Here is a 57,671-nt window from a genome sequence, read left to right as displayed (position 1 = left end):
CGTCCGGTACCTGGATCAGAATGCCCGCACCGTCGCCGGTGTTCGGTTCGGAGCCCGCGGCACCGCGGTGCTCGAGGTTGACCAGTGCGGTGATCGCCTTCTCGACGATGTCGCGACTGCGGCGACCGTGCATGTCCACCACGAATGCGACACCACAGGAGTCGTGTTCGTTGACGGGATCGTAGAGGCCTTGCGGGCCCGGAGTGTGCTTCATACCTAGCCTTCGGATAAGTCCAGCCTTGAAACTCGTCGGCGACGGTGTGGTGTAACCGGCTGCTCGAACGGCCTGCGGTGCGTCCTCGCCGTTGAAGCAGCACCTGTCGATCTTCCACGCTTTCCTCTGCACGGGCGGGTGGGCTCGTGGTAGAAAAGTGAAGGTCTCGACGGATCAGGCCGTGGTGAGGCCGATCCAATTACGAACGATAAGTCAGTACCAGGGTGCTCTCGCAAATAAGGTAAGCCTACTTCGGGCTCTCACCTGCGATTTTCCACCGAATCGACGGGGTCCGGAATCCGGCTCTGCATCGACACGTCGACATCGTTGTCGAACTACACGAATGTAAGGCATCACCCGCGCTCACACGCCGGGGTTCGAAGAAACTACTGGCCGCAGCGATCGAGATCAGCTGCGGCCAGTGTGGTGGGCGGAGGGGGACTTGAACCCCCACGTCCCGAAGGACACTGGCACCTGAAGCCAGCGCGTCTGCCATTCCGCCACCCGCCCGGGTGACGGCGAGAACACTAACACGCACCCCGCCGTGCTCGAAAATCGCCGTCTCGAGCTGCCCCGAGCAACCGGCGGCACAGCGTTGCTGTCGGCCGCACCGTATATCATGCTTGCAGCGCGACTTCGTGATGACACGCGGCCGTCGCACCGTTGTAGGCAACAGGCACCACAGGGTGGAAGAACACAGTGAGAGGAGGGGTCACGATGGGCATCGTTCAGCGTTTCGAACGCAAGCTGCAGAGCGCTGTCGGCGACGTCTTCGCCCGCGTGTTCGGCGGCGGCGTCGTACCGGCCGAAGTCGAGGCGGCGCTGCAACAGGAGGCGTCCGATCTCGTTCGCCCCTTGGACGGCGGTCATTACCTGGCACCCAACAACTACGTGATCACGATCAACAGCTCGGATCACGAGGAACTTGCCGGTGATCGCGAGCTGACGGTCAAGGCTTTCTCGCGTCACCTGGACGATTACATCCGTGATCAGGGGTGGCAGACCTACGGTGACGTGGTGGTTCGCTTCGAACCGTCGCCCACCCTTCACACCGGACAGTTCCGGGCCAGTGGCTCGGTCGATCCCGATGTGGGACGATCGGCGATTGCTGCGCAGAACAGCTCTGTTCAGCAGAACGCGTCGGCACAGCCAGCCCGTCCCGTCCCTTCAGCCACGCAGCGACCGACTGCCCCACCGATGTCGATACCAGGAGCCGGCCACATGACGCAGAACCCAGGCTACGACCCGCAGCGCGACCCCGCGGACGGACATCGTCCGGATCCGCGCGCGCGCAACGGATACGCCGGTGGCCAGGATCCCCGCTACGCGGCGCGTGAGCAGAACGGATACGACGCGCAGGGTTACGCGCCCGCCGATCGAGCTCAGCGCTACGACCAGCAGCCGTACAACGCCCAGGGCTACGAGAACCAGGGCTACGACGAGCAGCCGTACGCCCAGCACGGCCAGGCCTACAGCGCCGCCGGCGGCCCGGAGCAGGGATACGACCAGGCCTACGGAGCACCCAACGGTCAGGAGCAGGGTTACGACGCCCAGGGCTACGACCGAGCGGGCTACAACGCGCAGGGTTACGACGCTCAGGGCTACAACGCCCAGGGTTACGACGCGCAGGGCTACAACGGTGCCGGTTACGACTACAACGGTGGCGAGCAGGGCGGTGCTTACAGCGAGGCTCCCTATCAGGAGCAGGCGTACGGCGAGCCCGCCGGCCGCTATGCCGAGCCGCAGGGTGCCGGTTACCCACAGCAGGGCTACCAGCAGCCCGCCTACGACTACCCGCCTGCCCAAGCGCCCTACGGCCGCGGCTACCCCCAGGGTGCCGGTGATCGCGGGGACGGCTACGGCTACGACCAGCCGGCGTCCTACGCAGGTCAGCCCCAGGCGCTCGCCGCGACCCTTCAGCTCGAGGACGGCAGCGGCCGCTACTTCCAGCTCCGGGACGGACAGAACATCATCGGGCGCGGCCAGGACGCCCAGTTCCGCCTCCCCGACACCGGAGTGTCACGCCGACACATCGAGATTCGCTGGGACGGCCGAGTGGCCATGCTGTCCGATCTGGGATCCACCAACGGAACCACCGTCAACGGTGCACCCGTCCAGGATTGGCAACTGGCCGACGGCGACGTGATCCGCGCCGGTCACTCCGAGATTCTGGTCCGGATCGTCTGATCACCGGAGTGGCCCGGCCGACCGAGATGTTCGTCTCCTCGACTCGCAGGTTCGCCCACCCGTATGTCGTCCACACGAGCGACTGCACCCTATGATGCTGCGAGACAACCATGTCTGTCGCGCCGCCGCGTCGGATTGTGGGGGATGCAGGTCCGATCGCGAAGGAGGAGGTGAATCGTCGTGCAGGGATTGATTTTGCAACTGACCAGGGCAGGTTTTCTGCTTCTGTTGTGGTTCTTCGTCTGGGCCGTTCTTCGGACGCTGCGCAGTGACATCTATGCCGCAGCCGGTATGCGTGTGCCCGCCCGCTACTCCGGTGGCTCGAAGGTGCTCCCGTCGTTCAACAAGCAGAAGGTGGCGAAGTACCTCGTGGTGACCCAGGGCGGCCTCGCCGGCACGCGCATCTCGCTCGGCACTCAGCCGGTTCTGATCGGACGCGCAGACGATTCGACTCTCGTTCTGACAGACGACTATTCGTCCACCAGGCACGCTCGCCTCTCGCCTCGCGGCGGAGATTGGTACGTCGAAGACCTGGGCTCGACCAACGGCACCTACCTCGATCGAGCCAAGGTCACCACCGCTGTACGCGTTCCACTGGGAACTCCGGTTCGCGTCGGCAAGACCGTGATCGAGTTGCGCCCGTGACCCTTGTTCTCCGCTACGCCGCCCGCAGCGATCGCGGTCTCGTTCGCTCCAACAACGAGGACTCCGTCTACGCAGGTGCGCGACTGTTGGCTCTGGCCGACGGCATGGGCGGTCACGCCGCAGGCGAAGTGGCCTCGCAGTTGATGATCGCCGCGCTGGCGCACCTCGACGACGACGAACCGGGCGAGGATCTGCTCGGCAAACTCGAAGCCGCCACCCGCGAGGGCAACGCCTCCATCGCCGACCAGGTGGAAGACGAGCCCGAACTCGACGGCATGGGAACCACGCTGACCGCAATCCTGTTCGCGGGCAAGCGAATGGGTCTGGTGCACATCGGTGACTCGCGTGCCTACATGCTGCGCGACGGCTCGCTCACTCAGATCACCCGCGACGATACGTTCGTCCAGTCACTGGTCGACGAAGGCCGCATCACCGCCGAACAGGCGCACACGCACCCGCAACGCTCACTGATCATGAGGGCGCTGACCGGTAACGAGATCGAGCCGACGCTCACCGTCCGCGAGGTCCGTGCCGGCGACCGCTACCTGTTGTGCTCCGACGGTTTGTCGGACGTCGTGAGCGACGAAACCATCGAGAACACCCTCGCCGAGGGCGAGACCGGGCCGTGCGCCGACCGCCTCATCGAACTAGCCCTGCGCAGCGGTGGCCCGGACAACGTCACCGTCGTCGTCGCCGACGTCATCGACCTCGACTACGGCCAGAGCCACCCGATTCTCGGCGGCGCAGCCAGCACCGAGGACGAAGAAGACGCTCCGCCGCCGAACACTGCAGCGGGCCGCGCCGCCGCCATGCGTCCCCCGCGCACGACGCCCAAGCGCGTGACCGCCCCTGTGGTGACACCGGAGAAGAAGTCGCACAAACTGCGGTGGTCGCTGATCGCGCTGACCCTGATCGTGTTGGCCGGAATCGGTGTCGTGGTTGCCAATTCGGTGATCAAGGGCAATTACTACGTCGGTGCCGACAACAGCAAGGTCACCGTGCTGCGCGGTCTCCCCGGTTCCGTTCTCGGGTACTCGTTGCAGAGCGTGGAATTGATCGGCTGCCTCGACGACAACGGTGGCGTCACATTGACTGCACCCGACGCCGCGCCGGCCGATTGCGTCCCGTTCGAGATCGACGACCTGTTGCCGGCCGCGCGCGAGCAGGTGACCGCAGGACTCCCGTCGGGCTCTCTCGACGACGCCCGCGGTCAGGTGCAACGGTTGGCCTCGGGAGACCTACTGGAGGTCTGCGAGACCGAGCCGGCAGTGACCACCACAGCCGCACCCGCCCCGACGACGCCGATCATCGCGCCCCCCGGAGTGCCGTTGCCTCCGCCCGCGCCGGAGCCCGTTCCGGAAGCTGCCCCGACCACTACCGCCGTGCCGACACCGACCGTCGCGCAGATCCCAGGCCAGAACTGCAGGACCGGTACTCGATGAGTTCCAATCCGTCCGCAGGAGGCTCCTTTCCGAGTCCTCCCGGTGGGTTCGCTCCCGCACCGATCCAGTCGAATCGTCGCAATGTCGAATTGCTGCTGCTCGGTGCCGCGGTCCTGATCACCACCATCTCGTTGATCCTCGTCGAAGCCAGCCAGGAACAGACGATCACCTGGGACCTGGCCAAGTACGCGCTGGCCTACCTCGCACTGGTGACGGTGGCGCACTTGGCCGTACGACGGTTCGCCCCCTATGCGGATCCGCTGCTGCTGCCGATCGTCGCGCTGCTCAACGGTCTCGGCCTGGTGCTGATCCATCGACTGGACCTGGCCGATCAGCAACAGGCGCAGTACCTCGGCAACCCCATTCCCTCGCCCGACGCCAACCAGCAGGTGCTGTGGACGACGCTGGCCATCGCCGGCTTCGTGGCACTGCTGGTGCTGCTGCGCGACTACCGCACCCTGGCTCGCTACGGGTACACCCTTGGCCTGGCCGGCTTGATCCTTCTCGCCATTCCCGCGCTGCTGCCGTCGGCGTTCTCCGAGGTCAACGGATCCAAGATCTGGATTCGGTTGCCCGGCTTCAGTTTGCAGCCCGGTGAATTCGCCAAGATTCTGCTGCTGATCTTCTTCGCGTCACTGCTGGTGTCCAAGCGCGAACTGTTCACCACGGCAGGCAAACACTGGCTCGGCATGGACTTCCCGCGCGCTCGCGATCTCGGGCCCATCATCGTCGTGTGGATCGTCTCGGTCGCGGTGCTCGTGTTCGAGAAGGACCTGGGCACGTCGCTGCTGATCTTCAGCACCGTTCTGGTGATGATCTACATCGCCACCGAACGTGTCGGCTGGATCATCATCGGCAGCGGTCTGCTGATGGTCGGATTCTTCTTCGCCTACCAGGCGTTCAGCCACGTGCGCGTGCGGACACTGACCTGGCTGGACCCGTTCGCGGACTACAACGACACCGGCTACCAGATTTCCCAGTCGCTGTTCGGTCTGGCCACCGGTGGGCTCGCCGGCACCGGCCTCGGCAGCGGTCGCCCGTCGCAGGTTCCGTTCCCCAAGACCGACTTCATCATCGCCACCGTCGGCGAGGAACTCGGCCTCATCGGTTTGGCCGCAGTGCTGATCCTGTATCTGCTGTTCGTCATTCGCGGAATGCGTACTGCGCTCGCCGTCCGAGACAGCTTCGGCAAGTTGCTCGCCGCCGGGCTCTCGTTCACCGTCGCCGTCCAGCTGTTCGTAGTCGTCGGCGGCGTAACCAAACTCATCCCGCTGACCGGTCTTACCACCCCGTACATGTCGTACGGAGGATCCTCGTTGCTGGCGAACTACCTGTTGGTGGCCTTGCTGATCAAGATTTCCGACGCAGCGCGTGAGCCTGCGACCCCCAAGAAGAAGCCCGCTGTGGCCGCCCCGATCGCCGAGGCGCCGACCGAAATGGTGAAGCGCGCATGAACACTCCCCTACGCCGCGTCTCCATCGCCATCATGGTGATGGTGGTCGCCCTGCTCGCCAACGCGACCTACGTTCAGGTCATCAAGGCCGACGACCTGCGCACCGACCCACGAAACTCCCGCGTTCTACTCGACGAGTACTCACGTCAGCGCGGTCAGATCTCGGCCGGTGGCCAGGTTCTCGCATCGTCGGTTGCCACCGACGATCGCTACAAATACCTGCGCACGTACCCGCAGAATTCGATCTCCCCCGCGAGCCCGCAGGCCAACGCTCCGATCACCGGCTTCTATTCGATGCTGTACTCGAGCACCGGTCTCGAACGCGCCGAGGACCCGGTACTCAACGGATCCGACGACCGGTTGTTCGGCGGACGCCTGTTCGACCTCATCTCCGGCCGTGATCCCCGCGGCGGCAACGTCGTCACCACCATCGACCCGGTCGTCCAACAGGTGGCGTACGACCAGCTGACCGCCAAGGGATACACCGGCTCCGTCGTGGCCCTCGACCCCGCCACCGGCAACATTCTCGCCATGGCCAGCACACCGAGCTACGACCCCAACCTGCTGGCCAGCCACGACGGCAGCACCACGTCGACCGCCTGGGAGAACCTGAGCGACGATCCGGGCAAGCCGCTGGTGAACCGCGCGATCTCGCAGACCTACCCACCGGGATCGACGTTCAAGGTCATCACGACCGCCGCAGCGCTCCAGGCGGGTGCCACTCCGGACGATCAACTCACGGCCGCGTCGAACATCACCCTTCCGGGAACGTCGACGACGCTCGAGAACTACAACGGTTCGACGTGCGGAGGCGGTCAGACCGCCTCGCTACGTGAGGCATTCGCACGGTCGTGCAACACCGCCTTCGTCGAACTGGGCATCGACACCGGTGCCGACAAGATGCGCGAGACCGCCGCCAAGTTCGGTATCGGAGAGGACACCAGCATCCCGCTCACCGTCGCCGACAGCACCATCGGATCCATCGACGACGACGCGGCTCTCGGCCAGTCCAGCATCGGTCAGCGCGACGTGGCGCTCACCCCGCTGCAGGACGCCGTCATCGCCGCGACCGTCGCCAACGGCGGTGTACGGATGGCTCCGAACCTGGTGCAGCAGTTGCAATCTCCCGACCTGTCGGACCTGTCCAGCTACCAACCCCAATCGATGGGTGAGGCGATCAGCTCCGACACGGCCGCGACCCTGACCGATCTGATGATCGGTTCCGAGAACAACACCAGCGGGGAAGGCAAGATCCCCGGGGTGCAGATCGCGTCGAAAACCGGTACCGCAGAACATGGTTCGGATCCTCGCAACACCCCGCCCCATGCGTGGTACATCGGTTTCGCACCGGCGAAGGACCCCAAGGTCGCCATCGCCGTCATCGTCGAGGACGGCGGAGATCGAGCCCTCGCCGCCACCGGCGGTTCGGTCGCAGCACCCATCGGCCGCGCCGTCATCGCCGCCGCATTGCAGGGGAGGTGAGCATCGGTGCCACTGAGTAACGGAGCCGTCATCGCGCAGCGCTACAGACTGCTGCGCCTCATCGCCACCGGCGGCATGGGACAGGTCTGGGAGGCGATGGACAATCGCCTCGACCGCCGTGTCGCCGTGAAGGTACTCAAAGCCGAGTTCTCCGAGGATCCGGAGTTCTTGCAGCGCTTCAGGTTCGAGGCCCGTACCACCGCTCAGCTGAACTACCCCGGAATCGCCGGGGTGTACGACTACGGCGAGACCCGCGACGGTGCAGGCGAATCGCTCGCCTACCTGGTGATGGAACTGGTCAACGGCGAACCCCTCAACGCAGTGCTGGGTCGCATGTCGCGCCTGCCGCTCGGCCATGCCCTCGACATGCTCGAACAAACCGGGCGCTCACTGCAGATCGCGCACACGGCAGGGGTCGTCCACCGCGACGTCAAGCCCGGCAACATCCTGATCACCCCCACCGGGCAGGTCAAGATCACCGACTTCGGCATCGCCAAGGCCGTCGACGCCTCCCCGGTCACCAAGACCGGAATGGTCATGGGCACCGCCCAGTACATCGCTCCCGAGCAAGCCCTCGGCGAAGAGGCGACCTCGGCATCCGACGTCTACTCACTCGGCGTCGTCGGATACGAAGTACTCGCGGGCACACGGCCTTTCGTGGGCGACGGCGCCTTGACCGTCGCCATGAAACACGTCCGCGAAGCACCGGCACCCATGCCGGTCGACCTACCACCTGCCGTCCGTGAGCTCATCGAGATCACGATGGTCAAGGATCCGGCCGCCCGGTACGCCAACGGCGGTGAATTCGCCGACGCCGTCGCCGCAGTTCGCGCCGGCCGTCGGCCGCCTGCACCCGGCAACTCGCGCGGTACCGGAACCGGGAGAGTCATGATGCCCGGGGTCGTGCCCAGCCCACAGCCGCCTCCGCCGTCGAGCACCCAGATGATGCCGACCTCGCAACGGGATTACCGGGGCCCGGCTACCGGCACTGCAGCTGCAGCGGTTCCCGAGCAGACCGGCATGTCCTCGGCACAGAAAGCGTTGGCCTGGGGCGGCGGCGCGCTCCTGCTGTTGGCCATCCTGATCGGCGGTTACGTACTGCTGACCGGTGGCAGGGACGACTCGCCGACACCGTTCGTGCAGCCGACGACCACCACGCAGCCGACGACCACGACCACAACGACCACCGAGCCGACGACCACCACCGAAGAAACCACGACCACCGAAGAAACGACGACCACCACCACGACGACCACGACCACCTCGGAGGAGCCGACGACCACCGAAGAGAGCACGACGACCTCGGCGCAGCCCACCCAGACGACGACTCGCAGGCCGCTGATCGAGATTCCGTTCCCGCAAGCACCACAAGGACAACGATGACGACTCCCCGTACGCTCTCCTCTCGCTACGAGCTGGGCGAGATACTCGGTTTCGGCGGTATGTCCGAGGTTCACCTCGCTCGGGACACACGACTCGATCGTGACGTCGCCATCAAGGTTCTGCGCGCCGACCTCGCTCGCGACCCCACGTTCTACCTCAGGTTCCGACGTGAGGCACAGAACGCTGCTGCGCTCAATCACCCCGCCATCGTCGCCGTCTACGACACCGGTGAAGCGGAGACCGAAGCCGGTCCGCTCCCGTTCATCGTCATGGAATACGTCGACGGCGACACGCTGCGCGACATCGTGCGCGCCGAAGGACCCATGGAGCCGCGTCGGGCCATGGAGGTCATCGCCGACGTCTGTGCTGCGCTCGATTTCAGCCACCGCAACGGCATCGTGCACCGCGACGTCAAACCCGCCAACATCATGATCAACAATGCAGGCGCGGTGAAGGTGATGGACTTCGGCATCGCACGCGCCATCGCCGACTCGTCCTCGCCGATGACTCAGACCGCCGCCGTGATCGGAACCGCGCAGTACCTCTCGCCCGAGCAGGCCCGCGGGGAACAGGTCGATGCGCGTTCGGACGTCTACTCGCTCGGGTGCGTGCTGTTCGAGATCCTCACCGGCGAGCCGCCGTTCAAGGGGGATTCGCCGGTCGCCGTCGCCTACCAGCACGTCCGTGAAGACCCCCAGCTGCCGTCGCTGGTCAACGACACCGTCCCACGCGAACTCGACTCGATCATCCTCAAGGCAATGGCCAAGAACCCGGCCAATCGCTACCAGAGCGCCGCCGAGATGCGTACCGACCTGGTCCGCGTTCTGGGTGGACAGCGCCCGAGTGCGCCCATGGTGATGAACGACGAGGATCGAACCACCATCCTCGGCTCCGTCGATTCTCGTCAGGCCGATTTCTCCGGCAAGGACAAGCCCGCGGCTACGGCGGTGCCTCGGTCGTCGCGCCACACGGAGAACTACGAGGAACCGAAGAACCGCCGCGGCCTCAAGATCGCGTTGATCTCGGCGGCCGCGATCATCGTCGTCGCTATCGTCGGCGCCTTTTTGTGGTCCCTCGGTCCCGGTGCCGACCCCAAGACCGTCGCTGTGCCCACCGTCGTAGGACTGTCCGCAGACGAGGCGCAGCGTCAACTCGAAGAAGCCGGCCTGCGAGTGAGCATCCAGGAGAAGCCCGACGCGGCGATTCCGGAAGGCTCGGCCATCGGCACCAATCCGGCGGCCGGATCACAGACCGAATCGCCGGGGAACATCCAGCTCGACGTGTCCTCGGGACCGCAGCAGGTGCAGGTTCCGCGACTGACCGGACTCACGCAGCAGCAAGCGTCGGATGCACTGAACGAGGTGGGCCTCCAGCTCGATGCCACCGTCGCCCGTGCTCCGTCGTCACCCGAGAACCTCGACAAGGTCGTCGAGCAGAATCCGTCCTCGGGCGTGAGCATGAACGCGAACTCGCAGGTTCGCATCACCCTGGGCACCGGGCCCGCGCAGGTGCGGATGCCCGACGTCGTGGGGCAACTCGTGAACGTGGCGCAGCCGAACGTCGAGGGAGCCGGACTGCGCGTCCAGGTGCAGAACATCGACTCGGGACAGCCGACGGGTCAGGTCGTCTCCACAGATCCCGTGGGCGGCACCAATGTCACCGAGAACACCGTCGTCACGCTGCGCGTGTCGAACGGCGACAAGATCCCCATGCCCGACCTCGCCGGTCTGACCGAGGCGCAGGCGTTGGCCTCGCTGCAGTCGGCCGGCTGGACGGGCACGGCAGCGGAACTGACGGCGACGAGGGAAGCGACGCTGGATCCGTTGATGGTCGGGCGAGTGGTGAATCAGACGCAGCCGGCAGGGTCCGAGATCAGCAAGTCCGACACAGTCACGATCAGCATCGGTGCCCTGGGTATCCCCGGGCGTTAGCGATCAGGCGAAGGCCTCGGCGACCTGCGCCTCCAGGGTTCCCACCAAACCGGAATCGGTGGGCATACCGCACACTGCGAGCCAGTTGGCCAGCATCCGGTGCCCGCCCTCGGTGAGGATGGACTCCGGATGGAACTGCACGCCGTGAATGGGTAGCTCGGTGTGCCTCATGGCCATCACCAGGCCGGACTCGGTACGGCCGATGATCTCGAGTTCCGCGGGGATGGTGTCCTCGCGGACGGTCAGCGAGTGATAGCGGGTGGCCGTGAACGGCTCGCCCATCCCTTCCAGGACGCCGACGCCGGTGTGATGGACGAGGCTGGTCTTACCGTGCAGCAGCTCCGGGGCCTTCTCGACCGTGGCACCGAACGCGGCTCCGATGGCCTGATGGCCCAGACACACACCGAGCAGGGGGGTTTTGGCCCGCGCGCTCGCCGAGACCAGGTCCATCGTGGCCCCGGCGCGCTGCGGGGTTCCCGGGCCCGGGCTGAGCAGAATGCCGTCGAACTCCGCGGCGACAGCGTCGCGATCGGCGAGTCGCTCGTCGTCGTTGCGCCACACCTCGACCTCGGCGTTCAACTGGCCCAGGTACTGGACGAGGTTGAAGACGAAGCTGTCGTAGTTGTCGACGACGAGAATGCGCATGTCGACAGCGTACTCAGCGCGGCTCCGCGAAACGCATGCGCACCGATTCGGTGTGCGCCGGAACCGAGAGGTTCTGGTAGGCCTCGACCTCGTAGCGCAGGCCGTAGCGCAGCGCATACTGCTCGTACAGCCGCACCCCGGGCTCGTTGTCCAGCGCAGCCCGCAGTCGATCCGGGTCGCCGAGAGCCGTCATCACGTACGGCGGACTGTACGTCCGGCCGCCCAGTAGCAGCGTGTTCCCGATACACCGCGGTGCCGACGACGCCACCAGACGCTGATCCTGCATCGCCATCGCCGACGCACCACCGGCCCACAGGGCGTTGAGGACACTCTGCACGTCGACCTGATGAACCACCAGGTCGTCCGGAGACGCGTCGGACGCATACGACCCGTCGGGACCGCGTGGAGCGTCGGCCATCGTCACCGTCAACCCCGTGCCGGACGCCTCCTCCCGGCCCGCCGCGTCCGAGAGGGCGTCGACCCGGGCCAACGCGTCGGCCACCTCGGAGTCGCCTGCCGCCGTGCGTTGCTGCAGGAGATCGACCTGCTGCTCCAGCGCATCTCTGCTGCGCAGCGCATCGTCGCTGCTTCGCTGGGCCGAATCGACCAGATCGGCGAGCCGTGTCGTGTCGCCGCCCCGCAACTCGTTTCCGTCCGAGGCATGTCGCGTGGTTCCGAGCAGCAGACCGACCACAGCGCACACCGCCACAGCGAGCACCCACCATCGGGTCTCGGAGGAATCGGTCGATCGTCGTCTCACAGAGTGCTCGCCACCGTTCGGTAGGTCGGTGCTGCGCTGATCTGAGTTAGCGTGTACTACAAACCGGGTGGATGACCGCCACGGCTCTCCGGGAGACAATAACCTGGGGATGCACGCAACTCGATCGATCCACAGGTTGTCACCGTCAGTTGTCCACAGGCACGGCGCACGCCGATGACCGTCAAGAACACGAAGAGGACGCAATGCCGAAGTCGAAGGTACGGAAGAAGAACGACTACACGATCAACCCGGCCAACCGCACGCCGGTGAAGGTCAACGCCGGCCCGTCGCCGGTCTGGTACGTGGTCCTGATGCTCGGATTCATGCTGGTAGGGCTGCTGTGGCTGATCGTGTACTACCTGGCCCAGGAAGACATCTCGTTCATCGGCAACCTCGGTGCGTACAACTTCCTCATCGGATTCGGCTTCATGGTCGTCGGCCTCGTCATGACCATGCGATGGCGCTGAGAGCCGGCCGAGTTACACCCATGTCATTCATCCCCAATGTGGATAAACCCTGTGGATAACTTTCCCAACCATCCACAGGGTGTGTACGAACACCGATGGGCGACGCCGGCCGTAGCCGTCGGCGCGCTGGTGGCAGGCGGTATCGCACTCGCCATCGGTGCCGTCCTCGCCTCCTCGGACGCCGCCGGAACCTTCCTCGTCGGACTCGCCGCCGTCGGAACCTGGGTAATGGCAGCCCTCGCGGCCGCACAACGCCCCCGACTCGCCATCACACCCGACGGCTCCCTGGTGATGAAACGACTCACCGGCACACGCACGTACTCGCGCGCCGACATCGTCCAAATCAAAGTGGTCCGCTACCCGAGACTGGGACGACGAGTACCGATGCTCGAACTGGACGTCCGCCCACCCGACGAGGACGACGATCGACTCATCATCTTCGGTCGATGGGACCTGGGAGCCGACCCACGCGACGTGTTCGAGGTACTCGACACCTACGGTCTGGTGCCGCCGAACAACTGACCGCCCACCGTCCCCGACCCCTCCGGGGGTACTCAATGTGACGTTCAGTGGACTTTTCGGGGGTCAATGGCACATTTAGTGGACCAGTGAGCGTCGCAAAGCCGCCGGGCAGCCCATGGTGATTGCCGAGCACGCGTGTCGGCGTCGTCGGGAGTCAATGTGACGTCCGGTGGCCTTTTCGGGGGTCAATGGCACATTTAGTGGACTTCAGAGGCCCATCTGCGCGCGCAGGTCGAGGACTCGGACCGCGATGGTGCCCAGGGCTATCAGGGCTACTGCGGCCACGGAGAGCCAGGCGAGGGATATCCCGGCACGAGGCTGCGCGCTGTTGCGGTTGGGTAGGAACACCAATCCGGCGGTGGCTGCCGCTCCGGCGACCAGTCCGCCCATGTGGCCCCACAGCGAGATGCTGGGGATGGAGATGCTGATGAAGATGTTCAACGCGATCACGATCAGGACCGGGGTCGGAGAGCGCTTGAGTCGCAGCAGAATGACGGCCTGCGCACCGAGCAATCCGAATACGGCACCCGACGCCCCGGCGGTGGCGGCGAGGGGGTTCTCGAACAGCAGGACCGATGCGCTGCCGCCGAGCAGCGACAGGAAGTAGACGGCGAGGTAGCGGCTGCGGCCCAGCACCAGTTCGACGTCTCGGCCGATGATGTACAGGGCGAACATGTTCACCAGCAGGTGGATGGGTCCTATGTGGATGAACCCACTGCTGAGGAGGCGCCACACATCACCGTCCGCGACCAGCAGGCTGTTCAGTGCCCAGGCGTCGGCCAGCGAGGATCCGCGGAAATTGCTCATGAGGTCGCCGGATTGAGCGGCGGTGATGCCGAAGATCACGACGTTGATCGCGATCAGCGCGAAGGTCAGGGGTGTCTTGGCGGAGCGTGTCATCGGCGCGCCGGCGACCGTACGTGCGGTCCGGACGTTCTTGTTGCCGTCGCGCACACAGTCGACACAGTGTTGCCCTACGGCCGCGGGCTGCAGGCACTGTGGGCACGCGGGCCGGCCGCATCGAGAGCAGGCCAGGCCGGTCGGGCGATCGGGATGTCTGACGCACACCGACTGGGGTGGGTTGGGCTGGTCGCCGTACGCGCCACCCCAGCCGGGGTTTGTCATCGTGTAATTCCTTCTACAACCGAATCAGGCGATGGTGATGCTGTTGATGACGACCTCTTCCACCGGGCGATCGCCGCGGCCGACCTGCGTGCTCGAGATGGCGTCGACGACCTTCTTGGACGCCTCGTCGGTGACCTCACCGAAGATGCTGTGCTTGCGGTTGAGGTGCGGGGTCTTGCCGGTGGTGATGAAGAACTGCGAGCCGTTGGTGCCGGGGCCTGCGTTGGCCATGGCCAGCAGGTACGGGCGGTCGAAGGAGAGCTCCGGGTGGAACTCGTCCTCGAACTTGTAGCCCGGTCCGCCGGTGCCGGTTCCGGTCGGGTCGCCGCCCTGGATCATGAAACCGTCGATGACGCGGTGGAAGACTGCGCCGTCGTAGAACGGTCCGGTCTTGGCTCCCGACGCGTTCTGCGTCGTGTATTCCTTCGACCCGTCCGCGAGACCGACGAAGTTCGCGACGGTCTTGGGGGCGTGATTGCCGAACAGTTCGATGACGATGTCGCCGCGGTTGGTGTGCAGCGTTGCCGTTTGGGTCTTGTTTGGTGAAGTCACGCTCACCATCGTGCCATCTCGAGCGACCGGGTAGTTCACAGGTGGTGTATTGGGAGGGTCGATCGGGGCGCTGTTGTGGAACAGTGAGGGCATGACGAGCACAACGAAAACCGAGCGGGTTCACTCCTCCACCGGTACGGCGGCGTCGACGCTGCTCGGTGCCGCTTCCGTCGTGAGCAAGGGCCCTGCCGGAGTGGGCCTGCTCCTCGCCAAGCGCGGCTACGGCCTGGCGCGTAAGCAGGCTGCGCAGCGTCGCGCGGCAACCGCCGAGCGGATTGCCCGGGCCGATCTGACCAAGGCAGCTCTCACGGCTGATCGGACGCCGGGAAACAAGCGTCGCGTCCTGGCGCTCGGAGCTGCCGCTGTCGCCGTCGGAGGTGTCGTGTTCTACCTCAGCCGTCGCCGCCACGAAGTGCCGCCGCCCGCAGATGCGCCGCCCAGCCTGGTCGATTACGAAGACGAGTCGACGTCACAGGTATAGCAGCTTCTGTAGTAGATCGAACAGGCCCGGCCGGGGCCTGGTTTCTGCATCGTCACCCCGGCCGGCGACGACCAGCGCGACGTTGTGTTCGACGCTCGAACCGTCCGTGAGGTAGTCGCCGTGACCTGTGGTGCCCGGACGCCCGTCGCCCTCGTCGGTCGCCAGTTGGGTCACTCCATCGAGTGTGCCGGGATCGCGACCGAAGGCACCGATGTCAGCAACGATGTCCCCGCGCGCCTCCGCCGCGAAAACGTGACCGTCGGGAACCTGTAGGTCGGTCACACTGTCGGTGCCGAGGCCAGGTGATCCGAGGGCCACGAACTCGTCGACGCCGGTGCTTTCGTGCAGGGCAGCGGCTGCGGTCAATGATCCGTACGAGTGTGCGAGCACCGACAGATGTGGATCGTTCGACCGGGCCGCATCGAGGCCCTCCAGAAAGGGCGCCAATCGCGTCGCCCCTGCGTGCGCTGCTGCGTCGGATACGACGGTTCGATGGGGATCGAGCAGGCCCCATCCCAGCTGTGGTGCCTGGTAGTTCATCCACGTCACGGCTGCGACGGTGGGCGGCGGATCCTCCGAAAATGTCTGTTCCACAGTATTTTTGAGGTTTTCCAGGTCGCCGTCGTAACGTACCGCGTCTCCGTGGACGGTCGTGCCGAGGCCGGGTACGAACACCGCCACGTGTGTTGCCGTGTCGACGTCACCTATCGCAATCGCGGCAGTGGTCTCTGCATACGTCGAATTGTCGAGCGCCAACAGTTGCCTGTCACCCTGCGCCAGAGTGCTCTCGATCGCGTCGAGCGAACGCAACCGTGTTAGCGTCTGTTCCAAGCCGGCGTCGGCATCACTGAACATTCCTCCGAAAGTGTTGTCCTGCAACTGTTTTCTGAGTTCATCCGCCACAGCCTGCAGTCGGAGGCGCTCACTGGCAAGTACCCGACGGTTCGCTGAATCCCGAATTCGACCCGGCACGCCGTCGAGATTACCGACGAGAGCCGGGTGCTCGACGAGCAGTCGAGTGCGCTCGGCGGGCGAGAGTACGCTCCAGAACGCCGCATTCGTGGCCGGGCTCCCGTCGACCGGCACTACCGATACCCCTGCCGTGGCCAGTTTTCCCGGTGAGATGTCGCCGGCGAGGCGTCGGGCAAGGTCGTCGTCGAACGCGGTCGCGGCTCGCATCAGTTGGGTGATGCGTTCGGCCAACTCGGTGCAACGGCGACGCCGATCGCGAATGGTCGACGACAGGTCCTGCTGCGCAACCGAATACGACGTCAGCACGTCGGTCACCGAACCGTCGCGTCGGATATCGAAGTGCTCGCACGCGGCGTTCGATTCCAGAGCGGTCAGCGCCGAGACGAGTCCCGCCATGTCGATGGCCGCCGGAGCGGTGCACAGCGCTACCCGCAGTAGCTCCGTCGCACAGTCCCCCACCTGCGCACTTAGAGCTCCGATGGCATCCCGGTATGCCGTTGCCGCGGGGCCCTGCCATCCGTCGTCGACGACGGTCTCCAGCAGTGAGCTGTGCACGGCGGTCAATTCACGCCAACTGTGCATGAACCGATTCGAGACGGCGGTCAGCGCCTGACTGTCCCATGATCTGACGTCATCGAGCGTGACCATCGCAATCCCCCCGCAGCGTTGTCGTCGTACTCGACGAGTCAACGTCAGCGAGACGGTGCAGCGAGAAATCTATCCCCAGGCTGTGGATGAAATCTGGGGATGACGGCCACATCGGTGTATCGCTACACGATTCTGCGTACCGGCCCGCGATGTCCGTCGCCGGGCTCGGTATGGCGAGACGCCTTCGGGGGACGACTCCGCTTGGCGCGGTACAGGTCTGCGTCTGCAGCGCGGTATATTTCACCCCACCGGCGGCCGGCAGGCATACACGCCAGACCGACGCTCCACTCGGCTCGATGGGATCGACGCAAGCCGTCGATGACCTGCCAGGCTTCGGCCTCGAGAACCCCTGGCATGAACAGGACGAATTCGTCTCCGCCGAGCCGGCCCAGAACGTCCCGTTTCGTCAGTTGCCCCTTCCACGCCTTCGAGACGCGAGTGAGCAACACGTCGCCGGCAATATGGCCGTACTCGTCGTTGATCTCCTTGAAGTTGTCGAGATCGAGCACCGCCAGACTGACCGTCAGACCACGAGCGGCGCACGCGGGCAACATCTTCTCGATCTTCGACTCGAAACCGAATCGATTGAGCAGGCCCGTCAACGCGTCGTGAGTGGCCGAATACCGCATTCGACGCGCGAACACCCCGAAGACTTCCGTTGCGCCGACGATGCCCAGGGCGACCAGAATGTAGCTGATGAAGGGCGTGCCGTAGGGGGCGACAGCGGCGCCCACGACCGCAGACACGGCCAGTACTGCAACCCATATTCCAGCGTCGCGCTCGGACCAGAACGCACCGATGTGCATGCCGAGGAACATCGCCGCTTGCACACAGATCAAGAACGCGGGCATCGTGTTGCTACTGCCCAATGCACAGGCAAGCGCGCCCACCGACAGGGCGGTGGCGGTGCCGACCGCATGCTTGGGACTCGGCGCTCCTGCCCGGGCGAGAACAACGATCGCCGCCGGCCCCAGAACCACTGCGAGCGCGGCGAAAAGCTGCTGCGGACCGGACAGGTCCGACCACGATGCGATGCCGTTCGCGATGTAGAGAACCGTGGTCACCGCGGCGAATACCGCCAGCATCCGGCCGGACTCGTCGAACCTGAATCTGCTCACCAGCAAACACCGTCGACTACGCGTGACGCCTCACCGAGGCACGCAACGAACCGGACACCACCGCTCACGCGATTCCCCCCAGGCACCATCGGCCCTCCCCACGCACTACGACCATCGCCTCATCGGGCCCACCCGTGACCGGACTCTAACACCTCCGAGCTTCGATCACGACCCGCAGCAGCGATTCCGTAGCAGGTCAGGACGCTTTCTCGGCCCGCGCTGCCTCCTGCGCCAACAGGCGATCGCGTGATTCCTCGAACTTCGTCGCCTTCGCCTCGAGATCCTGGACGAATGCGGCCAGACGATCGCGATCGCGTTCGCCCTCTCCACTGAAGTCGTTGCGCTCGAAGATGTTCCATTTCCGCAGCACCGGCATCAGCACCTCGTCCAGATGCTGGCGGAGATCGTAGATCCCGTGCTTCGCCAGGATCATGGCGTTCTTGCGGAAGTTCGGCATGTTCAGTCCCGGCATCTGAAAGTCCGTCGCGACATCGGCGATGGCACGCACCATCTGGTCCGGGACCAGGTCGAGCGACGCCTCGCCGAGGTTGCGGTAGAAGATCATGTGCAAATTCTCGTCGGCGGCCACCCGGGCCAGCATTCGATCGGCGATCGGGTCACCACAGGCCAGCCCCGTGTTGCGGTGGGACACGCGTGTTGCGAGCTCCTGGAACGTCACGTACGCCACCGAATGCAAAAAATTGGAGCCGTCCATCGGGGCATCGACACCGACCGTCATGTGGTGCATCCGAGCCCGCTCCAGCTCGACCGGGTCGACGGCGCGTGTGACGACCAGATAGTCGCGCATCACGATCCCGTGACGGTTCTCCTCCGCGGTCCAACGGCCCACCCAGGTGCCCCAGGCTCCGTCCAACGAGAAGTTGTCGGCCAGACCGCGGTGGTACGACGGCAGATTGTCTTCGGTCAACAGATTGGTGATCATCGCTGTACGAGCCAACTCCGACAAAGACGACTGCTCCAGCGACCAGTCCTCTCCGCCCATTGCTGCAAAATTGCGACCCAGATCCCACGGCACGTAATCATGCGGATGCCACTCCTTCGCCATGGACAGATGGCGATTCAGGTTGGCTTCCAACGTGCCGTCGAGTTCGGTCAACAGCTCTTCATGATCGAGAACACGCGTCATCTGTGGGGCTCCTCCGAGAAATATGAGACGCCCGAACCGAAGACCGATCCGAGACGCCGAGATCGAACGACGGCACACCCCCCTGCGGTGCGCCGTCGCGACCTGTCCCGTCGATCCGAGAACCGACGCTGCTGTACCCGAAGAACGCTAGGGACCGCGGACGTGATGCGAAACGAATCGAACAATGATCTGGATATCTGGGCACCGATCTCGACAGCGGTTGGTCCGAGTCACAACAGTGGTCGACGCATCCCTGCCACTGCGCCGGGACTCGATGTCACGTTCGGTGGACTTTTCGGGGGTCAATGTCACATCTAGTGGACTTGGGGTGAGGGGCAGTCGAGGGGACTTGGGGTGAGCGGCAGTCGGGTGCAGACACGAAAAAGGACGCCCATCGGAATGGACGTCCTTTGATTGTGGAGCCTAGGAGATTCGAACTCCTGACATCTGCCTTGCAAAGGCAGCGCTCTACCAACTGAGCTAAGGCCCCGGGTGTTGCTGTCGAACGTGCACAAACTTTACACGTTCTCTCCGAGCGATTGTCACCCGGTGGAGATGCTGTGCCAGACGCCTTCCGAGCTGCGCGTGGAGCGCACCTTCGATACTGTCAGCACTGCGATCACCACCGAAGCAACAAGAAGAAGGATTTTCACGTCCTGCCTCTTTTCGTTCGTTCGGTGTGGGCCTAGGAGGACTTGAACCTCCGACCTCTTCCTTATCAGGGAAGCGCTCTAACCGCCTGAGCTATAGGCCCTCGATACTGCTTCGGGCCGAAGAATTGCTCTCCTCGAACCGAGGGATGAGATTACCGTATCGGGCCGCTGTCTTCCAAAACGGCCCGATACGGCTGTCGTTCGTGCTGGTCAGTCGCGATCTGCCAGCGTCACTTCGACGCCGCCGACCAGGTCCGACGACAGGTTGTAGATGAAGGCACCGATCGTGGTGAGTGCGGTGAACAGTACGACATTGATCACACCGATCACTGCCGCGTAGCCGAACACCTGGCCGGCGCTGACGAGTCCGCCGTCGCCGGATTCGTTGACGATCTCGGTGAAGGCACTGTTGAGTCGGTCCCACACACCCATGCCGTCGAGCACGGCGTACAGCAGGCCGACGGCCACCATCCACACGAAGAACAACGACACAGCGATGACCAGAGCGATCTTGAGCGTCGACCAGGGATCGATCTTGCGAATCTGGATCGTCGCCCGCAGAGGATCGCCGTCCGCGCTGGGTACCGCCGTGATGGCGGTGGGGGCTGCGCGATCGGCTGCCGTCGGCTCGGGATGCCGGGTGGCGGACAGATCCGGCATGTCCTTCGCCAGATCCTTGCGCTCGATGTGCCGAGTCGGCCCGTCGATCACGGCCGCCTTCGACCGCGCTGCCTCGCGTCGTTCGGTCTTGTCCTCACCCGATTCACGCTCACCCGATTCACGCTGGCCCGGCGCTGCCGAGGCGGCTGCAGCTGCCGCTGTCGAACGATCGAACTCACCTGTTGCCGGCAGTGCGGTGCCGCGCCCGGACAGGTTCGTCTGAGGTTGGTTCTGGGGCTGCTGACGGTCGTCGGGCCCCTGCTGTGCCGGACGCTGGCCGGGGCCGCGCTGCCAGGGCGGAGTGCCGGAACCGCCCTGCGGGCCGTCTCCGCGTTGAGTCGGTATCGCCTGGGTCGGTGCCGGAGCCTTCGACTCGGCTGACCCCTCGGCAACCGGCGCAGCGTCATTGGCGGGACGCGGCGGCGATGCGGGACCGGACGGTCCCTGACCCTGCGGCGGCTGGCCGTTGGCTGGGCGACCGCCGTCGGCGTTTGCGGTACCCGGCTCACCGGGCCGACCGTTGGCCGCCTGTGGCGGGCGAGACTGAGCCGGTCCCTGCGGTGCCGGTCCCTGCTGAGGTGCCCGCGGCGGCGGTCCCTGAGGTGCCGGCTGACCCTGAGAACCCGGCTGACCCTGCGGTGCCGGTGGGCGCTGCGGCGGCGGTCCCTGCGTCGGACGAGGCGGGCCGGCCGGACCACCTTGTGCCGGGCGTGCCGGTGGCCGAGCACCCTGCTGCGGTGCCGGTCCTCGCCCGGCCGCGGGAGCCGGACGCGTCGCCGGCTGGGGGCGACTTCCCGGTCGGGCACCTTCGGGGGGTGCCGGACGCGATGGCTGCTCGGTCTGCGCAGCGTCCCTGCTGTCCGGTCCACCCGTGGGGCCGGGCCTGCTGCCAGGCCGGTTGGGAGTGCTCACTTACGACTCCTTCGGTGCATCGTCTTCGGGACCTGCTGCGTCCGGTTCGATCTCGTCGGCGTTGCGCGCTATCGCGAGCAGTGTGTCGCCTTCACCGAGATTCATCAACCGCACGCCCTTGGTCTGTCGGCCGGCTTTCCGTACCTGCTTGGCAGCGGTCCGGATGACGCCACCACTGGACGTGATGGCGTACAGCTCGTCCTCGTCGTCGACGATGAGAGCTCCCACCAGCGTGCCACGCTTGGGGTCGTACTGGATTGTCAGTACTCCCTTTCCGCCGCGGCCCTGCTGCGGGTAGTCCTCCATCGCGGTGCGCTTGGAATAACCGCCCGACGTCGCGACCAGCAGGAACTTGTTCTCGCTGACCACGTTGAGCGAGAGCAGCTCGTCTTCGCCGTTGAAGCGCATGCCCTGGACACCGGAGGTGGCGCGGCCCATGGGGCGCAGTACCTCGTCGGTGGCCGAGAATCGGATCGATTGGCCTTGAGCCGAGACGAGCAGCAGGTCGTCGTCGGACGACGCCAGAACTGCCCCGACCAACTCGTCCTCACCGCGGAGGTTGACGGCCACGATGCCGCCGCTGCGGTTGGAGTCGAAGTCGGTCAGACGCGACTTCTTGACCAGACCGCCCTTGGTGGCGAGCACCAGGTAGGGAGCATCTTCGTAGGTCTTGATCTGGATGACCTGCGCGATGCGTTCGTCGGGCTGGAACGCCAGCAGGTTCGCGACGTGCTGTCCGCGCGCCGTGCGGTTGGCCTCGGGCAGCTCGTACGCCTTGGCCCGGTAGACGCGTCCCTTGGTGGTGAAGAACAGGATCCAGTCGTGCGTCGAGCAGACGAAGAACTTGCTGACGATGTCGTCCTGCTTGAGGCCCGCTCCCTGCACGCCCTTGCCGCCGCGCTTCTGAGACCGGTACAGATCGGTTCTGGTGCGCTTGGCGTATCCGGTCTCGGTGATCGTGACGACCACGTTCTCCCGGGCGATCAGATCTTCGTCGTTGACGTCGCCGTCGGCAGCGATGATGCGCGTGCGACGGTCGTCGCCGAACTTCTCGACGATCTCGGCCAGTTCGTCTCGCACGATCTGACGCTGACGCTCCGGCTTGGCCAGAATGTCCTGCAGGTCGGCGATGGTGCGTTCGAGTTCGGCCAACTCGTCGATGATCTTCTGGCGCTCGAGGGCTGCGAGGCGCCGCAGCTGCATGTCGAGAATTGCCTGCGCCTGGATCTCGTCGATGTCGAGCAGATCGATCAAGCCCTGCTTGGCGAGATCGACCGTCTGCGACGCACGGATGAGGGCGATGACCTCGTCCAACGCGTCGAGCGCCTTCACGAGGCCGCGCAGGATGTGGGCCCGCTCCTCGGCTCTGCGCAGGCGGTACCGAGTACGACGAACGATCACGTCGAGTTGGTGAGTGACGTAGTACCGGATCATCTGATCGAGTCGCAGGGTGCGCGGCACGCCGTCGACGATCGAGAGCATGTTGGCACCGAAGCTGGTCTGCAGCTGCGAGTGCTTGTAGAGGTTGTTGAGCACGACCTTGGCGACGGCGTCGCGCTTGATCGTCACGACGATGCGCATACCGACGCGGTCCGAGGACTCGTCGTCGATCTTCGAGATACCGGACAACTTGCCGTCGCGAACCTGCTCGGCGATCGAGGTGATCAGGTTGTCGGGGTTGACCTGGAAGGGCAGTTCGGTGATGACGATCGTCGTGCGACCGTTGGAGTCCTCCTCGATCTCGACGACGCCGCGCATGCGGATCGAACCGCGGCCGGTCGAGAACGCATCCTGAATTCCCTGGCCGCCGACGATGAGTCCGTGGGTGGGGAAGTCGGGACCCTTGACGCGTTCCATGCAGGCCGCGAGAGTCGCTTCCTCGTCGGCCTCGAAGTTGTCGAGAGCCCAGAACACCGCGTCGCCGAGTTCACGCAGGTTGTGCGGCGGAATGTTGGTGGCCATACCGACGGCGATACCGTTGGAGCCGTTCATCAACAGGTTCGGCACACGCGACGGAAGTACCGTCGGCTCTTGGGTTTTGCCGTCGTAGTTGGGGATGAAGTCGACGGTTTCCTCGTCGATGTCGCGCAGCATCTCCATGGCGAGCGGGGTCAGACGCGCTTCGGTGTATCGCATGGCGGCGGCACCGTCGTTGCCGCGGGAGCCGAAGTTGCCCTGGCCGTCGACCAGTGGGTACCGCATCGACCACGGCTGAGCCAGACGCACGAGCGCGTCGTAGATCGAGGTGTCGCCGTGGGGATGGTAGTTACCCATCGTTTCGGCAACGGGCCGTGCGGATTTCACGTAACTACGGTCGGGACGGAAGCCCGAGTCGTACATCGCGTACAGCACACGTCGGTGCACCGGCTTGAGACCGTCGCGGACCTCGGGAAGCGCGCGGCCGACGATGACGCTCATCGCGTAATCGATGTAGCTGCGCTGCATTTCCTGCTGGATGTCGACCGGATCGATCCGGTCGCCGCCCTCGGCGTTGGTGGTCGAGCCCGGCGGGGGCCCGACCGGCGGTTCGGTGATGTCAGACATAGAAGATCTCCTCGAAAACGGTCGTCGGACGCACCGACACTGAGTGCGGTGCGTCCGAGAAACGACTAAACGTCAAGAAAGCGAACATCTTTCGCGTTACGCGCGATGAAGCTTCGGCGGGCGGACACGTCCTCGCCCATCAGGACGCTGAACAGTTCGTCCGCGGCCGCGGCATCGTCGAGAGTGACCAGACGAAGAACTCGCACTGCCGGGTCCATCGTGGTTTCCCACAGCTCCTTGGCGTTCATCTCGCCGAGGCCTTTGTAGCGCTGGACGCCGTCCTCGACGTTGATCTTGCGCTTGTTGGCGATACCGGCCTCGAGCAGACCGTCGCGCTCGCGGTCGGAGTACGCGAAATCCGGTTCGCCGCGGCTCCACTTGAGCTTGTACAGCGGCGGCATGGCCAGGTAGACGTGACCGTTCTCGATCAGCGGCCGCATGAACCGGAACAACAGGGTCATCAGCAGGGTGGAGATGTGCTGGCCGTCGACGTCGGCGTCGGCCATCAGCACGATCTTGTGATAGCGCAGTTTGGCGATGTCGAACTCGTCGTGAATGCCGGTGCCGAACGCGGTGATGATCGACTGGACCTCGTTGTTCTTGAGGACACGGTCGATGCGGGCCTTCTCGACGTTGATGATCTTTCCGCGCAGCGGCAGGATCGCCTGGAACATCGAGTCACGGCCGGATTTGGCCGAGCCGCCGGCGGAGTCGCCCTCCACGATGTAGATCTCCGACTTGCTCGGATCGTTCGAGCGGCAGTCTGCGAGCTTGCCGGGCAGGCCACCGATATCGGTTGCGCTCTTGCGCCGCACCAACTCTCGCGCCTTACGTGCGGCCATGCGGGCCTGCGCGGACGAGACCGCCTTGTTGATGATGGTCTTGGCATCGGCCGGGTTGGACTCGAACCAGTGCGAGAGGTGCTCGTTGCACGCCTTCTGCACGAACGAGCGAATCTCGGTGTTGCCGAGCTTGGTCTTGGTCTGTCCCTCGAACTGGGGCTCCCCGACTCGCACCGAGATGACGGCGGCGAGGCCTTCACGGATGTCGTCGCCGGTGAGCTTGACGTCCTTTTCCTTGACCAGTTTCTTCTCGATGGCGTACTTGTTGACCGTCGACGTCAGCGCAGTACGGAAACCCTCTTCGTGGGTACCGCCCTCGTGCGTGTTGATCGTGTTGGCGAAGGTGTGCACCGATTCGGAGTAACCAGCGTTCCACTGCATGGCGATCTCGACCTCGTGGCCCTCGCCCTTGCCGGTGAAGCCGACGACCGAGTTGTGAATCGCGGTCTTGGTGCGGTTGATGTGCTTGACGAAGTCCACGAGACCGTCGGGGTAGTGGTACGTCCGCTTACGAACCTTGGCCGGCTTCGCGTTGGCCGCGTCGGCCTGCTCTTCCTCGGCGGTTTTCGGTGCCTCGGCGGTCTCGCCGAGTTCTTCCTCGGTCGCGTCGGTGGCCGCCACTCGCTCGTCGGTGAAGTTGATGGTCAGTCCCTTGTTGAGGAACGCCATTTCCTGCAGGCGACGGTGCACGGTCTCGAAGCTGTAATCGAGGGTCTCGAAGATCTTGCCGTCGGCCCAGAAACGCACCGTGGTGCCGGTCTCCGTGGTGTCGCCGACGGTCTCGAGTGGGCCGGGCTTGGCGTAATCGTACGTCTGCTTGTAGCGGTGACCGTCACGCGCGATCTGCAGTTCGACCTTGGTCGAGAGTGCGTTCACGACGGAGATACCGACGCCGTGCAGACCGCCGGAGACGGCGTAGGAGTCGGAGTCGAACTTGCCACCGGCGTGCAGCTGGGTCATGACGACCTCGACGGTGGGAACACCGGAGGAGTGCATGGCGACGGGGATGCCGCGGCCGTCGTCCTTGACCTCGACGCTGCCGTCTTCGTGGATGGTGACGTCGACGGTGGAGGCGTAGCCGGCCATGGCCTCGTCGACGGAGTTGTCGACGACCTCCCAGATCAGGTGGTGCAGGCCTCGTTCACCGGTGGAACCGATGTACATACCGGGCCTCTTACGGACTGCTTCCAGGCCCTCGAGGACCGTGATGGAAGAAGCGCCGTAATCCTTGCTGTTCTCACTGTTACCTGACTTCTGGGCAGCCACGGTTAGCTGGTTCTCCTTCTACGCGTCCACTACCCCGCTCACACCTGACGTAGGTGCTACCGCAGGGTCGGCACGGTCGTTTCCGCCGTGCTCGGTCCATGCGTTTGTTCCGGGCTTGATGTCGTACCGGTCCATAGTACTGGGTGGCTGCGACAGCATGGGGACGATGACACCCCTAAAAGGCCCCTGATTGCTTCACAGGCGCATTTTCTCGACATCGGACGACAAAGATGAAGGGTAAAACCGGCGATTCGGCTACAGATCGAGGACGATCCGTTCTCCGTCCGACCGCGAGACGCAGATCAACATCTCGTGCCGCTGCTCCTCGGTCGTCAACCGATTCTCTCGATGCTGCGGTGTTCCGCTGAGCACTCGCACCCGGCACGTGCCGCAGAAACCCTGCTGGCACGAGTACGCGACGTCCGGCCTGATGCGTCGAATGGCATGCAGCGCAGTCTCTTCCGCACCGACCGACAGAATTTCGCCGGAATCGACGAGCTGCACCTCGAATTCCGTCCCGTTCTTCACCGGCGGCGGTGAGAAGCGCTCGAAGTGCAGATGCGTGGCCGGGAGGGCGTCGAACGAGGCGCGAACGAGGTCGATCATCGGCGGCGGACCACATACGTAGACCGAACCGCCGGGGGCCGTCGAGCCCAACAGATCCATGCTCGACGGCATGCCGTCCACGTCGTCGGTGCGCACGGTGACCCGGGCGGGATCCCAGCCCTCGATCTCGTCGAGAAACGGCATCGACTCGCGGGAGCGGCCGCAGTAGACGAGGTGCCAGTCCATGCCCAGATCGCGGGCACGGCGCACCATCGAGATGATCGCGGTGATGCCGATTCCACCGGCGACGAATACTGCCTGTTCGGACGGTACGAACGGAAACCCGTTGCGCGGCCCCCTGATCGACACCGCAGTGCCGACCGTCAGCGCGTGCATTTCCGGAGATCCGCCGCCGCCGTCCGGCACGAGTCGTACTGCGATCGAGTACGTGTCGTCACTGGGCAATCCGCACAGGGAGTACTGCCGACGCCGACCGGAGGGAAGGTAGAAATCCAAGTGCATTCCCGGTGCCCACGCCGGCAGAGCCGACCCGTCAGCGGCGGCGAAGGTCAGCTGGACGACCTGTTCGTCGATGCACAGAACGTCACGGGAGACCAGTGTCAGTTCTCGGGTACGCGCGACGGGAGGCGCCGCGAACGAGGCGTCGTACTCACCGTTGTCGAGGAGGGCGAACCACTTGTCCAGTGCATCGGTGACCAGCGACACCGTCTGATCCGGCTCGTCACGCCCGTACAGATTCTGTGGAATCGTGCGGCCTACTCGGAACGAGTCGACCTTTCGAGCCATCGCGTCGAGCCTGCTCCGCAACGTGCGTTTGGTCATCGATCAGCGGACCGCGCCGCCGGCGAGGTGGCGAGATACTGCACGGCCTGGGCCGTCGAGCCTTCCTGAGACGGGTGATATGTGCTCTTGAAGTACCGCAGGGACGCCTTGACCATGGACATCGGCGTCGGAAACAGACCGGACTTGGCGACGCGTTGGAATTCACGGAACGACGGCGTGCGCTCCTTCGGCGACAGATGCGCCAACGTCGGATCCTGGCTCATGAGGTAGCGCACGCCACGCGTCCAGAACCAGACGAGAGTGGGTGCAATGACCACGTAGGTACGGATACGCCGGGCCGGCCGAACGTCGAAGTAGCGCATCACCTCGTATGCCACCGAACGATGCTCCACTTCTTCGGCGCCGTGCCACCGCAACAGATCGAGCATGACCGGATCGACGTCGGCTTCGTCGAGCTCGCGCGCGTTGAGGACCCAGTCGCCGAGGAACGCGGTCAGATGCTCGGCGGCTGCGATCAAGGCCAGCCGCTCCACCAGGCTGTTCTGGCCGTGGCCCGAGCGATTACCGAGTGCGCGTCCGAACAGGAACTTCATCTGGTCGACGTACGGATCGACATCGATGCCGTGGGCCCGAAGCTGATCGTGGACCTCGGTGTGGGCCTGAGCATGCATGGCTTCCTGGCCGATGAAGCCGATCACGTCGTCGCGCAACTGATCGTCGTGGATGAGCGGCAACGCCTCTTTGAACGTACGCACGAACCACTCCTCGCCCTCGGGCAGAAGCAGGTGCATCACGTTGATCAGATGGGTGGCCAGGGGATTGCCGTCCATATAGTGCAGCGGCAGAGTTTCCCAATCGAATTCGACGTTCCGAGCGTGCAGAACCACTCTGTCTTCGGGGGTCCCATCGACGTCGACCGCCGTTGTCGACGCCTTCTTCGTAGGTGCAGACACAACTTCTCCTCGTCCGATGGCCGCATGGAACAGTATTCGGTCCCCCGACCGTTGCGTGTCCCGAATCACGCTACGCATACCAACTGTCTCACAGCAACACTGCCCCCAACATCTGTTGAGGATCACCTGGACCAGGGGCTACGTCTAACGCGCATTGGGAACAGTCACTATCCGTAGGTGTCCCGCGGACCGCGACCTTTGACGTGTCGCTCGCCTTTTCGCCAGCTCTGCGTCGTCGGCCCGGTGATCCGAAGCGACGTCACCACACCGTGGCCCACCGCCGCCGCGATCTTCGCCAGAATCTGCGACTGCATCAATCGGAGCTGCGTCGCCCACGCAGTCGACTCGGCGGAGATACTGAGCACTCCGTCCTTGAGGCCGGTGGGGTCGGCGTGTGCCGAGATGTCCTCACCGACGACGCTGGGCCACCGCCCCAGCACGGCACCCTCGGATACCTTGGCCGACCAACCGCGCTTGGACGCGATCGAATTCGCCAGTGCCCCGAACGCCTGCGGGTCTCGATCGTCGGGGCCAGCACCCGACCAACCCCGTCGTCGACGCCCCCGCAGTGCCCGGACACCCCCGGTCGGTGACGAACGACCTTGACCGACCGACTTGCCGCTCGCCTTGGCCGCAGCCCGGGCGTCTTCGAGCGCCCGACGCGCAAGGTCGACGCCCTTCAACTCCGGCTGCTCATCCGGTGCCGGTGAATTCGTGTCGTCGCTCATGACACCTCACTCTCCGACGTCGACAGCTCGGTGATGGTCGAAATACGTCCTGCTGCACCGGGTTCCGATTCCTGGCGAGCCTCCACGCCGTATCGTCTCGCATCGAGTTCCGGTGGTACGTCTTCCGGGACTGCCGCGGTGATCAGCACTTGCTCGGCATCGGCTGCAACTGCAGCCAGGGCCGTGCGACGCTTGCGATCGAGTTCGGCGAACACGTCGTCGAGCATCAGGACGGGGTCGGTTCCGTCCTCACGCAGCAGCGAGAACGACCCGAGCCGAAGCGAGAGGGCATACGACCACGACTCACCATGACTGGCAAAGCCTTTGGTCGGCCGGTCGCCGAGCATCAATTCCAGATCGTCTCGATGAGGACCGACCAGACATACCCCACGTTCGATTTCCCGCTGTCTCATCACCGAAAGTTGGTGCAGGAAAGCAGCTTCCAGCACGTCGACGTCGTCGGACTCCGGTGCTCGGCCGGCATCGGAGAATTCCGGCGGCAGTGCCTCGGCGAGGCTGCAGCGATAGGACAACGTGGCGAGCCGCGATTCCGGCGCGATCGACTCGTAGGCCTGCTGCACGAAGGGCATCAGCTCGTGTACCAAAGATATTCTGGCCGAAAGCAATCGGGCACCGTGGGCGGCAAGATGGCCGTCCCAGACATCGAGCGTGGCCAGAGCGCTCGAGCCGTCGCTGGACGACGAGCCTCGACGCAACGCCCCGCTGGCGGTCTTGAGCAGTGCCGACCGCTGACGCAGCACCTTGTCGTAATCTGCACGCACAGCGGCCATTCGAGGAATTCTGGTGGTGAGCAGCTCGTCCAGATACCGCCGGCGCTCACTCGGGTCGCCGCGCACCAGAGACAGGTCCTCGGGTGCGAACAACACACTCTGCAGTACACCCAGAATTTCTCGTGGCCGACGCAGCGGAGACCTGTTCATCCTCGCCTTGTTCGCCTTGCCCTTGAGCAGTTCGACGTCGATGATCAACTCGCGTCCGTGGTTGACCACGGCGCTGCCGACGAACGCCGTGGACGCACCTGCCCTGATCATGGGCGCATCGGTCGAGACCCGGTGCGAGGACAGCGTCGACAGATAACCGAGTGATTCCAGCAGGTTGGTCTTACCGTGTCCGTTGGGCCCGACGAACACGGTCGATCCCGGGCCCAGGTCGACGATGACGTCGTCCCAGGACCGGAAATCGTGAAGTTGCAAAGACCGGACGAACACTTACTCGGTGTTCTTCGGCGCGGGTGCGCGCAGTGTCTCGTCCGCATCCGCCTTCTTGACGGCATGCCCGCCGAACTGGTTCCGCAACGCCGACACTGCCTTCATGGCAGGCGAATCTTCTTGTCGCGAAGCGAATCTCGCGAACAGAGCTGCGGAGATGACCGGGGCTGGTACGGCATGCCGAATGGCCTCCTCGACGGTCCATCGACCCTCGCCGGAGTCCTCGGTGTACCCCGAGATCTCACTGAACTCCGGATCCTGACCGAGTGCCTCGACCAACAGATCGAGCAGCCACGACCGCACGACGGTGCCCTTGCTCCAGGCCCGCAGTACGCCCTGCACGTCCTGCACCAATTCTTCGGCCTCGAGGATTTCGTAGCCCTCGGCGTACGCCTGCATCAGACCGTATTCGATGCCGTTGTGCACCATCTTCGAGTAATGCCCGGCACCGACAGGACCGGCGTGGACGAAACCGTCCGCGCGCTCCCCTTCCGGACGCAGGGCGTCGAAGATCGGCATAGCGCGTGCAACGTGCTCGTCATCTCCGCCGACCATCAGGCCGTAGCCGTTCTTCAATCCCCAGACACCGCCCGAAACTCCGGCATCGATGTAACCGATTCCCTTGGCGTCCAACAGTTCTGCATTGGGCTTGTCATCGGTGAAACGCGAGTTTCCACCGTCGATTACCAGGTCGCCCGGTTCGAGAACATCCCCGAGCCCGGTGATGGTGTCCCGGGTGATCTGGCCGGAGGGCACCATCACCCACACCACCCGGGGAGCGGTGAGGGACTCCGCGAGACCGGCGAGCGACGGGGTGTCCGTCACCTCGGGCCTCGGGTCGTATCCGATGACCTCGTGGCCGTGCTCGCGCAGCCGCTCGCGCATGTTGAAGCCCATTTTTCCGAGACCGACCAAGCCCAGCTGCATGAGGAAGCGTCCTTGTCTGTGTCAGGTGTAAATCCGGTCGAGCGGGAGTGGAGTCGGCGGAACGACTCGTCCGATCCCGCAGCTCCAACAGTAACCAGGCAGGATCAGCCCGGCAGCCTGACCGGCATCAGCAGATAGGTGTACTGGGACTGAGGCGCCGCGAACTTACCGGAATCGTCGGGCACCAGCTCCTCGTCCGACGTCGGACGCAGCACTGCAGGCCGACTCGGGGTGGTGAAACCGAACGTGACCTTCTCGCTGTGCAAGGAGGACAGGCCGTCGATGAGGTACCCCGGGTTGAACGCGATGGTGAGCGCCTCGCCCTGGAAGTCGGCCGGCAGAGCTTCCTCGGCGCGGCCGGCATCGTCGCCGCCTGCCGAGAGCAGCACACCTTCGGCGTTGAATTCCAGACGCACCTGCGCACCGCGTTCGGCGACGAGTGCCACGCGCTTGATGGCCTCGACCAGCGGCGCGATCTCGAGTGTTGCGACGGCGGTGTGTTCTGCCGGCAGCAACTGACGGAACTTCGGGAATTCCGCATCGAGCAGACGAGTGGTCGTGCGGCGCCCGTCACTGACGATTCCGAGCAAACCGTCGCTCCCGATGGAGGAACCCGAACCGAGAGCCAGCTCGACGGGCGAACCCGCGTTGCCGCCGAGAGTCTTGGCCGACTCGGACAGGGTCTTCGCCGGAATCAGCACTGCGGTGGTGGTGTCGGCGCCGGCGGGAGTCCAGTCCACCTCACGAACCGCCAACCGGAATCGGTCGGTCGCAGCCAGCACGACGTTGGTGCCGTCGATCTCGACACGGATACCGGTCAGCATGGGAAGCGTGTCGTCCTTGCCCGCCGCAATGGCGACCTGGGCAATGGCCTCGGAGAAGACATCACCGGCCAGCGAACCGGTGTTGCTGGGCAACTCGGGTAGCTGAGGATAGTCCTCGACCGGCATCGTCGGCAGCGAGAATTTTGCGCTTCCGCAGTTGACGAGAACGCGAGTCCCGTCGACGGTGACGTCGACGGGCTTGTTCGGCAACGACTTGGTGATATCGGCAAGTAGCTTGCCCGACACCAGAACTCGTCCTGCGGTGGCCACTTCGGCCGAAACCTTCACCTGGGCGGAGACCTCGTAATCGAAGCCCGAGACCGTCAGACCCTGTTCGTCGGCAGCAAGCAGAACGCCACCGAGAACGGGAACGGGCGGCCGGGACGGCAGGCTGCGGGCCACCCACGCCACGGAATCGGAAAAATCTTCACGAGCAACGCGAAACTTCAAACTTCCAAGCTCCATCGCTCGGCATTTCCTCTCGTTCGGGGCATTCGTGTGCACAGTCGAGCGGTGCGACCACGATCGTCGCGGCTCCAACCGATGCAACGACGAGTCTGGCACATCCAGCGCAAGCACACCGTATGCCCTTCGAGACGAAGTTGAAAGCTCGGGCGAGGCCACGAAGGGCACCGATGCGGTCGTCGGAAGGGGGCTGTGAACGGATCGTTCCCCAACACCTGTTTTCAAAGAAGTTCTTTCAAGGAGAAAACAGAAGTATTAATAGGTCCTGTGCAATCTGTGCATGGAGCCCTCGCGATGCTGGTGGCTCGGCGTGGTGTCGTGGGGATGAACTCGGGACCAATCTGCGGTTGACGGACGGCTGCCTGTGGACCAATCGCATCGGTGCACAGGCGCCCACATTCCATCCCCAGAAGTCGACGGTTGTCCACATGGTTATCCACAGGTGTGAATCAATGGTCGTCGGCTCCGAAATGTCATCCGATTCGGCCCAGAATCGGCGCGGAATCGACCCAGATTCGATCCGGAATCGACTGGAGATCGTGTTCGATCGACGCCCGAGTCGAACCGAGGCGGCACCGATCACCGACGAAAACGGCGACGGCGCCGACCCCCGCGATGGGAATCGGCGCCGTCGCCGTCGTTGCCGAAGGACTGTGGAGCTATCGCTTCGAGCGCTGCTTGATGCGCGCCGTCAACTCCTGGACCTGGTCGTAGACCTTGCGACGCTCGGTCATTTCCTTGCGAATCTTCTTGTCCGCGTACATCACCGTCGTGTGATCTCGGCCGAACGTCTGACCGATCTTCGGTAGTGACAGGTCGGTGAGCTCTCTGCAGAGATACATCGCGATCTGCCGGGCCATGGCCAACGCTCGGGCCTTACCCGGTCCGCACAGGTCCTCGATGGAGGTGTCGAAGTACTCCGCGGTGACGGCCATGATCGTGGCCGCGTTGATCTCCAAGCTGGACGAATCGGGAATCAGGTCACGTAGGACGACCTCGGCGAGGGTGAGGTCGAGGGCCTGTCCGTTCAACGAGGCGAATGCCGTCACGCGAATGAGGGCGCCTTCGAGCTCGCGGATGTTGCGCTCGATGCGGCTGGCGATCAGCTCCAGGACGTCGTGCGGCACGTCGAGTCGATCCATCCGAGCCTTCTTGCTCAGGATGGCGATCCGCGTCTCGAGCTCCGGTGGCTGGACGTCGGTGATCAGGCCCCACTCGAAGCGGGTACGCAGCCGCTCCTCGAGGGTCGCCAACTGTTTGGGTGGTCGGTCGGACGAGACGACGATCTGCTTGTTGGCGTTGTGCAGCGTGTTGAAGGTGTGGAAGAACTCTTCCTGGATACCTTCCTTGCCCTCGATGAACTGAATGTCGTCGACCAGCAGCACGTCGGTCTCCCGGTAGCGGCGCTTGAACGCCACCTTGCGGTCGTCACGGAGACTGTTGATGAAGTCGTTGGTGAATTCTTCGGTGGAGACGTACTTCACGCGCATGCCCGGGAACAGGCGCTGCGCGTAGTGACCGGCCGCGTGCAGCAGGTGCGTCTTGCCCAGGCCCGATGCCCCCCACACGAACAACGGGTTGTACGCCCGGGCGGGTGCTTCGGCGATGGCGACCGCGGCGGCGTGCGCGAACCGGTTGGAGGCGCCGATCACGAACGTGTCGAAGGTGTACTTCGAGTTGAGGCTGTTGGCACCCGACGACGGTGGCGTCGACTCCGGTGGTTTGGTGAAGTACGTCGGCCACGAGTTCTGGACACTGGCGAGGGCTTCCCGCTCGTCGTCCACTTCCTCGTAATCGGCGGTCTCGGAGTCCGACGGCTCGTCGTCTCTGCTGGTCAGGACGCGGCGCCGGTACGTCGGGGAACTGACGGCATCGGGATACGTCGAGCGCTCGGTTTCGAGCTTCTCGTCCTCGGGGGCGGAGATCCGAACGCCGAGACCTTCGACACCCTGTCCCAGATGACGCCCCAGGGCTCCCAGGATGGGTTCGCGCAGGTCACGTTCGATCGCTTCCTGAGCGAAGGTCGACGGGACGGCGAGCAGAGCGAAGCCCTGAGTCAACGTGAGCGGTTTGACCAGCGCGAGCCAGGCCTTCTGGCCCTTGGTCAGCGGCGACCCACTGTGTCGGTCGGACGTCAGCTCCGCGACTACCTCGGGCCAGATGCGCGCAAGCGCATCCGGATCGTCGTTCACGTCGATCCCTCCGTCGTCGAGCTTGTAGGTCTCGCCGGACTCCGACAACCGATTCGGTGCGGCGTTTCGAACCCGCGCAACCGCGTCGTCGGATAGCGTCGTCGATCGTGCGCCTCCGCGGCCGAGACAAGGGTCCTTCGGTGGACCCCGCAAGGTACGAATATGCCACCTGAACTGTGTTTCCACACAATTATCCACAGGTGTGGATAAACGACACCGATGTGAGCCCAACCGTCACCGAGTGGCGTGGTAGTACGTATACGACAGTCTGACCTGCGGCGATAGCCATTGTCAGTCGTTCGATCGCAGCAACGACCAGTTGCGCGGCGCCGCGGAACGACAGATATTGTCGACTCTTCGGCCCGTCCGAGGTCTCGTCGTCCGTGGCCTGTGTATGAATCGACGGATCGGTCGATGTCGAGCGAGTTTGACCACCGGTGACTCGATCAGTACTCTCGAACAGTCACCCAATAGCGAGGTGGCCGATGCTTGCTGGCTGCTCACAGTCTGTCTTCACTCGGATTTCTCGCTCGGGAGGCTAGCGAGTTCATCCGAACTCGCTGAGAACCTTTACAGCAGGCGCCGACAGATCGGCGTCTTCGAATCTCGAGGAGTGTTGACCGTGGCCAAGGGCAAGCGGACGTTCCAGCCGAACAATCGCCGCCGCGCGCGCGTTCATGGCTTCCGTCTTCGTATGCGTACCCGTGCGGGTCGTGCAATCGTTTCCGCACGTCGCGGCAAGGGCCGCAAAGAACTCACAGCCTGATAACCGTTCGTCCGAAGCTTGGAGCTCGGGATGCTTCCTGAGCCGAATCGGCTGCATCGCGCACGTGACTTCACCGTGGTGATGCGTCGAGGACGCCGAATGGGTAGATCGGACCTGGTCGTACACGCAGTTGCGCGTCACGAGCAGGACATCGCATCCACCGTTCATGGGCCACGTTTCGGATTGATCGTCAGCAAGGCAGTCGGGCCGGCCGTAACTCGTCATCGAGTTGCGCGCCGGCTTCGGCATATCTGTGCCGAGGTGATCGTTGGGCTCGCGGTGAACACCGACGTGGTCATTCGAGCACTTCCGGGTGCTGCGCACGCATCCTCGGCAGATCTACACGTTCAACTGCGTTCAGGTTTGAAGAAGCTCGGTCTACTCGAAGCTCCGAAGGGTCCGCCGTCATGACATTCATGGGCAACCTTCGTTCCATTCCTGCTCGAACTCTCGTCTACTGCATCGTGTTGTACCGGACCTATGTGTCCCCGATGCGGCCCCCTACCTGTCGCTTCTCCCCCACCTGCAGTGAATACGCCATCGAGGCGCTCCAGGTGCACGGGATGCCGAAGGGCTCGCTCCTGGCAGTCGTCCGCCTCCTCAAATGTGCTCCCTGGCACTCTGGAGGCTGGGACCCGGTGCCCGAACCCGGTAGGTGGCGCGCAACCGTCACCGAGCTGACCGAAACCGAAGAACACCACGATCTCCTGCGAGTGGAAGAACAGAGGAGTACATAGAGCCGTGCTCGACTTCATTTACTACCCGGTTGCCTGGATTCTCTGGGTGTGGCACAAGGTGTTCGGCTTTGTGTTCCAGGATCCCAGCAATGGCTTCGCCTGGGCATTGTCCGTCGTCTTCCTCGTCTTCACGCTCCGGCTGATCCTGTACAAGCCCTTCGTCAAGCAGGTCCGCACGACGCGGCAGATGCAGGAACTGCAGCCGCAGATCAAAGCGCTGCAGAAGAAGTACGGCAAAGACAAGCAAAAAATGGCCGTCGAGATGCAGAAGCTGCAGAAGGAACACGGCTTCAACCCACTGATGGGCTGCCTCCCCGTGCTGGCACAGGCACCCGTCTTCATCGGCCTGTTCCACGTGCTCCGTTCGTTCAACCGCACCGGTACCGGTGTGGGGCAGCTCGGCCTGAGTCCGGAAGAGAACCGCGAACTCTCGAATTATGCGTTCAGCGTTGCCGATGTGCAGTCGTTCCTGGATGCCCGCCTGTTCGGCGCTCCCATCTCGGCCTGGATCACCATGCCGCAGGATCAGCTCAACGCCTTCGCCGTCGGTCCCGACGCGACCATTCCGTCCACGTGGGTCATCGCGGCTGTGTCCATTCCGCTGATGATCATTGCGGCCGTCATGACGCACCTGAACTCGCGTGCGTCCGTGGCCCGGCAGAGCGCCGCCGCGGCCGCAAACCCGCAGTCCGCCATCATGAACAAGCTCGCCCTCTACGTGTTCCCGCTGGGTGTTCTGGTGTTCGGTGCACTGTTGCCCGTCGCCATCCTGCTCTACTGGGTCAGCAACAACACCTGGACCTACGCGCAGCAGCACCTGGTGTTCGGCAAGATCGACAAGGAAGAGGCCGCCAAGGTAGCGGCCGCCGTCGAGAAGCGCTCGGAGAATGCGCCCAAGCCAGGAGTGAAGCCGGTCTCGACGACAAAGCCCAAGCCCGGTGCTCGGCCGAAGCTCTCGAAGATGGCACCGACGGATGACGAATCCACTACCGATACTGCAAGTACCGGGACGGACTCTTCGTCAGGGTCTGCCACCCCGAGCAAACCGCGACCGCAGGCGAACAGGAACAAGTCGACCAAGCGCAAGCGGCGCTGACCGACACGTCGAGAGAAGGACGAACATGGCAGCGCACGCCGAAGAAGCACAGAACGACGAAGTACGGAACGCAGCAGCTGGGGATGGAGTGGGTGACGTGATGGTCGAGACCGATCAGGTGAGTGCCGTCGAGACGGAGTCCGACGACGAAGCTACTGTCGACGACGCCGTACAGAAGACTCCGTCGGTCCCCACGAGTGTCGATGACGCTGCGGATTCGGATGATGGTGAAGACGACGAAGACGACGAGGATTACTTGGTCGAGGAAGGCGAAATCGCCGGCGACTACCTCGAGCAGCTTCTGGACGTGCTCGACTTCGACGGAGACATCGACCTCGACGTGGAGGGTGATCGCGCGATCGTCAGCATCGACGGCGGAGACGATCTCGCCAAGCTCGTCGGTCGCAAGGGCGAGGTACTCGACGCTCTGCAGGAACTGACCCGTCTGGCTGTGCAGCAGTCGACGGGCGAGCGCAGCAAGCTGATGCTCGACGTCGCCGGGTGGCGTGCCAAGCGACGCACCGAGCTCGGGAACCTGGGTGCCGAAGCAGCACGTCGAGTACTCGAATCCGGAGAGCGTGAGGAACTGACTCCGATGACTCCGTTCGAGCGCAAGATCGTGCACGACGCAGTTGCCAAGATCGACGGCGTTGCGAGCGAAAGTACCGGCGTCGAACCCGCTCGACGGGTCGTCGTCGTCAAGGCGTAGCGACACTGTCGATAAGCGATGGCCCCCACTTCGGTGGGGGCCATCGTCGTTTGTGTCGAATGCTCAACTCGAATTGCACGGGTGTAATTCGTGCCGGGTGTCGCCGATCGTAGGGGCTCCGTGGGCGGAAAGTGAAGGGCCCAGCGGTATCGGACGCTTTCGTCACTGTGACGGGTGGTTCAGGGCGGCTCTGCCTGTGATTCCACGCGTGGACGATGTTTCACGTGAAACGAACCTTGAAGCAGATGTCGATCGAGAGGTCGAGGTGGTTCGCCCTTGTGGCGGTCATGCGCAAAGCGATCACGCGACCGGATCCCGGACCCGGTGCGTCGACGACCGATGATCGAGGAACGCCTCGCGGCTCGGCGAGGTCGAGGGTGTCAACCAACTCTTGGACCCCAGCCGATTGCGAGTAGTCGAGACCGCCCATCGTGTAAGCGCTCGGAAGCGCCTGCATAGTTCTTTCGGCATCAACGCACGTGGTTGCTCAGTTCCAAGTCCGAGGAAGGAAACAGCCGCGGTGGTACAGCGGACTATCCGACCGTCGGTTAGTTTGCCGCGGTGCGCGCTACAACGGGCACTTCGTCGCCGTGGCCCATTTCGCGACGATATGACAGGCGGGCCTCGGTGCAGCGGGCGCGCACACCGGGCTAGTTCATGACCTCGAACTCTGCTGTCGTGTCGGAAAAAGGTGTACTCCTCAATTGCCGAGACGCTATCGGATGACGACGAGGGCCGATCGACGGACGGTGGGTTGTCACCGTGCTGTGCGTGCTGCGCGAACTTCTAGAGGCATGAGGCGTAGCAGGATTCGTCTGGGTGAATTCTGTGATGACCTTGTTCTGGATTGCGACGGCGGAGTATCCAGGGGCGGCGATGATGCAGGGTGGTGTCGGATGATCATGGCTGGTTCGCCATGGCTACGTGTGGCGGCCGGCAGTTTCGTAGTCACCGTCGGTCGCGTCACGCTGAGCTTGACTCGATACACCAGCATCGGATCTCGAGTGTCTGCGAACGCAGGATCACTCATCCTGGGTGCGCCCCTGCGTCGCATCATGGACACGACGGTCGTGTAGGGAGAACCACCTCCCCCCGGGTGACTTACGAGGGGTGCGGACGCGTGTGCGTGTTTCACGTGAAACAGTCGGGTTTCTGGCCGGTCGCAACCTATCGAGACTGGGCTCGATTGGACTGATGCCGGCTCGCCCTATGCTTCCGACCCCAATTGCTCGAGGAGGGATCGACGTCGCCGCTCTCGATCGCCGTGCAGGCGTCGTCCTCGAATTGCGTCTGCGGGTGATGTGGTCCAACCGATCGGAGGCAACCGACGGTCGCCTGCGAATCTGACGTCCAGACTGATCGTCAGTAGGACCCGTTGTAGAACTTGGCGCCGATCCGGACTGACGGTCATCGAGACTACGGCGACGTCGACGGCGAACGTGACCCGCGGAGAGTCGGATCGTGTTTCACGTGAAACACGTTCGAGGGCACGATCGTGCCATCGAAGCGTCCGACGGTTTTGAATACGCTCCAGCCGATGCTCACGACATTCGGCGGGCCCGGCTTGAGGAGCAGTCCGAACCGGGCGTCGATCCTACGCCCGGTCGCCTAGTGCTCGCGACAGCCGGCGGTAGGCGGGCGCGAGGAGCAGTCCGAGCCGCGCGACATTTTCCGACAGGTCAAACGATGCCCGAAGCTGTCCGGTTGGATCCGAAAGCGTGGGTGCCAATCGCAAACGACCCCACGGCGGGTGGTCGCAAGAGCCGGTCCCAACGAGGGGCTGCGGAGTCGGCTTCGAGCTCGGTGCTGTGGGGCGGGCGGCGGTCGAGAGCGAGAGCGACGCGTAGAGGGCTCGGTCGAGGCATGATCGATTGCGGTGTTATTCGCGCGACGACTCTGCCGACTCTGTTCGACCAGAGTGTCTGTCCGGTTTCACGTGAAACAGCGGAGGGCGACGCCCGACAGCACGGAGACGGCTGTCAGAGTTACGACTCGTCTCGGCGAACTGGTTGCTCAAATCCTGGGCGGGGATGGCAGATGCATTTCACTGAACGCGGTCCCCAACGCCGTCCTCGGGTGGCCTCATTGCATCGGCGGATTGTGTGGGACCCGTGACGGCTGGTCGGGTCAATGTGCCGATTGGGGTGCGTCCCTTGGCGGGCTCGCCGAGTGTCCATATAGCAACGGTCGTATGCGGCCCGACCGAGGACGCACGACGGCGGAGGGCATAGAACAGCGATCCACTTCGCGTTCCCAGCAGGCGCTCCCGGATCGGATAGGCGACGGGAAAGGGTCCCATACCGGATGGTTCTGGCCGTACGGGTATCTCATTCACCATCGCCGGGCCGGGAAGTCCTAGGCGATATCAATTGTGCGCGAGTGCATCGGGCGCTGAGAACACCCGGGTCGGTCGCTCGAAGTACACGCAACCGTCGCCTCCCCAGCCGTCGGACCGTGGCGCGGCTTCACGTGAAACACCGGCGTACTCTGCAACGGCGAAGTGTGGGGAAGAATGGACTTTGAAATCGGAGGGGGCGCGCGGACGGCGGTCCGGGTGTGCTCGACCCATCGAATCGGGACTCCAACTCCCGGAACCTCGCGATCTCAGCAACTTACAGAGGTGTCGTTTGGCGATCCGTGCCCGAGCACGGGATGATGTTTCACGTGGAACAAGAAGCGTCGGATAGCACCGAGTTGATGGCCGTCGCCGAGCAGATGTTCGGAGATCGACTGGATCTCGCTCGGAGATATCACGAGTCCTTGGCTACCGCCGGAGTCGAACGGGGGCTGATCGGTCCGCGCGAAGTTCCGCGACTCTGGGAGCGGCATATCCTCAATTGCGCTGCGATCGGCGAGCTCATCGACGAGGGCGAGACTGTGGTCGACATCGGCAGCGGTGCCGGTCTGCCCGGTATCCCTCTTGCCATCGCTCGACCGGATCTTCGGGTGACGCTCGTCGAGCCTCTTCTTCGGAGAACCGTCTATCTGGCCGAGTTCATCGACGAGCACGATCTGAACGTGTTGGTCGTACGTGGGCGGGCCGAGCAGCCCGGCGTGAAGAAGGAAGCCGGCGGCGCGGATGTCGTCACGTCGAGGGCTGTGGCCCCGCTGGAGAAGCTCGCCAAATGGTCTCTCCCCCTCGTTCACGAACGCGGCCGGATGCTCGCGCTGAAGGGTTCCAGCGCGAGTGAAGAGATCGAACGCGACAGGACTTCCCTCACCCGTATGGGTGCTGGCAAGCTGGAGGTCGTGGAGTGCGGTGTCGGTCTTCTCCCGACACCCACCATCGTCGTCAGGGCAGTCCGTGAGCCGCGGCGGCTCAGTCGCCACTGATGATCGATTGCGGGAATCGCCCCGCGCCGTTTGTATCGAACGTAGAACACATTCAGTTCCGCACTAAGGAGCACATATGTCGGGTGGGTCGGATCCCGCTGTTTCACGTGAAACAGAGTCCAAGAAGAAGTCGTCGAACGCAGCCGCCAACAAGGCGGGGGTGACGAGTGGCTTCGAGTACACCAACTCGATTTCGACCGACGACACCCCGATCGGGGCCGCCGCGCACCGGGCCAGTCAGGTCCTTCACCCGGGATCGGTGACGCTGCCCAAGCCGGCGAAGCGCCGCATGCTGACGATTGCGAATCAGAAGGGTGGCGTCGGCAAGACCACGACGGCGGTCAACCTCGCAGCCGCACTCGCGCTCCAGGGCCTGACGGTCTTGGTGGTGGATCTGGACCCTCAGGGCAACGCCAGCACGGCACTGGGCGTCGAACATCATTCCGGTGTGCCGTCGAGCTACGAGGTGCTCATCGGCGAAGTGAAGGCCAAAGACGCGATCCAGCAGAGTCCGCACAGTGAGCGGTTGTTCTGCATCCCGGCAACGATCGACCTCGCGGGCGCGGAGATCGAGTTGGTCTCGATGGTGGCCCGGGAAGGACGCCTCAAGACGGCGTTGTCGGTCGAGGAATTGGCCGGACTCGACGCCGATTTCATCCTCATCGACTGCCCACCGTCACTCGGTCTGCTGACAGTCAATGCCCTTGTGGCGGCCACCGAGGTGCTGATTCCCATTCAATGCGAGTACTACGCACTGGAGGGTGTGGGGCAGCTGCTTCGGAATATCGAGTTGGTTCAGTCCCATCTCAATCCTGAATTGCACGTCTCGACCGTCATCCTCACGATGTACGACGGCCGCACCAAACTGGCCGATCAGGTCGCCGAGGAAGTGCGCAAGCACTTCGGTGATGCCGTGCTACGTGCCGTGATTCCGCGCAGTGTGAAGGTCTCCGAGGCACCCGGGTACGGCATGACGGTGTTGGATTACGACCCGGGCTCGCGTGGAGCAATGAGTTACTTGGACGCCGGACGAGAGCTCGCTGCTCGCTCGGCCGGCATCGACGCACGAAAGAAGTAGGACATGAGTCAAGCACGTAAGGGCGGTCTGGGGCGCGGACTCGCGTCGCTCATCCCCACGGGCCCCGATGCCGGACCGCGCCTCGGTAATGCAGCAGCCGACGTCATCATCGGTGCCGACCGCAACGCCAAGGACAAGCCGGACACGTCGACGAAGCCCAAGCGGGCAGCGGCGTCCGACGACACCACAGAGACCGCAACGGCACCCACTCCGACGCCGCCGGTGCTGAACGGGGACGACCTCTCCCCCGTCGGTGCCGTGTATCGGGAGATCTCGCCGGACCGAATCGAGGCGAATCCCAAGCAGCCGAGGCACGTCTTCGACGACGAATCCCTTGCCGAACTGGTGCACTCGATTCGCGAATTCGGTCTCATGCAGCCGATCGTGGTGCGCCTCGTATCCGGTTCTGCAGCTGCAGGAGATGCCAAGTATCAACTCGTCATGGGCGAGCGGCGGTGGCGCGCGAGCCAGGAAGCGGGCCTGGAGAAGATCCCCGCGATCGTCCGGGAAACCGCAGACGACGCAATGCTGCGCGACGCACTGCTCGAAAACATCCATCGCGTGCAGCTCAATCCCCTCGAAGAGGCGGCCGCATATCAGCAGCTCCTCGAAGAATTCGATGTCACGCACGAGGAGCTCGCGGCCAAGATCGGACGGTCACGCCCCGTCGTGACCAACATGATCCGTCTGCTGAAGCTGCCGATTCCGGTACAGAGACGTGTCGCAGCCGGTGTTCTGTCGGCGGGACATGCACGCGCGCTGCTGTCGTTGGACGCGGGATCGGATGCACAGGAATCGTTGGCTGCGCGCATCGTGGCCGAGGGTCTCTCGGTTCGAGCGACGGAAGAAGCCGTCACTCTCGCCAATCGCGAGGACGGTAAGTCCCCCGAACCGGCGGCGAAGCGCAAGCCGATCCAGATGCCGGGCCTTCAGGATGTGGCCGATCGCCTCTCGGATTCGTTCGATACGAGGGTGACAGTGAGTCTGGGTAAGCGAAAGGGCAAGATCGTCGTCGAATTCGGGTCGGTCGACGACCTTCAGAGAATCGTCGAGATGATGGAAGCTCAGAAGAAAAAGTAGCCGCGTTTTTTCAGGACCAGTCATACCAGGGCGTAACGTCACTGTGACGTATATCGACGACGAGTGGTCCCGAAAACGGCAAGATGGATCGAAAACTATTGTGATGCACTAGGTTTCGAGGATCTTCCCCGATCACCAGGTAGCGCGACCCCGTCGCCTATCCTGGTCGAGGAGAGAATCGGCTCCCCACCGAGAATCGAGCGGTGGAACGACTGCACGGAGGCTGAGGTACGCGGTGTCGGCGATGGTGACCGGAGTGACCCTCGGCTCGTTCGAACATCTGCCGGCACATTCTCGGCGGTGTAGCTTCTGGGTCCTCGATCCCACGTCCGACGGCGCGGCAGTGGACCTCGAATTCGAGAACGAGGTGTGGCTGTCGACGATCATGCTGGAGTGGGGATCGTGCGGACAGCTGTTGTCCGTGGACGGCGACACGATCGGGTGTGCGCTGTACTGCCCGCCCCGCGCAGTTCCTCGGGCGTCGACCTTCCCTACTTCGCCCGTCAGTCCCGACGCGGTCCTACTGACCCAGCTTCGTATCGATTCCCCGGCCGATGCGGATCTGCATTCGGCAACCCTGATTCGGGCCGTGGTCGGCGATCTCGTCAATCGTGGTGTTCGTGCCTTGGAGGCCTTCGGCATTCGCCACAATGCGGACGACGCGTCGCCGGCAATTCCCAACGCGACGGCACATGCGACGTGCTCGGCTGCGACATGCATGATCGACGCCGACTTTCTGGAGAAGGTCGGCTTCGAGGTGGTGGCGCCGCATCACAGGTTCCCGAGACTCCGCCTCGAATTGGATCGCGATCACGGGTGGAAGCAGGACGTCGAATCGGCGCTCGAGCAATTGCTGGTGGCGGCGAGTATCTCGGTGGTCGACATCGAACAGAAGTCGACGGTCGGAGCTCGCTGAACGACGGGCTCCGACCGGTGGCGCGGGGGCGCCGTCGATCAGGGACGGTCGGCGGCTGCGAGTTCCTCGGCCAGTAGTTCAGCGAACGTGAACGTGCCGGTCGGTTGGTCGTCCTGACCCAGGAGGTACAACCGCTTGACGGCGATCAGGATTGCTTCGGCAATGATGTCGCGGAATCGCGGATCGCTCAGTACTTCGACGTCGGATTCGTTGGTGAGGTAGCCGAGGTCTATCTGGATGGTCGGCATGTTGGTGAGCCGCAACAGATCCCACGTGCGACCGTGACTGCGGCAATCGAGAAGTGGTGTGCGAGCAACGATTTCGCGTTGCACGTAGCTGGTGAGGACCTGGCCGATCATCGAGGTGGATCCGTGCGAGTTACCGAAGTGGAAGCTGGCCACTCCATTGGCCACAGGACTGGTGCTCGATGCGCAGCGCAGCGAGATCATCAGATCTGCGCCCCAGGCGTTGGCGGTCTCGGCGCGGTCGGCCACCGACGGGTTGGTGCCCCGTGCACGAGAGAGGAACGTTTCCATTCCGGTCGCCGCCATTCGGCCTTCGAGACGACTGGCCAGATCCCACAGAATTTCCGATTCGGAGACGCGTCCGAATGTGCCGTCGACGATGCGGCCGGTGTCGGCACCACCGAGATCGGGGTCGATGACGATTCGCTTACCCGTCAACTGTGGGCCGGATTTGCGTACGAGTTCTTCCTCGCTCATCGCGTGGGGCGATCCACCGGTGACGCGGGTTCCGAGGAGGTCGAGCGAACGCAGTGTCGCCGGGCCGCAGATACCGTCGGGTGCCAGACCGATCTCGCGTTGAAAAGACGACAGGCCCTCGTGCGTCTTCGGACCGAAGAAGCCGTCGACGCGCTCGTTGTAGAAACCGAGGTCCTGCAGGCGTGTCTGCAGGGTAGCGACGTCGTCGCCGTACAGCGGAGCGGACAGCTGGTAGATCAGCGTGCGGGCGCCGAGGTGGTAGGACGCTTCTTTGAGGGCACGGTACGTGGCCGGTCCGACGACACCGTCGACCAGTAGGCCGCGATGCTGCTGGAACGCGCGCACGGCACCGTCGAGGGCCCGGTCGAACACCGATCCTGGGGCCGTCCAGTGGCCGTCGTCCATCGGGCCGGGCGGAACCACGGCCTCGTGGAGGAAACCGAGTGCCGAGAGAGTGCCGCGGACCTCGGCGACGGCGGGTCCGGAATCGCCGTGACTGAGCTCCTGCATCCTGGAAAAACCCTCTCGATCGTCCTGACGGTCAACACGCACTTCGATGCGCTGATGTGCCGACGCAAGCATCGGCACATCAGATGATTGTCGCAGAAAGACAGGCTTCTGCGGCAATCCACACCAAGCGTGGGTGAGTCAGATAACGCCTTCGAGGTCCTTGAGCAGCGCGGCCTTGCCCTTTGCGCCGACGATCTGCTTGACCGGCTTGCCACCCTGGAACAGGATCAGCGTCGGGATGGACATGACCTTGAAGTCCCGAGCCGCCTGCGGGTTGGCGTCGATGTCGAGCTTGGCGATGGTCAGCTTGTCCTTGTGCTCGGCGGCGATCTCCTCGAGCACGGGAGCAACCATCTTGCACGGGCCGCACCAGGTGGCCCAGAAGTCGACCAGAACGGGCTTCTCGCTGGTCAGAACGTCGTCGACGAACGACGCGTCGGTGATGGTGACTGTGCTCTTGTCGTCGGACATGTGTATCTCCTCGGTGTGGGTCTGCAAACAGGTGGTGGGGCTACCGGTCAGGCGTTGACGGCGTCGACCGGCTGATCGGCGTGCTCGAGTGTGTTGGTGGTGATGTCGCCCTGCTCGGCCAGCCAACGCTCGGCGTCGATGGATGCGGTGCAGCCGGTACCCGCAGCGGTGATGGCCTGCTGGTAGACGTGATCGACGAGGTCGCCTGCAGCGAACACGCCTTCGACCGAGGTGGCCGACGTGGGCGATGCGACCTTGACGTAGCCGGCATCGTCGAGTTCGACCTGGCCCTTGACCAGCTCGTTGCGAGGATCGTGGCCGATCGCCACGAACATCCCGGTGACGTCCAGAGTCGTCTTCTCGCCGGTGACTGCATGTTCCAGAGACAGGCCGGTGACGCTGGTGTCGCCGAGCACTTCGAGAACCTTGGTGTCGGTGAGGAAACGAATCTTGTCGTTCTTCTTGGCGCGCTCGAGCATGATGCGCGACGCACGGAACTCGCTGCGGCGGTGCACGATCGTCACGCTGCGGGCGAAGCGCGTGAGGAAGGTTGCCTCTTCCATTGCCGAGTCGCCGCCGCCGATGACGGCGATGTCCTGGTCGCGGAAGAAGAACCCGTCGCAGGTGGCGCATGCGCTGACGCCGCGTCCGAGGAGCTTCTCCTCACCGGGAATGGAGAGGTACCGAGCGGCTGCGCCCATCGCGAGAATGATCGCGCGAGCACGGTAGGTCTCGCCGCCCGCCGAGACGGTCTTGATCGGCCCGGTCAACTCGAGCTCCTCGACGTCCTCGGTGCGGATGTCGGCACCGAAACGTTGCGCCTGCTCGCGCATCTGCTCCATCAGATCGGGGCCCATGATGCCCTCTCGGAAACCGGGGAAGTTCTCGACCTCGGTCGTCGTCATCAAGGCACCGCCGAACTGGGTTCCCTCGAACAGGATGGGCTCCAGCTCAGCGCGGGCCGCGTAGACACCGGCGGTGTATCCGGCCGGTCCCGAGCCGACGATGATGAGATCGTGAACCTTGGGGGTACTCAATGCAGACCTTCCGATCTTGTGCGGCGTGTTCTTGGCGTCGACGCGAAAGTGCACTGAGCACTGCCTATCGACGTACATCTGGTCAACACCACCCTAGAGGCAGTTGTTCCCCGGTGAGAGATGTGTCAGCCGATATCGCGACGCGTGAGGACATCGGGATTGCCGCCGCGGCAATCGTTGCCCACTGCCAGAGCGATGAACTTCGCCGGCCCGGCCCCGGCGAGGACGAGGAGAGTTCCCTGTCGGCCGTCGATTCGAACCTGACTGGATCCGAGAACGGCGGCGGCGGGGTCCACGCCGTTGGCGTCGAGACACGCGGCCAGGTCTGCCGGATCCGACAGGCTGCCGGAGTCTCGTTTACCGATGACGGTGAACGCGACGTTCGAGTCGAGATCGGTGGAATCGAGAACGAGGGACGAGTCGGGTGGCGTGGTCCCCGGCTCGGCTACGACGGGATCCGACGTGCCCGGGCTGTGCAGGACGGCGGCGAAGGTGACCGAACCACCCGCGAGAAGTGCTGCAGCAGCGGCGATTCCGACGATCATGTGCCGGCGTGTACGCTCGCTACGTGGAGGTCTGCGAAGCGGAAGGACATCGGCGGTACGGTCCGCCGACTCTGTGTCGGCCAGGGTCTCGAGGGTGCGATCGATCTGCCGGGCGACGTCGGCGGGAACGGGCATCGTGCCGTTCGGATCCTCGCCCAAGTCGTGCAGCCGAGCGGTGACGGTGTCCAGTGTCGCCAGTATTCGCATCGCCTCGGCGTCGGCACGCACCAACGGCCACAGCCGACTGCTGACGTCCTCGGGTAGAGCATCTGCATGCAGATCGGCCAGCAACTCGGGTGAGAACGGGGCACCGGGTAGAGCGTCGGTGTTCGACGACACGTTCCTACCTCCCTTCGCCGAGTCTTCTTTCCCTCTCACACGGTTTAGACGCGAGGGGTCTAGATTCGGTTCCCTGCGTCCTTGAGGTATGCGAGCTGCGTCGACAACTTGAGTCTGCCGCGAGCGCATCGACTCTTCACGGTACCGGTGGGAACCCCCAGCAACGCTGCGGCGTCGGCCACGGAGTAGCCCTCCATGTCCACGACGACCACCGCCGCTCGCTGGTCGGGCGGCAGCGTCATCAGGGCCTGTCGGACGAGGATGCTGGTCTCGGATTCGGAGATTCGGTCCCGAGGCGACACCGGCTCGTGACTCTCGTTCTCGCTCAACGGAACCGACGGACGTGCCTTGTTTCGGCGAATGCGATCGAGGCACGCGTTGACGACGATCTTGTGCAACCAACTGCGGACTGCAGCGTCCGCGCGAAACGACCCGGCCGTTCGATGCGCGGAGAGCAACGCCTCCTGCAACGCGTCGGATGCGTCCTCGGGTGTGTAGCTCGTGCGGCGTGCCGTGAGCCACAGGTGTTCCTGATGGCGATGGATCAACGTGGCGAATGCGGTCGGCTCACCGGCTGCATGAGCAGCCAACAATTCCGCATCCGTGCGCTCCCCCAGCGCCGAATCGATACGTTCGGTCATACGAAAACGGCTCCCCCCGTGTTAACGCATTGGGGGGAGCCTAGGCCATCGATACCGCGAAGTACGAAACGAACGCGATTTGCCTCTGTATCGCCGGTTTTACGTGTCGAAACCGATCCCGGAGATCGAGGTAGCGATGCGGCCACCCTGCTCTCCGAGGGTGGTGATCCACACCAGGACGTTGCCGGTGGGTTCGGTGCCGTCGAGTGCGATGTCGGTGCGGCCGTTCTGCAGAGTGGCTTCACCGAGCAGCGTGGTGTCGCCGAGGCTCGGGGAATCGTTGGGAGCGGACCTGATCTCGACGACCGTTCCCGGCGACGTCGATTCGATCCACGCGTTCTTCAGCGTGGACGACGGGATGGTGACGAGCAGTCCGACACCGTTCTTCAACGCCGGGAACTGCTGGAAGTAGGAGTCGGTGGTCCACGCCGTGCTGGGGTTGTTGTCGATCACGTTCGATGCCGTGCCCGGGTTGTCTGCAGACCCCTGTGGGGAGAAGACGCTGACATCGCTCATCGCGACGGGCCCACCTGTCGGTGCCGGGGGCGCAGCGGTGTCGCCGGCCGGCGGTGCGGCAGCCGGGGTCGTCAGTCCGAACTCCTGGCTGTCCAGCGGCGCATCGGTGTTGTCGCCCGCGATGGAGGTGAACAACCAATAGCCGGCGAACGCCAGAATCAGCACCGTCAGAGCGCCGAGAACGGCGATGGCGATGTTGGTTCGCGTCGACTTCGCCTTCTCTGCGGCCAGCTCTTCTGGGTCTGCGAGCGAGTGACCGCTGGCTCCCGGGGCACGCTGGCCCAGTCGCAGTGCCGGCATCAGGTCGGTCTTGTCGTTGACCACCGCGGCCTGATCGAGAACGTGCTGCACCGTCGCGGCGGTGCGAATGCCACTGTTCTGCTCGAGCGCTCGTACCGCGACGGCAGAGATCTCGAACGGAACGTCGGGGCGAATTTCGCGAGGCTCGCGCGGCGCACCCTTGTCGTCCCGATCGGCCGGACGCATGCCGCCGACGCTGCGCAGGGATGCCGCGTCACCGGGGACGACGGCTTCTCCGGTGGTGTCCGACAACGGCCAGCGTGCAGTGATCAGGGCGTAGAGCATGGCACCGAGACCACGGACGTCCGAACTGGAGTCGGCGTCCGCCAGAGTCGCGGGAAACGCCAGGACGGCGTTGCCGCTGGTACTGATGCGTACACGATCGGGGTGGTCGATCGACAGTGCGCCGCCGCTTCGGTGCGCAGCCTCGGCCGCGGCGGCCAGGACCTTGATCGCACGAGCGGCCCCGGTGGGGGCAGGAACCGTATCGGCCATCTCGCGCAGCGAGCGACCGGGAGTCCACTCGGCGACGACGATGCCGCCGGAGCTACCGCGCACCACGTCGAGCACCCGGGCGAGGCCGGGAGAGTTGATCCGACCGAGGCGCAGCGTCCGGGACAGGATTGCCTGCGGGCCCTGGGTGCGGTCGTTGGGTGACGCGGTGGACTGCTGATCGGCGTCGACGAACGTCAACGCGACCTCACGGTCGAGCTTGACGTCGTGGGCCTGCCAGAACTTGAGCCCGCGAGCTCCACCGTGCGGTGCCAACAGGCGGTAGCGTCCCCCGGCCACCGAAGCGCCGGGAATCAGCGTCGGTCCGCGAAGGGTGCGCCCGGGGGCGTCCGCGGGGGCCTGGTCCTCGGCTGGTTTTTCGGCAGCTTTGTCCGTCGTCGGCTTCGGTGCTACTGGTGTGTCGACTGCAGCTGACTTCTTCGTCGCCTCCACCGGTGTGCTGTCGGTCTTCGGCTCGGCCTTGCTCGCGTCGTCGACCGGCAGCTTCGCCTTCGAGATGGAGACGGTCTTGTCCGACGGCTTGGCGGCCAGCGCTGCCTTGGAGATCGCGATCGTCTGATCCTTGGGAGCGGACGCTGTGGTTTCCTTCTTCTCGGTGGCCTCGGCACTCGATGCTGCCGCCGACTCAGGCGTGCTGGGTGTGCTCGGCTTCTCCGAAGAATCAGGTGCTTTCGGGTCCGCTGTCTTCGACTCGGGTGCTTTCGACTCGGGTGCTTTCGACGACGCAGCAGACTCGGCCTTCACGGGCTCGGTGCGGTCCTGGGTGTCGACTTCGACTCCGCCGCTCGTTCGGTCGGCTTCGTTTGCTGGAGACTGTGCCGGCCCCCCAGCAACATCGTCGTCGGTCACTGTTACTCCTTCAGGCGAATATGCCCCGTGTTGTTCTTCAAGCGGTCGACCTGCAGGGGCGTCTGCCCCCGGGTGCCGTTGACCAGGGTACGGGAGTCGATCCCGCGCAGTGTCCCATGTGGGCTCGGTTCGAATAACAGGAATCACGCTGGTTTCCGCGGCAGCCGGATCCGGCACCGAACCGGACGTCGCAGGCTCGGGCGGGGCCGACCGTCCGAGGACCCGGCGGACGAGCCGGCTCAACGCGACGGTGACGGCCAGTACTTCGGGAATCTTGCCGAACCACAGGATGGAGAACGTGATGCCGAGCATGATGACGGCGTCCATCGCGACGCGCACGAAGTTGCCGATCCAGCCGTTCGCCATGGCGTCGAATCCGACGATCCGGTCGATGGCGAGCATGGCTGCGCCGCCGGCCAGCGAGGCGATGAGAACCAGCCAGACAGTCTTCCCGACGTTGGCCATCCGCAGGTTGCCGAGGCTCTTGTGCAGCAGGTATCCGCCGATGACGGCACCTGCGGTGTAGCCGAGGCCGGTCGCGGTACCGAGGAGCAGTACCACTTGTTCCGGATCGGTTGCGACGATCGGGGCGAGCAACGACAGGCCGATCTTGACGGCGGTGATGCCGAGGACGATCCAGGTGGGCGTCCAGGCCTGCTCGCGGGCGTAGAACACGCGCAGGTGGATCAGGACCAGCGCGTACGGGATAAGGGAGAACGCCGACCAGCTCACGGCCTCACCCAGCCGGTTGGCGTCGGGCGCAAACTTGCCGAACCCGTACAGCGCCTCGCCCACCCACGGCCCCGCGAACGTCAGGAACACGACGATCGGGACCATCGCGACCATCGTCAGCCGAGTGGCGACGGAGAGATCGTCGACGACCGAGGGCGTGTCACCGTTGGCGGCATTACGACTGAGTCGGGGCATGATCGCCGTCAGAACCGTGACGCCGAGAATGCCGTACGGCAACTGCAGCACGATCCAGGCCTGGGAATAGATCGTGGGGCTCGCGTCGTCGGCTCCCGACGAGATGTTGGTGGCGACGATCAGACCGATTTGACTGATGACGACGTAGAGCACGATTGCGGCCGCCATCGCGCCGAACTTCTTCAGGCGCGCGTCGAACCCCCAGAGTGGGCGCAGGTCGATCTTCTCGCGGCGAAGCGCAGGGATCAGCGCCAGTACCTGCGTGATGACACCGGTGGTGACGCCGAGGCCGATGATCAACAGCTGCGGGTTCGTCATGTCGACCGGGTTGACGGTGATCTCACCCGGCATCAGGAAGTAGATGCCGAACACCGCAAGAACCACGAGGTTGTTGAACACCGGTGCCCACGCACCGGGTTTGAAGTTCTGTCGGGTGTTGAGCACCGCGGTGAGCAAGCCGGAGAGCCCGTAGAACATCAGCGCCGGCAACACCAGATAGGTGAAGGCAATGGTCAGGTCCTCGTTGACCTTCGGATCACCGTTGAGCATCAGACGCGCCAGCAGCGGCGCAGCGATGGTTGCGGCCAACGCCACGGTGCCGAGCAGCGCGACCGCAATGGTGAACAGGCGTCGGACGAAGTCACGTCCGCCGTCGGCGTCCTCTTGTTCTGCGCGTACCAGGACAGGAACGACGATCGCTCCGAGGACGGCACCGAGCACCAGCTCGGAGATCATGTTCGGGAGAATCGTCGAGACGGTGAACGCACTGGCAAGGCCGGCACCCAGGGTGGCCGTCATGGCTACTTGCTTGGCGAATCCGGTGATCCGGCTGACGAGGGTCGCCACCGCAATGGAACCGGAGGCGGCCAGCAACGACTTCTGAGGTCTGGGTTCGGGCTGCGGTGGTGACTCGTTGCCGCCCGGTGGTGTCTGCGGCGGAGGACTGTTTCCCGATGGCGCGGCGGGTGGGTAGTCCTCGTCCCGGAATCGTGGGATGAGCTGAGTTGCGGAGTCGTCCGCTGCCGGTTGACCGTCGAGCGGGGGCGGTGCCGGATAGGAACGCATCTCCGGTCGTGGTTGCCGCTCCCAGGGGGCGGGGCGTGGGGGCGTCGTGCGCCGGAACACCTGCGCTGCGGGCATGCGTGACCGGGGCAGGTCGCCGTCGTACGGCACATTGCCTGTCATGGTCTCTCGTACCCTTCGTCGGCCGGGTCGGGTTGTCCTCGGAATCGGTGCCAGAGTCGTCGGCCTGCAAGCAACAGTAGGAGCGCGCCGGCGCAGGCGGTAATTATCGCGAGAGCTTGACCGTATGCGTTCGATCGAACCGACACCGTCGATACCTCGCCGAGCCGGGTGCCGTCGAGGGTGGTGACGGAGAAGTCGACCGACAGATTGCGTTTGTCGTCCACCTCGGCGGGCACGGTGATGGTTCGCGATCCGCGCGCCGGAAGTTGGGTCACACCGACGTCGCTGATCGTCATCTCCGGTGGTGCGTCCACTCGGAGGAGCACGTTGACCGGCACCGGTAGGTCGTTGCGGGCCACGAGCAGCAGCGGACTCTGCTCGGAGGCGAGTGTGTAGACGCCGCCCGGGGCCAGCACGGTCACCGATCCGTAGACGGTGTCGAGTCCGACGCGGGTCGCGGTGAGACGGGTGCGTGCCATGGCCGCGGCGTCCTCGCCTTCGGCGCTGGCGCGACCCGCGGTCGACAGGGCGCGGAGCATGTCCTCTCGCAGCGGGGCGGTGTACAGGCGCGGAGTCAGTGCGGACTGGGGATCCTCGACCAGCGACTGCGCCAGGGTGTCCACGCGTGCGCTCTGCGTTCGGACCGTGTCGATGGCGGACGCATCGAGATCGGTCGGCACATCGATGCTGGTCACCGGGATTCCGGTGGGGGGCTCGGTGATCAGGCCGGGCAGCGGACGAGGCGTCGCCAGGCCCGAACGCAACAGCGAGGACACCGTCGACAGGATTGCCGACGGTTCGTCTCCTCCCGCGGTCCAGTACTGCGGCGGTGCGACGGTCACCGTGCGGCCGGGTCGATCGGCACCGACGAGGGCGTGGAAATTGATGGCGCCGAGGGCGTCCTGCAGCCGTGCGGTGCGGGAGTCGGTGCCCAGGTCGAAGCGTTGATTCGCCGGGGTCAAGGCCGGGGTCGACGGGGTCGTCCCGACGCCGGCCAGTGCCGCGGTGGTCGCCGAGTCGTAGTGGGTGGCGGCCAAGGCACCCGTCGGATCGGCGGCGGTCGGCGCGGTGTCGGTGGACACCAGCAGAGATGTCGGCGACGACGTGGGTGGGCTGATGCTGTTGTCGGCGACGAGGACGGTCCCGGTTCCCGACGATCTCAGCGCGTCCGCAGCGCCTGCGTCGACGCCGCCGGTGGCACTCCAGGTGAAACCGCGTAACGAGCTGATGCCGAGGATGCCGTCGACGATGTCGGCCGGGGCGGCGACAGCGCTGCTGAGCAGCGAGGAATCACCGATGTCGGCGACGGCGGCGAGGTCGGCCTGAGCGAACGGCAGGGCCGTCACGCACGTGTTCGACGCCAGTGCCTCGAGCCGTGTCAACCACTGGGCTGCGGCCCCGCTGCCGGAGCCCTCCCGCGCGGAGCTGGCCGGATCGGCCGGGTTGTCGACGACGAGGTAGCCGCGGGTCATGTTCGAGACGGTGACCAGCAGGTCGGGATCGATGCCGATGCACAGGCTCGACGCCAGTTTGCCGTCGGGATCGAGACCGGGCTGCGTCGCGAATTCCAGGGCTTTGAGCAGGGTATCGAGGCGACCACCAGCGGCGAGCTGGCTCGCCAGGTCGTCGTCGATCAAACGCACTCGATCGTCGATGGAACCGGGGATTCCGGCTGCGAGACGGGGAATGTCGGCGAGTGGCCACAACACCGTCATCGCTACGGGATTCCGGGTGTTGGGGGGTAGCGGCATCGCGTCAGGCGCTGCGGGGTCGAGCTGACCGGGATTCCGCGGCAGTCCCACGACGGGTAGCAGGAAGCGGGCGTCGTCGAGTCGAGCCGTCCCGCCGTACTCGGGGGTGCCGTTGACGTTGAGAAGTAGGGGGTAAACGCCGGGAGCGTCGATCCCGAGTGAGGGCTCGGTACTGCTTCGTAGCTGCATCGACAGATCGAACTGGCGGCTCTGGTCCTTTTCCAGCGACTCCGCGACCGTGACGAAAGTCCCGACGCGGTCGAACCTTTCCTGGTCGAGGGTGAGCGAGGTCCGCAGACCGGACGTCGTGTCGATGGCCGCCGCACCCTGTAGGCGAACGCTGACGTCGTCGACGCGTCGATCGCCGGTGTTCTTCACTGTCGCGCGAACCGTGACGAACGGATCGCTGCTGGTGGTGACCGTCGAGGGGGCGACCGTGTCGATGCTCAGCGTCAGGAACGGATCGCCGGCCTGCGTCATCGGGGTATCGGGAACGGCGCTGGTCGTGCCGCTGGTGTCTCCGGCGGAATCTGGTTGCGCCGCGGCAGTAGGGAGCTTTTGGGGTACCAGTGCTGCGGTGCCGACGGCCGGCGCTGCAGCGAGGAAAAACGAGGTCAATGCGGCGGCAGCGACCTTCCGGGCCCGCACGATCACTTCCCGCCGGGCGTGGGTGCGTTCGTGTCGCCGCCGGTTGTCTGCTCGCCGTTCATGTCCTCGATGAGTCTGGTGGCGATGGCGGCGAGTTTGCGTTCGTCGGCGTAGGCGAGTCGGGACGGCAGTTCGCTCAGCGGTACCCAGGCGACTTCGGTGACCTCGAGATCCTCGTCGGACAGTTCACCGCCCAGGAAGCGGAGGAGATAGTGGTGAACGGTCTTGTGGACTCGGCGGCCTTCGGTGACGAACCAGTAGTCGATGCTTCCCAGCGACGCCAGCACGGTGCCGCGGATGCCGGTTTCCTCGGCGACCTCGCGCATGGCCGTCTGCTCGGCGGTTTCGCCCTGCTCGATGTGTCCTTTGGGCAGGGACCAGAGCAGGCGTCCGCGCCGGTCGGTGCGGCCGATCAGGGCTGCGCAGCGGGTGGCAGGCGGGCCGTCGAGGCCGTCGACCACCAGGCCTCCGGCAGAGGTTTCTCGGACGGTCCGCAGCTTGGGTGCTTCGGTGTCGGCGCGTGCTTGACGCCGCCGCGGGTTGCGGCGGCTCCTGTTCGCACGTTCGGCAGCAGACACCCGATCCATACTAGTTGCCTCGGCGCCCCGCTCCGGCTTGCCGCACCGTGGCCGATGGCCGAGACGATCCGGTCGATACTGCGCCAGTAGGCTCTTCCACCGTGGCCGATCAGTCCCTGTCTTCCGTTTCCCCCGAGCACGCCGATGCGCGCCGGGAAAGGTTGCTGGCTGCAGCTGCGGTGACGTTGCGTGAACTCGCGCCGGTATTGACCCCGCTGGGCGCGTTGTTCGCCGCCGCGGGCCACGAGCTCTACCTCGTCGGTGGGTCCGTTCGGGACGCGGTTCTCGGTCGTTTGGGAACCGATCTGGATTTCACCACCGACGCCAGGCCGGAGGTCGTTCAGACGCTGCTGTCCGGGTGGGCGGACCATCAGTGGGATACGGGCATCGCGTTCGGAACGATCAGTGCGGCGAAGGACGGCCAGCAGATCGAGATCACGACGTTCCGCACCGATTCGTACGACCAGGTCTCGCGTAACCCCGAGGTGCAGTACGGCAGCAGCCTCGAAGAAGATCTCGTTCGACGCGATTTCACCGTCAACGCCATGGCCGTGCGGTTGGGTGCGGACGGCGTGCAGGAGTTCGTCGATCCGCTCGGCGGCATGGACGCGTTGCTCGAGGGCGTTCTCGATACCCCGTCGGCACCGGAAACGTCGTTCGGTGACGATCCGCTGCGGATGCTGCGCGCGGCTCGATTCGTGTCGCAACTCGGTTTCTCGTTGTTGCCGCGGGTGCACAGCGCCATCGTCGACATGGCCGATCAGATCGACCGCATCACCGCCGAGCGCATTCAGGTGGAGCTGGACAAGCTGATTCTCGGTGCCCACCCGATCGAGGGCATCGACGTGATGTGCGAGACCGGTCTGGCGCAGCGCATCATTCCCGAGGTGCCGAACATGAAGCTCGAAATCGACGAGCATCATCAGCACAAGGACGTGTACTGGCATTCGTTGACCGTTCTGAAGCAGGCCATCGATCTCGAGGACGGCGACCCCGATCTCGTATTGCGTTGGGCCGCACTGCTGCACGACATCGGCAAGCCCGATACCAAACGTAACGAGCCCGGCGGCGGCGTCAGCTTTCACCACCACGAGGTCGTCGGGGCCAAGATGGTGCGAAAGCGTATGCGCGCGTTGAAGTATTCGAAGAAGATGATCGAGGACGTCTCGCATCTGGTGTTCCTGCATCTGCGATTCCACGGGTACGGCAAGGGTCAGTGGACCGACTCGGCGGTGCGTCGCTACGCCACCGATGCCGGCGAGCTACTGCCCAAGTTGCACAAGCTGGTTCGAGCAGATTCGACCACCAGGAACAAGCGTCGAGCGGCTGCCCTGCAAGCCACCTACGACGATCTCGAAGAGCGCATCGCCCGCATCGCCGAGCAAGAGGACCTGGCGCGGGTTCGTCCCGACCTCGACGGCAACGCGATCATGGAGCTGCTCGGTATCCCCGCCGGTCCCGACGTGGGCAAGGCCTGGAAATACCTGAAGGAACTGCGCCTCGATCGGGGACCGCTCTCACGTGAGGACGCCGAAGCTGCGCTGCTCGAGTGGTGGCCGACGCAGTAGCGCGTCCCGCGCACGTGCGCGGAACTTCGTAGCCCACTACGGGCGGATTCGAGCGGTGGTTGCAACGTGCCTGATCATTAGGGATGTTTGCGATGGTTCACCCGGGTTTCTCACATCAGGTTCGGATGACGTTCTGG

General features: G+C 64.5%; 47 protein-coding genes and 3 tRNA genes (1 of these 50 running past the window's edge). 21 read left to right on the top strand and 29 right to left on the bottom strand.

Annotation, left to right across the window (positions count from 1 at the left end):
- Together gltB and ASH04_RS07055 are read right to left on the bottom strand one after the other, a co-directional pair.
- Nucleotides 1-214 carry the beginning of a glutamate synthase large subunit gene (gene gltB / locus ASH04_RS07060; RefSeq protein ID WP_032381890.1) on the bottom strand. 4,376 nt of this gene lie to the left of the window's left edge, so 214 of the gene's 4,590 nt are visible here — the first part of the coding sequence; its start codon is at nt 212-214; its stop codon lies off the left edge, out of view.
- Nucleotides 215-638: 424 nt separating this feature from the next.
- Nucleotides 639-724: transfer RNA gene (locus ASH04_RS07055), tRNA-Leu, on the bottom strand.
- 207 nt (nt 725-931) lie between these two features.
- On the opposite strand from ASH04_RS07055, the gene ASH04_RS07050 reads away from it, so the two are divergent.
- The 7 genes from ASH04_RS07050 to pknB all read left to right on the top strand — a co-directional run bounded on the left by ASH04_RS07050 (nt 932) and on the right by pknB (nt 10,737).
- Nucleotides 932-2,401, top strand: coding sequence for a DUF3662 and FHA domain-containing protein (locus ASH04_RS07050; RefSeq protein WP_057473155.1), 1,470 nt, complete (start codon nt 932-934; stop codon nt 2,399-2,401).
- A gap of 180 nt (nt 2,402-2,581) precedes the next feature.
- Nucleotides 2,582-3,046, top strand: a complete 465-nt coding sequence (locus ASH04_RS07045; protein ID WP_027494977.1) for an FHA domain-containing protein FhaB/FipA — start codon at nt 2,582-2,584, stop codon at nt 3,044-3,046.
- The gene (locus tag ASH04_RS07040; protein ID WP_032385262.1) at nt 3,043-4,488 is read left to right on the top strand and encodes a PP2C family protein-serine/threonine phosphatase; all 1,446 of its coding nucleotides are present in this window, start codon (nt 3,043-3,045) and stop codon (nt 4,486-4,488) included. The genes ASH04_RS07045 and ASH04_RS07040 overlap by 4 nt, the downstream gene beginning before the upstream one ends.
- Nucleotides 4,485-5,942 (top strand): FtsW/RodA/SpoVE family cell cycle protein, encoded by a 1,458-nt coding sequence (locus tag ASH04_RS07035; RefSeq protein ID WP_027494979.1) that lies wholly within the window; start codon nt 4,485-4,487, stop codon nt 5,940-5,942. Before ASH04_RS07040 ends, ASH04_RS07035 begins: the two co-directional genes overlap by 4 nt.
- The gene (locus ASH04_RS07030) at nt 5,939-7,423 is read left to right on the top strand and encodes a peptidoglycan D,D-transpeptidase FtsI family protein (RefSeq protein ID WP_032367613.1); all 1,485 of its coding nucleotides are present in this window, start codon (nt 5,939-5,941) and stop codon (nt 7,421-7,423) included. The genes ASH04_RS07035 and ASH04_RS07030 overlap by 4 nt, the downstream gene beginning before the upstream one ends.
- A 6-nt stretch (nt 7,424-7,429) precedes the next feature.
- A complete protein-coding gene (locus ASH04_RS07025; protein ID WP_032367614.1) occupies nt 7,430-8,806 on the top strand; it encodes a serine/threonine-protein kinase in 1,377 nt (458 codons plus the stop codon).
- Nucleotides 8,803-10,737, top strand: a complete 1,935-nt coding sequence (pknB, locus tag ASH04_RS07020) for a Stk1 family PASTA domain-containing Ser/Thr kinase (protein ID WP_057473154.1) — start codon at nt 8,803-8,805, stop codon at nt 10,735-10,737. Before ASH04_RS07025 ends, pknB begins: the two co-directional genes overlap by 4 nt.
- Before the next feature lie 3 nt (nt 10,738-10,740).
- Here pknB and ASH04_RS07015 read toward each other — a convergent pair whose 3' ends face one another.
- Both ASH04_RS07015 and ASH04_RS07010 read right to left on the bottom strand, forming a co-directional pair.
- A complete protein-coding gene (locus ASH04_RS07015; protein WP_032371409.1) occupies nt 10,741-11,382 on the bottom strand; it encodes an aminodeoxychorismate/anthranilate synthase component II in 642 nt (213 codons plus the stop codon).
- Nucleotides 11,383-11,395: 13 nt separating this feature from the next.
- Complete coding sequence (locus tag ASH04_RS07010; protein WP_057473153.1) at nt 11,396-12,142, bottom strand: DUF881 domain-containing protein; 747 nt, start codon at nt 12,140-12,142, stop codon at nt 11,396-11,398.
- Between the two features lie 203 nt (nt 12,143-12,345).
- On the opposite strand from ASH04_RS07010, the gene crgA reads away from it, so the two are divergent.
- Together crgA and ASH04_RS07000 are read left to right on the top strand one after the other, a co-directional pair.
- Nucleotides 12,346-12,609, top strand: coding sequence for a cell division protein CrgA (crgA, locus tag ASH04_RS07005; RefSeq protein WP_027494985.1), 264 nt, complete (start codon nt 12,346-12,348; stop codon nt 12,607-12,609).
- A gap of 36 nt (nt 12,610-12,645) precedes the next feature.
- Nucleotides 12,646-13,131: a PH domain-containing protein gene (locus ASH04_RS07000; RefSeq protein ID WP_045841529.1), complete on the top strand. Its 486-nt coding sequence runs from the start codon at nt 12,646-12,648 to the stop codon at nt 13,129-13,131.
- A gap of 207 nt (nt 13,132-13,338) precedes the next feature.
- On the opposite strand, the gene ASH04_RS06995 is transcribed toward ASH04_RS07000, so the two are convergent.
- Both ASH04_RS06995 and ASH04_RS06990 read right to left on the bottom strand, forming a co-directional pair.
- Nucleotides 13,339-14,256 carry a rhomboid family intramembrane serine protease gene (locus tag ASH04_RS06995; RefSeq protein ID WP_032392642.1) on the bottom strand — a complete coding sequence of 306 codons (918 nt, stop codon included), beginning with the start codon at nt 14,254-14,256 and terminating at the stop codon, nt 13,339-13,341.
- Nucleotides 14,257-14,280: 24 nt separating this feature from the next.
- Nucleotides 14,281-14,817, bottom strand: a complete 537-nt coding sequence (locus ASH04_RS06990) for a peptidylprolyl isomerase (RefSeq protein WP_094621787.1) — start codon at nt 14,815-14,817, stop codon at nt 14,281-14,283.
- A gap of 82 nt (nt 14,818-14,899) precedes the next feature.
- Between ASH04_RS06990 and ASH04_RS06985 the strand changes: the two genes are divergently transcribed.
- Nucleotides 14,900-15,289 carry a hypothetical protein gene (locus ASH04_RS06985; protein ID WP_052054687.1) on the top strand — a complete coding sequence of 130 codons (390 nt, stop codon included), beginning with the start codon at nt 14,900-14,902 and terminating at the stop codon, nt 15,287-15,289.
- Here ASH04_RS06985 and ASH04_RS06980 read toward each other — a convergent pair.
- From ASH04_RS06980 to dnaA, 15 genes are all read right to left on the bottom strand, one after another.
- On the bottom strand, nt 15,278-16,909 hold the full coding sequence (locus ASH04_RS06980) for an alpha/beta hydrolase (protein WP_057473152.1): 1,632 nt from the start codon (nt 16,907-16,909) through the stop codon (nt 15,278-15,280). The genes ASH04_RS06985 and ASH04_RS06980 overlap by 12 nt on opposite strands.
- Nucleotides 16,910-17,031: 122 nt before the next feature.
- Entirely contained in the window at nt 17,032-18,027 is a 996-nt protein-coding gene (locus ASH04_RS06975) for a GGDEF domain-containing protein (RefSeq protein ID WP_228139313.1), read from the bottom strand.
- Nucleotides 18,028-18,223: 196 nt separating this feature from the next.
- Nucleotides 18,224-19,174 carry an acyl-ACP desaturase gene (locus ASH04_RS06970; RefSeq protein ID WP_057473182.1) on the bottom strand — a complete coding sequence of 317 codons (951 nt, stop codon included), beginning with the start codon at nt 19,172-19,174 and terminating at the stop codon, nt 18,224-18,226.
- Nucleotides 19,175-19,591: 417 nt separating this feature from the next.
- Nucleotides 19,592-19,664: transfer RNA gene (locus ASH04_RS06965), tRNA-Ala, on the bottom strand.
- Between the two features lie 190 nt (nt 19,665-19,854).
- A tRNA-Ile gene (locus ASH04_RS06960) sits at nt 19,855-19,928 on the bottom strand.
- A gap of 109 nt (nt 19,929-20,037) precedes the next feature.
- Nucleotides 20,038-21,399, bottom strand: a complete 1,362-nt coding sequence (locus tag ASH04_RS26870) for a DUF3566 domain-containing protein (protein WP_082519191.1) — start codon at nt 21,397-21,399, stop codon at nt 20,038-20,040.
- Nucleotides 21,400-23,943: a DNA gyrase subunit A gene (gene gyrA, locus ASH04_RS06950; protein ID WP_057473151.1), complete on the bottom strand. Its 2,544-nt coding sequence runs from the start codon at nt 23,941-23,943 to the stop codon at nt 21,400-21,402. It abuts the gene before it with no gap.
- 65 nt (nt 23,944-24,008) lie between these two features.
- Nucleotides 24,009-26,051: a DNA topoisomerase (ATP-hydrolyzing) subunit B gene (gene gyrB, locus ASH04_RS06945; protein WP_027494993.1), complete on the bottom strand. Its 2,043-nt coding sequence runs from the start codon at nt 26,049-26,051 to the stop codon at nt 24,009-24,011.
- A 255-nt stretch (nt 26,052-26,306) separates the two neighbouring features.
- Entirely contained in the window at nt 26,307-27,404 is a 1,098-nt protein-coding gene (locus tag ASH04_RS06940) for a PDR/VanB family oxidoreductase (RefSeq protein ID WP_045841530.1), read from the bottom strand.
- A gap of 32 nt (nt 27,405-27,436) precedes the next feature.
- Nucleotides 27,437-28,354: a metal-dependent hydrolase gene (locus ASH04_RS06935; protein WP_057473150.1), complete on the bottom strand. Its 918-nt coding sequence runs from the start codon at nt 28,352-28,354 to the stop codon at nt 27,437-27,439.
- Nucleotides 28,355-28,521: 167 nt separating this feature from the next.
- Complete coding sequence (locus ASH04_RS06930; RefSeq protein WP_027494996.1) at nt 28,522-29,082, bottom strand: DUF721 family protein; 561 nt, start codon at nt 29,080-29,082, stop codon at nt 28,522-28,524.
- Nucleotides 29,079-30,311 (bottom strand): DNA replication/repair protein RecF, encoded by a 1,233-nt coding sequence (gene recF, locus ASH04_RS06925; protein ID WP_057473149.1) that lies wholly within the window; start codon nt 30,309-30,311, stop codon nt 29,079-29,081. The genes ASH04_RS06930 and recF overlap by 4 nt, the downstream gene beginning before the upstream one ends.
- On the bottom strand, nt 30,312-31,238 hold the full coding sequence (gnd, locus tag ASH04_RS06920; protein WP_027494998.1) for a phosphogluconate dehydrogenase (NAD(+)-dependent, decarboxylating): 927 nt from the start codon (nt 31,236-31,238) through the stop codon (nt 30,312-30,314).
- Between the two features lie 104 nt (nt 31,239-31,342).
- A complete protein-coding gene (gene dnaN / locus ASH04_RS06915) occupies nt 31,343-32,527 on the bottom strand; it encodes a DNA polymerase III subunit beta (protein WP_027494999.1) in 1,185 nt (394 codons plus the stop codon).
- 659 nt (nt 32,528-33,186) lie between these two features.
- Nucleotides 33,187-34,719: a chromosomal replication initiator protein DnaA gene (gene dnaA / locus ASH04_RS06910; RefSeq protein WP_027495001.1), complete on the bottom strand. Its 1,533-nt coding sequence runs from the start codon at nt 34,717-34,719 to the stop codon at nt 33,187-33,189.
- Nucleotides 34,720-35,341: 622 nt separating this feature from the next.
- Between dnaA and rpmH the strand changes: the two genes are divergently transcribed.
- From rpmH to ASH04_RS06860, 10 genes are all read left to right on the top strand, one after another.
- The gene (gene rpmH / locus ASH04_RS06905; RefSeq protein ID WP_026347786.1) at nt 35,342-35,485 is read left to right on the top strand and encodes a 50S ribosomal protein L34; all 144 of its coding nucleotides are present in this window, start codon (nt 35,342-35,344) and stop codon (nt 35,483-35,485) included.
- Between the two features lie 30 nt (nt 35,486-35,515).
- Nucleotides 35,516-35,896, top strand: coding sequence for a ribonuclease P protein component (gene rnpA / locus ASH04_RS06900; protein ID WP_057473148.1), 381 nt, complete (start codon nt 35,516-35,518; stop codon nt 35,894-35,896).
- Nucleotides 35,893-36,222: a membrane protein insertion efficiency factor YidD gene (gene yidD / locus ASH04_RS06895; RefSeq protein ID WP_027495003.1), complete on the top strand. Its 330-nt coding sequence runs from the start codon at nt 35,893-35,895 to the stop codon at nt 36,220-36,222. The genes rnpA and yidD overlap by 4 nt, the downstream gene beginning before the upstream one ends.
- Before the next feature lie 4 nt (nt 36,223-36,226).
- Nucleotides 36,227-37,318 (top strand): membrane protein insertase YidC, encoded by a 1,092-nt coding sequence (gene yidC, locus ASH04_RS06890; protein WP_032385250.1) that lies wholly within the window; start codon nt 36,227-36,229, stop codon nt 37,316-37,318.
- A gap of 25 nt (nt 37,319-37,343) precedes the next feature.
- Nucleotides 37,344-38,027, top strand: coding sequence for a Jag family protein (locus ASH04_RS06885; RefSeq protein WP_032385249.1), 684 nt, complete (start codon nt 37,344-37,346; stop codon nt 38,025-38,027).
- Between the two features lie 902 nt (nt 38,028-38,929).
- The gene (locus tag ASH04_RS26455; RefSeq protein WP_156394497.1) at nt 38,930-39,103 is read left to right on the top strand and encodes a hypothetical protein; all 174 of its coding nucleotides are present in this window, start codon (nt 38,930-38,932) and stop codon (nt 39,101-39,103) included.
- A 1,579-nt stretch (nt 39,104-40,682) separates the two neighbouring features.
- Complete coding sequence (gene rsmG / locus ASH04_RS06875; protein ID WP_032371601.1) at nt 40,683-41,360, top strand: 16S rRNA (guanine(527)-N(7))-methyltransferase RsmG; 678 nt, start codon at nt 40,683-40,685, stop codon at nt 41,358-41,360.
- A 76-nt stretch (nt 41,361-41,436) separates the two neighbouring features.
- The gene (locus ASH04_RS06870; RefSeq protein WP_027495008.1) at nt 41,437-42,438 is read left to right on the top strand and encodes a ParA family protein; all 1,002 of its coding nucleotides are present in this window, start codon (nt 41,437-41,439) and stop codon (nt 42,436-42,438) included.
- 3 nt (nt 42,439-42,441) lie between these two features.
- Nucleotides 42,442-43,518, top strand: a complete 1,077-nt coding sequence (locus ASH04_RS06865) for a ParB/RepB/Spo0J family partition protein (RefSeq protein ID WP_048318998.1) — start codon at nt 42,442-42,444, stop codon at nt 43,516-43,518.
- Between the two features lie 235 nt (nt 43,519-43,753).
- Nucleotides 43,754-44,434, top strand: a complete 681-nt coding sequence (locus ASH04_RS06860) for a hypothetical protein (protein WP_057473146.1) — start codon at nt 43,754-43,756, stop codon at nt 44,432-44,434.
- 38 nt (nt 44,435-44,472) lie between these two features.
- Here the strand turns inward: ASH04_RS06860 and ASH04_RS06855 are convergent, their stop codons facing one another.
- The 8 genes from ASH04_RS06855 to ASH04_RS06820 all read right to left on the bottom strand — a co-directional run bounded on the left by ASH04_RS06855 (nt 44,473) and on the right by ASH04_RS06820 (nt 55,966).
- Nucleotides 44,473-45,666, bottom strand: coding sequence for an N-acetylmuramoyl-L-alanine amidase (locus ASH04_RS06855; protein WP_032371397.1), 1,194 nt, complete (start codon nt 45,664-45,666; stop codon nt 44,473-44,475).
- Nucleotides 45,667-45,804: 138 nt separating this feature from the next.
- Complete coding sequence (gene trxA / locus ASH04_RS06850; protein WP_008711582.1) at nt 45,805-46,137, bottom strand: thioredoxin; 333 nt, start codon at nt 46,135-46,137, stop codon at nt 45,805-45,807.
- Nucleotides 46,138-46,184: 47 nt separating this feature from the next.
- Nucleotides 46,185-47,174, bottom strand: a complete 990-nt coding sequence (gene trxB, locus ASH04_RS06845; RefSeq protein WP_032373578.1) for a thioredoxin-disulfide reductase — start codon at nt 47,172-47,174, stop codon at nt 46,185-46,187.
- 125 nt (nt 47,175-47,299) lie between these two features.
- The gene (locus tag ASH04_RS06840) at nt 47,300-48,058 is read right to left on the bottom strand and encodes a hypothetical protein (protein WP_057473145.1); all 759 of its coding nucleotides are present in this window, start codon (nt 48,056-48,058) and stop codon (nt 47,300-47,302) included.
- A 59-nt stretch (nt 48,059-48,117) separates the two neighbouring features.
- Complete coding sequence (sigM, locus tag ASH04_RS06835) at nt 48,118-48,699, bottom strand: RNA polymerase sigma factor SigM (protein ID WP_045841535.1); 582 nt, start codon at nt 48,697-48,699, stop codon at nt 48,118-48,120.
- Nucleotides 48,700-48,798: 99 nt separating this feature from the next.
- Nucleotides 48,799-52,989: a murein biosynthesis integral membrane protein MurJ gene (murJ, locus tag ASH04_RS06830; RefSeq protein WP_057473144.1), complete on the bottom strand. Its 4,191-nt coding sequence runs from the start codon at nt 52,987-52,989 to the stop codon at nt 48,799-48,801.
- Complete coding sequence (locus tag ASH04_RS06825) at nt 52,986-55,388, bottom strand: DUF6049 family protein (protein ID WP_235579955.1); 2,403 nt, start codon at nt 55,386-55,388, stop codon at nt 52,986-52,988. The genes murJ and ASH04_RS06825 overlap by 4 nt, the downstream gene beginning before the upstream one ends.
- 2 nt (nt 55,389-55,390) lie before the next feature.
- Nucleotides 55,391-55,966, bottom strand: coding sequence for an NUDIX hydrolase (locus ASH04_RS06820; protein ID WP_032373580.1), 576 nt, complete (start codon nt 55,964-55,966; stop codon nt 55,391-55,393).
- A gap of 101 nt (nt 55,967-56,067) precedes the next feature.
- Between ASH04_RS06820 and ASH04_RS06815 the strand changes: the two genes are divergently transcribed.
- The gene (locus ASH04_RS06815; protein WP_032371394.1) at nt 56,068-57,534 is read left to right on the top strand and encodes a CCA tRNA nucleotidyltransferase; all 1,467 of its coding nucleotides are present in this window, start codon (nt 56,068-56,070) and stop codon (nt 57,532-57,534) included.
- The last annotated feature ends 137 nt before the right edge of the window (nt 57,535-57,671 follow it).

It is taken from the genome of Rhodococcus sp. Leaf233 (assembly GCF_001426165.1).
Classification (GTDB): Bacteria; Actinomycetota; Actinomycetes; order Mycobacteriales; family Mycobacteriaceae; genus Rhodococcoides; species Rhodococcoides fascians.
This window is presented reverse-complemented; position numbering and strand designations above follow the sequence as displayed.

Bases quoted from the DNA above. Each gene is read 5' to 3' on its own strand.
- ASH04_RS07050 (WP_057473155.1), top strand. From the start codon at position 932: ATGGGCATCGTTCAGCGTTTCGAACGCAAGCTGCAGAGCGCTGTCGGC.
- ASH04_RS07035 (WP_027494979.1), top strand. From the start codon at position 4,485: ATGAGTTCCAATCCGTCCGCAGGAGGCTCCTTTCCGAGTCCTCCCGGT.
- ASH04_RS07030 (WP_032367613.1), top strand. From the start codon at position 5,939: ATGAACACTCCCCTACGCCGCGTCTCCATCGCCATCATGGTGATGGTG.
- pknB (WP_057473154.1), top strand. From the start codon at position 8,803: ATGACGACTCCCCGTACGCTCTCCTCTCGCTACGAGCTGGGCGAGATA.
- ASH04_RS07015 (WP_032371409.1), bottom strand. From the start codon at position 11,382: ATGCGCATTCTCGTCGTCGACAACTACGACAGCTTCGTCTTCAACCTC.
- crgA (WP_027494985.1), top strand. From the start codon at position 12,346: ATGCCGAAGTCGAAGGTACGGAAGAAGAACGACTACACGATCAACCCG.
- ASH04_RS07000 (WP_045841529.1), top strand. From the start codon at position 12,646: ATGTGGATAAACCCTGTGGATAACTTTCCCAACCATCCACAGGGTGTG.
- ASH04_RS06995 (WP_032392642.1), bottom strand. From the start codon at position 14,256: ATGACAAACCCCGGCTGGGGTGGCGCGTACGGCGACCAGCCCAACCCA.
- ASH04_RS06990 (WP_094621787.1), bottom strand. From the start codon at position 14,817: ATGGTGAGCGTGACTTCACCAAACAAGACCCAAACGGCAACGCTGCAC.
- ASH04_RS06985 (WP_052054687.1), top strand. From the start codon at position 14,900: ATGACGAGCACAACGAAAACCGAGCGGGTTCACTCCTCCACCGGTACG.
- ASH04_RS06980 (WP_057473152.1), bottom strand. From the start codon at position 16,909: ATGGTCACGCTCGATGACGTCAGATCATGGGACAGTCAGGCGCTGACC.
- ASH04_RS06970 (WP_057473182.1), bottom strand. From the start codon at position 19,174: ATGACGCGTGTTCTCGATCATGAAGAGCTGTTGACCGAACTCGACGGC.
- gyrA (WP_057473151.1), bottom strand. From the start codon at position 23,943: ATGTCTGACATCACCGAACCGCCGGTCGGGCCCCCGCCGGGCTCGACC.
- ASH04_RS06940 (WP_045841530.1), bottom strand. From the start codon at position 27,404: ATGGCTCGAAAGGTCGACTCGTTCCGAGTAGGCCGCACGATTCCACAG.
- ASH04_RS06930 (WP_027494996.1), bottom strand. From the start codon at position 29,082: ATGAGCGACGACACGAATTCACCGGCACCGGATGAGCAGCCGGAGTTG.
- gnd (WP_027494998.1), bottom strand. From the start codon at position 31,238: ATGCAGCTGGGCTTGGTCGGTCTCGGAAAAATGGGCTTCAACATGCGC.
- dnaN (WP_027494999.1), bottom strand. From the start codon at position 32,527: ATGGAGCTTGGAAGTTTGAAGTTTCGCGTTGCTCGTGAAGATTTTTCC.
- rnpA (WP_057473148.1), top strand. From the start codon at position 35,516: ATGCTTCCTGAGCCGAATCGGCTGCATCGCGCACGTGACTTCACCGTG.
- yidD (WP_027495003.1), top strand. From the start codon at position 35,893: ATGACATTCATGGGCAACCTTCGTTCCATTCCTGCTCGAACTCTCGTC.
- ASH04_RS06885 (WP_032385249.1), top strand. From the start codon at position 37,344: ATGGCAGCGCACGCCGAAGAAGCACAGAACGACGAAGTACGGAACGCA.
- ASH04_RS26455 (WP_156394497.1), top strand. From the start codon at position 38,930: ATGGCTGGTTCGCCATGGCTACGTGTGGCGGCCGGCAGTTTCGTAGTC.
- rsmG (WP_032371601.1), top strand. From the start codon at position 40,683: ATGTTTCACGTGGAACAAGAAGCGTCGGATAGCACCGAGTTGATGGCC.
- ASH04_RS06870 (WP_027495008.1), top strand. From the start codon at position 41,437: ATGTCGGGTGGGTCGGATCCCGCTGTTTCACGTGAAACAGAGTCCAAG.
- ASH04_RS06865 (WP_048318998.1), top strand. From the start codon at position 42,442: ATGAGTCAAGCACGTAAGGGCGGTCTGGGGCGCGGACTCGCGTCGCTC.
- ASH04_RS06855 (WP_032371397.1), bottom strand. From the start codon at position 45,666: ATGCAGGAGCTCAGTCACGGCGATTCCGGACCCGCCGTCGCCGAGGTC.
- trxA (WP_008711582.1), bottom strand. From the start codon at position 46,137: ATGTCCGACGACAAGAGCACAGTCACCATCACCGACGCGTCGTTCGTC.
- sigM (WP_045841535.1), bottom strand. From the start codon at position 48,699: ATGACCGAACGTATCGATTCGGCGCTGGGGGAGCGCACGGATGCGGAA.
- murJ (WP_057473144.1), bottom strand. From the start codon at position 52,989: ATGACAGGCAATGTGCCGTACGACGGCGACCTGCCCCGGTCACGCATG.